This is a genomic window from Streptomyces sp. NPDC002057, assembly GCF_040296665.1.
In the GTDB taxonomy this organism is placed as follows: domain Bacteria; phylum Actinomycetota; class Actinomycetes; order Streptomycetales; family Streptomycetaceae; genus Streptomyces.
In genome coordinates, this window is record NZ_JBEOXR010000010.1 from 1 (window position 1) to 57,671 (window position 57,671).

Annotated in this window: 47 protein-coding genes and 1 tRNA gene (1 of these 48 running past the window's edge); 11 read left to right on the plus strand and 37 right to left on the minus strand. The window is 71.8% G+C overall.

Features of this window, described 5'->3' with window-relative positions; all coding sequences use genetic code 11:
* Positions 1-41 precede the first annotated feature (41 nt).
* A complete protein-coding gene (locus tag ABT129_RS10915; protein WP_351899363.1) occupies positions 42-791 on the minus strand; it encodes an LOG family protein in 750 nt (249 codons plus the stop codon).
* Positions 792-896: 105 nt separating this feature from the next.
* Positions 897-1,991 carry a succinyl-diaminopimelate desuccinylase gene (gene dapE, locus ABT129_RS10920; protein ID WP_351899365.1) on the minus strand — a complete coding sequence of 365 codons (1,095 nt, stop codon included), beginning with the start codon at positions 1,989-1,991 and terminating at the stop codon, positions 897-899.
* Positions 1,992-2,020: 29 nt separating this feature from the next.
* Here dapE and ABT129_RS10925 point away from each other — a divergent pair, with 29 nt between their 5' ends.
* Both ABT129_RS10925 and ABT129_RS10930 read left to right on the plus strand, forming a co-directional pair.
* The gene (locus ABT129_RS10925; protein WP_351899368.1) at positions 2,021-3,010 is read left to right on the plus strand and encodes a hypothetical protein; all 990 of its coding nucleotides are present in this window, start codon (positions 2,021-2,023) and stop codon (positions 3,008-3,010) included.
* 301 nt (positions 3,011-3,311) lie between these two features.
* Positions 3,312-3,770: an ATP-binding protein gene (locus tag ABT129_RS10930; RefSeq protein ID WP_351899370.1), complete on the plus strand. Its 459-nt coding sequence runs from the start codon at positions 3,312-3,314 to the stop codon at positions 3,768-3,770.
* An 83-nt stretch (positions 3,771-3,853) separates the two neighbouring features.
* On the opposite strand, the gene ABT129_RS10935 is transcribed toward ABT129_RS10930, so the two are convergent.
* Positions 3,854-4,948: a bifunctional succinyldiaminopimelate transaminase/glutamate-prephenate aminotransferase gene (locus tag ABT129_RS10935; RefSeq protein WP_351899372.1), complete on the minus strand. Its 1,095-nt coding sequence runs from the start codon at positions 4,946-4,948 to the stop codon at positions 3,854-3,856.
* 85 nt (positions 4,949-5,033) lie between these two features.
* A complete protein-coding gene (gene fdxA, locus ABT129_RS10940) occupies positions 5,034-5,354 on the minus strand; it encodes a ferredoxin (RefSeq protein ID WP_015035968.1) in 321 nt (106 codons plus the stop codon).
* Positions 5,355-5,466: 112 nt separating this feature from the next.
* On the opposite strand from fdxA, the gene ABT129_RS10945 reads away from it, so the two are divergent.
* Positions 5,467-6,468, plus strand: coding sequence for a GNAT family N-acetyltransferase (locus ABT129_RS10945; protein ID WP_351899375.1), 1,002 nt, complete (start codon positions 5,467-5,469; stop codon positions 6,466-6,468).
* Positions 6,465-7,340: a transglutaminase family protein gene (locus ABT129_RS10950; RefSeq protein WP_502981711.1), complete on the plus strand. Its 876-nt coding sequence runs from the start codon at positions 6,465-6,467 to the stop codon at positions 7,338-7,340. The genes ABT129_RS10945 and ABT129_RS10950 overlap by 4 nt, the downstream gene beginning before the upstream one ends.
* A gap of 85 nt (positions 7,341-7,425) precedes the next feature.
* Here ABT129_RS10950 and ABT129_RS10955 read toward each other — a convergent pair.
* Positions 7,426-7,500 (minus strand) — tRNA-Leu (locus tag ABT129_RS10955).
* A gap of 149 nt (positions 7,501-7,649) precedes the next feature.
* Between ABT129_RS10955 and ABT129_RS10960 the strand changes: the two genes are divergently transcribed.
* Positions 7,650-8,015 (plus strand): DUF1304 domain-containing protein, encoded by a 366-nt coding sequence (locus tag ABT129_RS10960; protein ID WP_351899379.1) that lies wholly within the window; start codon positions 7,650-7,652, stop codon positions 8,013-8,015.
* 26 nt (positions 8,016-8,041) lie between these two features.
* A complete protein-coding gene (locus tag ABT129_RS10965) occupies positions 8,042-8,266 on the plus strand; it encodes a hypothetical protein (protein ID WP_351899381.1) in 225 nt (74 codons plus the stop codon).
* Positions 8,267-8,390: 124 nt separating this feature from the next.
* On the opposite strand, the gene ABT129_RS10970 is transcribed toward ABT129_RS10965, so the two are convergent.
* The 4 genes from ABT129_RS10970 to ABT129_RS10985 form a co-directional block, all read right to left on the minus strand.
* Complete coding sequence (locus ABT129_RS10970; protein WP_502981713.1) at positions 8,391-10,607, minus strand: hypothetical protein; 2,217 nt, start codon at positions 10,605-10,607, stop codon at positions 8,391-8,393.
* A 175-nt stretch (positions 10,608-10,782) separates the two neighbouring features.
* Complete coding sequence (locus tag ABT129_RS10975) at positions 10,783-11,172, minus strand: DUF6113 family protein (RefSeq protein ID WP_351899386.1); 390 nt, start codon at positions 11,170-11,172, stop codon at positions 10,783-10,785.
* A complete protein-coding gene (mshB, locus tag ABT129_RS10980; RefSeq protein WP_351899388.1) occupies positions 11,169-12,059 on the minus strand; it encodes an N-acetyl-1-D-myo-inositol-2-amino-2-deoxy-alpha-D-glucopyranoside deacetylase in 891 nt (296 codons plus the stop codon). The genes ABT129_RS10975 and mshB overlap by 4 nt, the downstream gene beginning before the upstream one ends.
* Before the next feature lie 87 nt (positions 12,060-12,146).
* Positions 12,147-12,341, minus strand: coding sequence for a hypothetical protein (locus tag ABT129_RS10985; protein ID WP_030207665.1), 195 nt, complete (start codon positions 12,339-12,341; stop codon positions 12,147-12,149).
* A 181-nt stretch (positions 12,342-12,522) separates the two neighbouring features.
* On the opposite strand from ABT129_RS10985, the gene ABT129_RS10990 reads away from it, so the two are divergent.
* The gene (locus tag ABT129_RS10990; RefSeq protein ID WP_351899391.1) at positions 12,523-14,688 is read left to right on the plus strand and encodes a S9 family peptidase; all 2,166 of its coding nucleotides are present in this window, start codon (positions 12,523-12,525) and stop codon (positions 14,686-14,688) included.
* Between the two features lies 1 nt (position 14,689).
* On the opposite strand, the gene ABT129_RS10995 is transcribed toward ABT129_RS10990, so the two are convergent.
* The 13 genes from ABT129_RS10995 to ABT129_RS11055 all read right to left on the minus strand — a co-directional run bounded on the left by ABT129_RS10995 (position 14,690) and on the right by ABT129_RS11055 (position 32,806).
* Complete coding sequence (locus ABT129_RS10995) at positions 14,690-15,625, minus strand: hypothetical protein (protein ID WP_351899393.1); 936 nt, start codon at positions 15,623-15,625, stop codon at positions 14,690-14,692.
* A 261-nt stretch (positions 15,626-15,886) separates the two neighbouring features.
* Complete coding sequence (locus ABT129_RS11000; RefSeq protein ID WP_351899396.1) at positions 15,887-16,975, minus strand: ABC transporter ATP-binding protein; 1,089 nt, start codon at positions 16,973-16,975, stop codon at positions 15,887-15,889.
* The gene (locus tag ABT129_RS11005) at positions 16,968-17,951 is read right to left on the minus strand and encodes an ABC transporter ATP-binding protein (RefSeq protein WP_351899398.1); all 984 of its coding nucleotides are present in this window, start codon (positions 17,949-17,951) and stop codon (positions 16,968-16,970) included. Before ABT129_RS11005 ends, ABT129_RS11000 begins: the two co-directional genes overlap by 8 nt.
* A gap of 6 nt (positions 17,952-17,957) precedes the next feature.
* On the minus strand, positions 17,958-18,947 hold the full coding sequence (locus tag ABT129_RS11010) for an ABC transporter permease (RefSeq protein WP_351899401.1): 990 nt from the start codon (positions 18,945-18,947) through the stop codon (positions 17,958-17,960).
* Positions 18,940-19,863: an ABC transporter permease gene (locus tag ABT129_RS11015; RefSeq protein ID WP_351899403.1), complete on the minus strand. Its 924-nt coding sequence runs from the start codon at positions 19,861-19,863 to the stop codon at positions 18,940-18,942. Before ABT129_RS11015 ends, ABT129_RS11010 begins: the two co-directional genes overlap by 8 nt.
* Before the next feature lie 94 nt (positions 19,864-19,957).
* A complete protein-coding gene (locus tag ABT129_RS11020) occupies positions 19,958-21,586 on the minus strand; it encodes a peptide ABC transporter substrate-binding protein (RefSeq protein WP_351899405.1) in 1,629 nt (542 codons plus the stop codon).
* 168 nt (positions 21,587-21,754) lie between these two features.
* Positions 21,755-22,843: an ABC transporter ATP-binding protein gene (locus ABT129_RS11025; RefSeq protein WP_351899408.1), complete on the minus strand. Its 1,089-nt coding sequence runs from the start codon at positions 22,841-22,843 to the stop codon at positions 21,755-21,757.
* Positions 22,836-23,894, minus strand: coding sequence for an ABC transporter ATP-binding protein (locus ABT129_RS11030; RefSeq protein WP_351899410.1), 1,059 nt, complete (start codon positions 23,892-23,894; stop codon positions 22,836-22,838). The genes ABT129_RS11025 and ABT129_RS11030 overlap by 8 nt, the downstream gene beginning before the upstream one ends.
* Before the next feature lie 17 nt (positions 23,895-23,911).
* Complete coding sequence (locus ABT129_RS11035) at positions 23,912-24,862, minus strand: ABC transporter permease (protein ID WP_351899411.1); 951 nt, start codon at positions 24,860-24,862, stop codon at positions 23,912-23,914.
* Positions 24,855-25,781 carry an ABC transporter permease gene (locus ABT129_RS11040; protein ID WP_351899413.1) on the minus strand — a complete coding sequence of 309 codons (927 nt, stop codon included), beginning with the start codon at positions 25,779-25,781 and terminating at the stop codon, positions 24,855-24,857. Before ABT129_RS11040 ends, ABT129_RS11035 begins: the two co-directional genes overlap by 8 nt.
* Before the next feature lie 90 nt (positions 25,782-25,871).
* Positions 25,872-27,512 (minus strand): peptide ABC transporter substrate-binding protein, encoded by a 1,641-nt coding sequence (locus tag ABT129_RS11045; protein WP_351899416.1) that lies wholly within the window; start codon positions 27,510-27,512, stop codon positions 25,872-25,874.
* 594 nt (positions 27,513-28,106) lie between these two features.
* Positions 28,107-30,008, minus strand: coding sequence for a translational GTPase TypA (gene typA / locus ABT129_RS11050; protein ID WP_351899418.1), 1,902 nt, complete (start codon positions 30,006-30,008; stop codon positions 28,107-28,109).
* Between the two features lie 350 nt (positions 30,009-30,358).
* A complete protein-coding gene (locus tag ABT129_RS11055) occupies positions 30,359-32,806 on the minus strand; it encodes an ABC transporter family substrate-binding protein (protein ID WP_351899421.1) in 2,448 nt (815 codons plus the stop codon).
* A 336-nt stretch (positions 32,807-33,142) separates the two neighbouring features.
* Here ABT129_RS11055 and ABT129_RS11060 point away from each other — a divergent pair, with 336 nt between their 5' ends.
* A complete protein-coding gene (locus ABT129_RS11060; RefSeq protein ID WP_351899423.1) occupies positions 33,143-35,242 on the plus strand; it encodes a TPM domain-containing protein in 2,100 nt (699 codons plus the stop codon).
* 53 nt (positions 35,243-35,295) lie between these two features.
* Positions 35,296-36,003, plus strand: coding sequence for a PspA/IM30 family protein (locus ABT129_RS11065; protein ID WP_351899425.1), 708 nt, complete (start codon positions 35,296-35,298; stop codon positions 36,001-36,003).
* Positions 36,004-36,047: 44 nt separating this feature from the next.
* Here ABT129_RS11065 and ABT129_RS11070 read toward each other — a convergent pair whose 3' ends face one another.
* From ABT129_RS11070 to ABT129_RS11095, 6 genes are all read right to left on the minus strand, one after another.
* Entirely contained in the window at positions 36,048-38,615 is a 2,568-nt protein-coding gene (locus ABT129_RS11070; RefSeq protein ID WP_351899427.1) for a SpoIIE family protein phosphatase, read from the minus strand.
* A gap of 144 nt (positions 38,616-38,759) precedes the next feature.
* Complete coding sequence (locus ABT129_RS11075) at positions 38,760-39,182, minus strand: ATP-binding protein (protein WP_351899430.1); 423 nt, start codon at positions 39,180-39,182, stop codon at positions 38,760-38,762.
* Between the two features lie 143 nt (positions 39,183-39,325).
* Positions 39,326-39,778: a (deoxy)nucleoside triphosphate pyrophosphohydrolase gene (locus ABT129_RS11080; protein ID WP_351899432.1), complete on the minus strand. Its 453-nt coding sequence runs from the start codon at positions 39,776-39,778 to the stop codon at positions 39,326-39,328.
* A gap of 40 nt (positions 39,779-39,818) precedes the next feature.
* Positions 39,819-39,998 carry an SPOR domain-containing protein gene (locus tag ABT129_RS11085; RefSeq protein ID WP_351899435.1) on the minus strand — a complete coding sequence of 60 codons (180 nt, stop codon included), beginning with the start codon at positions 39,996-39,998 and terminating at the stop codon, positions 39,819-39,821.
* 156 nt (positions 39,999-40,154) lie between these two features.
* Positions 40,155-41,924 carry a purine-cytosine permease family protein gene (locus ABT129_RS11090; protein ID WP_351899437.1) on the minus strand — a complete coding sequence of 590 codons (1,770 nt, stop codon included), beginning with the start codon at positions 41,922-41,924 and terminating at the stop codon, positions 40,155-40,157.
* A 226-nt stretch (positions 41,925-42,150) separates the two neighbouring features.
* On the minus strand, positions 42,151-42,903 hold the full coding sequence (locus ABT129_RS11095) for a GntR family transcriptional regulator (protein ID WP_351899439.1): 753 nt from the start codon (positions 42,901-42,903) through the stop codon (positions 42,151-42,153).
* Between the two features lie 251 nt (positions 42,904-43,154).
* On the opposite strand from ABT129_RS11095, the gene ABT129_RS11100 reads away from it, so the two are divergent.
* On the plus strand, positions 43,155-44,486 hold the full coding sequence (locus ABT129_RS11100; protein ID WP_351899442.1) for a glycoside hydrolase family 18 protein: 1,332 nt from the start codon (positions 43,155-43,157) through the stop codon (positions 44,484-44,486).
* Between the two features lie 197 nt (positions 44,487-44,683).
* Here the strand turns inward: ABT129_RS11100 and ABT129_RS11105 are convergent, their stop codons facing one another.
* The 4 genes from ABT129_RS11105 to ABT129_RS11120 all read right to left on the minus strand — a co-directional run bounded on the left by ABT129_RS11105 (position 44,684) and on the right by ABT129_RS11120 (position 51,585).
* The gene (locus ABT129_RS11105; RefSeq protein WP_351899444.1) at positions 44,684-45,868 is read right to left on the minus strand and encodes a DUF4190 domain-containing protein; all 1,185 of its coding nucleotides are present in this window, start codon (positions 45,866-45,868) and stop codon (positions 44,684-44,686) included.
* A gap of 184 nt (positions 45,869-46,052) precedes the next feature.
* A complete protein-coding gene (locus tag ABT129_RS11110) occupies positions 46,053-47,627 on the minus strand; it encodes a S8 family peptidase (protein ID WP_351899446.1) in 1,575 nt (524 codons plus the stop codon).
* A 465-nt stretch (positions 47,628-48,092) separates the two neighbouring features.
* Positions 48,093-48,848 carry a DUF4232 domain-containing protein gene (locus ABT129_RS11115; protein WP_351899449.1) on the minus strand — a complete coding sequence of 252 codons (756 nt, stop codon included), beginning with the start codon at positions 48,846-48,848 and terminating at the stop codon, positions 48,093-48,095.
* A 91-nt stretch (positions 48,849-48,939) separates the two neighbouring features.
* Complete coding sequence (locus ABT129_RS11120; RefSeq protein WP_351899451.1) at positions 48,940-51,585, minus strand: AfsR/SARP family transcriptional regulator; 2,646 nt, start codon at positions 51,583-51,585, stop codon at positions 48,940-48,942.
* A gap of 391 nt (positions 51,586-51,976) precedes the next feature.
* On the opposite strand from ABT129_RS11120, the gene ABT129_RS11125 reads away from it, so the two are divergent.
* Positions 51,977-52,696: a response regulator transcription factor gene (locus ABT129_RS11125; protein ID WP_351899453.1), complete on the plus strand. Its 720-nt coding sequence runs from the start codon at positions 51,977-51,979 to the stop codon at positions 52,694-52,696.
* A 3-nt stretch (positions 52,697-52,699) separates the two neighbouring features.
* On the opposite strand, the gene rfbH is transcribed toward ABT129_RS11125, so the two are convergent.
* From rfbH to ABT129_RS11150, 5 genes are all read right to left on the minus strand, one after another.
* Entirely contained in the window at positions 52,700-54,004 is a 1,305-nt protein-coding gene (rfbH, locus tag ABT129_RS11130) for a lipopolysaccharide biosynthesis protein RfbH (RefSeq protein ID WP_351899456.1), read from the minus strand.
* Positions 54,001-55,068 carry an NAD-dependent epimerase/dehydratase family protein gene (locus tag ABT129_RS11135; protein WP_351899457.1) on the minus strand — a complete coding sequence of 356 codons (1,068 nt, stop codon included), beginning with the start codon at positions 55,066-55,068 and terminating at the stop codon, positions 54,001-54,003. Before ABT129_RS11135 ends, rfbH begins: the two co-directional genes overlap by 4 nt.
* Entirely contained in the window at positions 55,058-56,041 is a 984-nt protein-coding gene (gene rfbB, locus ABT129_RS11140) for a dTDP-glucose 4,6-dehydratase (protein WP_351899460.1), read from the minus strand. The genes ABT129_RS11135 and rfbB overlap by 11 nt, the downstream gene beginning before the upstream one ends.
* On the minus strand, positions 56,038-57,204 hold the full coding sequence (locus tag ABT129_RS11145) for an acyltransferase family protein (RefSeq protein ID WP_351899463.1): 1,167 nt from the start codon (positions 57,202-57,204) through the stop codon (positions 56,038-56,040). The genes rfbB and ABT129_RS11145 overlap by 4 nt, the downstream gene beginning before the upstream one ends.
* A gap of 146 nt (positions 57,205-57,350) precedes the next feature.
* A protein-coding gene (locus ABT129_RS11150; RefSeq protein ID WP_351899466.1) for an FAD-binding oxidoreductase crosses the window boundary here: on the minus strand, positions 57,351-57,671 show its end. 1,068 nt of this gene lie beyond the right edge of the window; 321 of the gene's 1,389 nt are visible here — the last part of the coding sequence; its start codon lies beyond the right edge, outside the window; it ends in the stop codon at positions 57,351-57,353.

The following is a 57,671-nucleotide window of genomic DNA, read 5'->3' on the forward strand; positions in this document are numbered from 1 at the left end:
GGGGGCGCGCGTCCCCCCGGCCCCCCCCGCCCCGCGGGGCGCTACTTGCCCGTCTCCTTCGTCACCAGCGCGACCGCCTCTTCCACGTCGTCCGTGACGTGGAAGAGCAGCAGGTCGCGCTCGGAGGCCTTGCCGCCCGCGACGACCGAGTCGCGGAGCCAGTCGACGAGGCCCTTCCAGTACTCCGTGCCGAAGAGCACGATCGGGAAGCGGGTGACCTTGCGCGTCTGGACCAGGGTCAGCGCCTCGAAGAGCTCGTCGAGGGTGCCGAGGCCGCCCGGCAGGACGACGAAGCCCTGCGCGTACTTCACGAACATCGTCTTGCGGACGAAGAAGTAGCGGAAGTTCACGCCGATGTCGACGTGCGGGTTGAGCCCCTGCTCGAAGGGGAGCTCGATGCCGAGCCCCACGGAGACGCCCTTCGCCTCCCTGGCCCCCTTGTTGGCCGCCTCCATCGCGCCGGGACCGCCGCCCGTGATGACCGCGAAGCCGGCCTCGACGAGCGCCCGGCCGATCCGCACGCCCGCCTCGTACTCGGGCGAGTCGGGCTTCGTGCGGGCCGAGCCGAAGACGCTGATCGCGCTGGGCAGTTCGGCGAGGGCGCCGAAGCCCTCGACGAACTCGGACTGGATGCGCATGACCCGCCAGGGGTCGGTGTGCACCCACTCCGAGTCGCCCTCCGTGTCGAGCAGTCGCTGGTCCGTGGTGCCCGGCTGGACCTGGTCCCGCCGCCTGAGCACCGGACCGAGTCGCTGCTCCTCGGGCTTCGCCATTCCCTCGGGAATGCCCATGGCCTGCTCCCTCCGCCGATCGGCGGCCTGTGTCCGGCCGCCAACTGATCTTCTGGTCCGGTCAGAGTAGGACCACAGAGGTGACGAAACGCGAAATTACGGAAGTCAGGCGGTCAGCCAGTCGCGGAGCCGTGCCTCGCAGTGGTGGATCCGCTCGACCGGAACGTGCTCGTCCCGCTTGTGCGCGTAGATGGGGTCGCCGGGCCCGTAGTTGACCGCGGGCACGCCGAGGGCGCTGAAACGGGACACGTCGGTCCAGCCGAACTTGGGCTGGGCGCTGCCGCCGACGGCCTTCATGAAGGCCTCCGCCGCCGGGTGGGAGAGGCCGGGCAGGGCGCCGGGGCTCTCGTCGTCGACGACGAAGTCGGCGATGTCGCAGCCGTCGAAGAAGTCCCGGACGTACGCCAGGGCCTCGGCCGGGGAGCGGTCGGGGGCGTACCGGTAGTTGACCGTCACCGTGCAGGCGTCGGGGATGACGTTGGTGGCGACGCCGCCCTGGATCGCGACGGCGTTGAGGCCCTCGTGGTACTCCAGGCCGTCGATGACCGGCTTGCGGGGCTCGTAGGCGGCGAGGCGGGCGAGGATCGGGGCGGCGGTGTGGATGGCGTTGGAGCCCATCCAGGAGCGCGCGGAGTGGGCGCGCTCGCCCGCGGTGTGCAGGATGACGCGCAGGGTGCCCTGGCAGCCGCCCTCGACCTGGGCGTCGGAGGGCTCCAGGAGGACGGCGAAGTCGCCCTCCAGCCAGTCGGGGTGCGCGGCGGCGATCTTCCCGAGGCCGTTGAGGTCGGCGGCGACCTCCTCGTTGTCGTAGAAGACGAAGGTGAGGTCGCGGTTGGGCTCCGGGACGGTGGCGGCGATGCGGAGCTGGACGGCGACGCCGGACTTCATGTCGGAGGTGCCGCAGCCCCAGAGGATGCCGTTCTCGTCGAGCCGCGAGGGCACGTTGTCGGCGATGGGCACGGTGTCGATGTGGCCGGCCAGGACCACGCGCTCGCCGCGGCCGAGGCGGGTGCGGGCGACGACGTTGTTGCCGTACCGGTCGACGGTGAGGTGCGGCAGGGCGCGGAGCGCCTGCTCGATGGCGTCCGCGAGCGGCTTCTCGGTCCCGCTGACGGAGCGGAAGTCGACGAGGGCGGCGGTGAGCTCGGCCCCGTCCCGGGACAGGTCGAGGGGCGCGTCGAGCGGAGTGATGTCAGCCATGTGCCGACCCTAACGCGGCCTCCAGTACGGTGGGCCCCGTGTCCGAGCCCACCCGCCCCGCCCGTCGCGGCCGCCTCGCCCGTTCCGCGGCCGCCTTCGCCGTGCTCCTCGGCCTCGCCTCGTACGTGGCCGTGCACCAGATGACGGGGAGCAAGGGCACCCCGCGGTGCAGTGTGGGCAGCGGCGACAACCGCTACGAGTTCACGCCGGAGCAGGCGTCGAACGCCGCCACGATCTCCGCGGTCGGTACGACCCGGGGCCTGCCGGAGCGCGCGGTGACGATCGCGCTCGCGACCGCGCTCCAGGAGTCGGCGCTGCGGAACATCGAGCACGGCGACCGGGACTCGCTCGGCCTCTTCCAGCAGCGGCCCTCGATGGGCTGGGGGACGCCGGCGCAGATCATGGACCCGGTGTACTCGGCGACCCGGTTCTACGAGGGCCTGGAGAAGGTTCCCGGGTATTCGCGGCTGCCGCTGACGGTGGCGGCGCAGAAGGTGCAGAAGAGCGGTTTCCCGCAGGCGTACGCGAAGCACGAGCCGGACGCCACGCTCCTCGCGGCCGCCCTGACGGGCCGGTCCCCGGCGGCGCTGACCTGTACGGCGAACGAGACGGAGGGGCGGCCGGGCGACCCCGAGCGGGTCCGCGCGGAGCTGGTCCGGGCGTTCGGCGAGAAGGCGGCGCCGCGGGCCGTGACGGGTGGTCCGAGCGCGGGCCGCTCGGCGTCGGCGCCGCCGGTGCTCGTGGTGCCGGTACGGGGTGTGGCCGGGTCGGGGACGGCCGGGGCCGAGGCGGACGGCCGGCGCGGCTGGGAGCTGGCGCAGTGGGCGGTGGCGCGGTCGGAGACGCTGCGCATCACCGAGGTCGTCCACGGGGACCGGGTGTGGCGCGCGGGCGAGGCGCTCGGGGGCTGGTCGAAGCTCCCGGCGGCCGGGGCCGCGGACTCCTCGGAGGGGGCCTCCGGGGCCTCGGACGCGGCTGTCCCGGGCGGGGAGACCGTCCGTATGCGACTCGCCCAGTAGCCGGTCACCCGTACGGCGATTCACTCGCCCGTGGCATGGGCCCCGGGCTCGTCCGGAGAAATTCGCGACCCTTCCGCGCCGCTTTTCGCACCCCGCGCCCCACCCGGCCAATTCCCTTGCCCCACAAGGGAAGTGACGGTTCGGCAGAAGCCGGGGCAATGACGCGTTCGTCCGTTTTCCTCCCCACCCGACAATACGACGCATTACCAATTCTTTACCTTCGACCTCCGCAACCTCACCCGCCCCAGAGCCGGTTGTCACTGCGTCCGAACCACACCTCGCACCTCGTCGAAGGAGCACCATGACCCTCCCCCTGACCCGTCGGATCGCCCGCGCCGCCCTCATCCTCGCGGCCGGAGCAGCCCCCGTGGTCGGTGCGGCCGGCTCCGCGAGCGCCCTGGACCACAGCCTGGCGCCGACCGGCGCCCTCGGCGGCGTCTCCGCCCTGGACGCCGCCGGTGCGGGCACCGCCGTCGACAGCGCCTCGCAGACCGCCACCGGCGTCGTCGGCGCCACCGGCAGCCAGGCCGTCGGCACGGCCGTCCCCGCCGCGGGCAAGACCGTCGGCGCCGCGGGCAAGACGGCCACCCCGGCCGCCCAGAAGGTCGCCGGTGACACCGCCGGCAGCGCGGGCGAGGTCGTCGGCAAGACCGCCGGCGCCGCCGCCGAGAGCGCGGAGGGCCCGACCGGCGGCGCCCTGGGCGGCGGCCTCGGCGGCCTGCCGACCGGGCAGACGCTCGGCGGCCTGCCGATCGGCTGACCGCGCGCACCACAGCGGGCGAGGGCCCGGGGAGCGGATGCTCCCCGGGCCCTCGCCCGTGTACGGCCCGCCTCGTCCGGCGGTCAGCCGAGGCGCTTGACCGCCGCCTCGACACGTTCGTCCGTCGCCGTGAACGCGACCCGCACGAACCGCTCGCCCGCCTCGCCGTAGAAGTCGCCCGGCGCCACCAGGACGCCCTTCTCCGCCAGGTACGCCACGGTCTCCCAGCACGGCTCGTCCCGGGTCGCCCACAGGTACAGGCTCGCCTCGCTGTGCTCGATCCGGAAGCCGTGGGCCTCCAGGGCCGCCCGCAGCGCCGCCCGGCGGGCCGCGTACCGCTCCCGCTGCCCGGCCACGTGCGCGTCGTCGCCGAGCGCCGCCACCGTCGCCGCCTGGACCGGCGCCGCGGTCATCATGCCGCCGTGCTTGCGGATCTGGAGCAGCTCACCGAGGACGGCCGCGTCGCCCGCGATGAACGCGGCCCGGTAGCCGGCCAGGTTGGAGCGCTTGGAGAGCGAGTGGACGGCGACGATCCCCTCGTACGAACCGCCGCAGACGTCCGGGTGCAGGACGGAGACCGGATCGGCCTCCCAGCCCAGCTCCAGGTAGCACTCGTCGGAGAAGACGAGGACCCCGTGCTCGCGCGCCCAGGCCACGATCCGGGTCAGCTCCTCCGGGGAGAGGACCCTGCCGGTCGGATTGGACGGGGAGTTGAGCCAGAGCAGCTTCAGACCGGCCGGGTCGAGCTCGGTCGGGTCGTCGTAGACGACCGCCTCCGCGCCGCAGAGCCGCGCGCCGACCTCGTACGTCGGGTAGGCGAGCCGCGGGTACGCGACCCGGTCGCCCGCGCCGAGACCCAGCTGCGTCGGCAGCCACGCCACCAGCTCCTTGGAGCCCACCACCGGCAGCACGTTCTCGTGGGCGACGTCCACCGCGCCCAGACGCCGCTCGCACCAGCCGGTGAGCGCGTCCCGCAGCTCCTTCGTCCCCCACACCGTGGGATAGCCCGGCGAGTCCGCCGCCGCGACCAGGGCCTCCTGGATCAGCGCGGGGACCGGGTCGACGGGCGTGCCGACCGAGAGGTCCACGATTCCGTCGGGGTGCGCCAGGGCCGTCTTCTTGTACGGCTCCAGCTTGTCCCACGGGAAGACGGGCAGGCGCGAAGAGACTGCGCTCACGGGTTGGCTCTCACTTCCTGTACGTACGGGGAAACGCCTCGGTCCCGCACGGCGGCCGACGCCGTACGGGACCGGATGCGGTCGATCAGCCGTTCTGCGGCGGCAGGGCGGCGATGAAGGGGTGGTCACGCTCGATCTCGCCGAGCTTGGAGGCACCACCGGGCGAACCGAGCTCGTCGAAGAACTCGACGTTCGCCTTGTAGTAGTCCTTCCACTCCTCCGGGGTGTCGTCCTCGTAGAAGATCGCCTCGACCGGGCAGACCGGCTCACAGGCCCCGCAGTCGACGCATTCGTCCGGGTGGATGTACAAGGACCGCTTGCCCTCGTAGATGCAGTCGACGGGGCACTCCTCGATGCACGCCTTGTCCTTCACGTCGACACAAGGCTGCGCGATGACGTAGGTCACGCTGTCGTTCCTCCTCGATAGGGCTGGTCTGCGCGGGAGCGCGGCGTCGTCGATGCCCGCACCTAGTATCTCCGTTCTTGAGGGCGATCCGAACAGGAGGGGCGGAGAAGCTGTGGAATTCACCGGCGGAGGGCGCCTTGAGGTCCGAATTACCAGCGCTGACGTGGGAAAACGTGTCTCCGTTCGGTACGTGACGGAGAAGCCGGCGGCGGGTGGGAGATTCACCGACGCGGTCGGAGTTCTCACATCATGGGACGACTCTGTGCTGCTGATCACACGAAAGAGCGGCGAGAGCGTCCGCATCGCGGAATCCGCGCTGGTCGCGGGGAAGGCCGTGCCCGCCGCCCCGGCCCGCCGGCGCGGTCCCTCGGCCACCTTCGCCGAGCTGGCGCGGGCCACCGCGCGCGCGTGGCGGCCCGTCGAGAGCGAGCGGCTCGGCGAGTGGACCCTGCGGGCCGCCGACGGCTTCACCCGGCGCGCCAACTCCGCGCTCCCGCTCGGTGATCCCGGGATGCCGGTCGCCGACGCCCTGACCCACGTGCGCGCGTGGTACGCGGCCCGGGGGCTCCCCCCGTACGTGCAGACCGCCACCGGCGCCGAGGGCACCCAGGAGCTGCTCTGCGCCGCGCTCGACCGGCACGGCTGGCGGCGCGAGGTCTCCGCCGAGGTACGGATCGGAGCGCTCGCCCCGATCGGAGACCTGGACGCCGACATCTCCGCCGTACGCCTCTCCCCGACCGTCGACGAGGCCTGGCTGCGCCGCTACCAGCGCTTCGGCGAGCCGAACCCGGCGGTGGTGCCGGTGCTCACCTCCGGCCCCCGGGTGTGGTTCGCGTCCGTGGCGGGCACGGGAGAGGTACCTGCGGCGATCGGGCGGTGCGTCGTCGACGGACGCTGGGCCGGCTTCATGGCCGTCGAGGTCGCCCCCGACCGGCGACGCCGCGGTCTGGCGACGTCCGTCATGACCGCGCTCGCCCGACAGGCGCTGGACGAGGGCGCGTCGGCGGCCTGGCTCCAGGTGGAGGCGGACAACGAGGGCGCGCGGGCCCTGTACGACGGGATGGGCTTCGCGACCCACCACCACTACCACCACTACCGATGGGCGGAGGCGTGACGGAGGACGTACCACCACCGGGCGGAGCCGGGGACGCGTGCGAGGGGGCGGACCCGGCCGACTGGCGGCGGGAGTTCGCGGAGGAGGCGCGGTCCGAGCGGCCCGACCTGGCCAGGCTCTGCCTGCTGATCGGCGCGGTGGCCGACCCCACCGTGACCCGGCACGCCCTGGACGAGGCCGAGATCGAACTCGACCGCCTCGCCGGGCTCGTCCCGTACGCCACCCGTGTCACCGGCGACTGGAGCGGCGCGCTCGCCGAGCTCCTGGGCCGGCACGAGGGCTTCGAGGGCGTGCCCGCCGACTACCAGCGTCTGGAGTCCTCGCTCCTGCACGAGGTGCTCCGCCGTCGCCGGGGCCTGCCCATCCTGCTCTCCGTCGTCTGGATGGAGGTCGCGCGGAGGGCCGGCGCCCCCGTGTACGGACTCGGGCTGCCCGGCCACTTCGTCGTCGGCTTCGGCGACCCCGCCGACCTGAACCTGGCCGACCCCTTCGCGGGCGGCCGCGCCATGACCGGCGCCGACGCCGAACTCCTGGTGACGAGCGCGACGGGCGAGGCCCTCGACCGCTCGATGCTCCGGCCCGCCGAGCCCGGCGCGATCGTGCTGCGCGTCCTCAACAACATCCGCGCCTGGGCGGCTCCCCGCCCGGAGCGCTCCGACGTGGCCCTGTGGGCGGTGGAACTCTCGCTCCTCCTGCCGTCCCATCCGGCCCGGCTCCGCTACGAACGCGCCGAGCTGCTCGTCCAGCGCGGCGACTTCCTCACGGGAGCCGCCGAGATGGAGGCGTACGCGCAGGTGATGGACGCGGTGGACCCGGACTCGGCGACGACGATCCGGCGACGGGCGCAGGCGGCACGGGCGCGGCTGAACTAGCGGCTCGGCCGGCGGCGGCCGCGTCGGCCTCCGGGGTCGGCGCCCCGTCCTCGGGGTCGCCGCCGCGCGTGGGAGCGGAGAGGGGGGCGGGGCGACCGGATTCGAACCGGCGTCCTCCGAGATGCTGTCGCGGCGCACTACCTCTGTGCTACGACCCCGCCCCTGCCCCGGATGCTAGGCGTTCGCGCGGCGGGCGCGCGAGCGGATTTCGCGCGGGGGGCGCGGGCCGACCGACCGTAGGGCGGAGTTGTCGGCGGCGCGGTCGCGTCGCGGGCCGGACCCCGGGCGCGCGGCGGCAGAATGCGGGCCATGCCGCTGACCGCAGACATCCTCGTCGCCCTCGTCGCCCTGCTGCACGCCTACATCCTGGTGATGGAGATGTTCCTGTGGGAGAAGGAGACCGGTCGTCGCTTCTCCGGCTTCGACGCCAGGACGGCGCGTGACACCGCCGCCATGGCCGCCAACCAGGGGCTCTACAACGGCTTCCTCGCCGCCGGGCTCGTCTGGGGGCTGATCGCCGACGACCCGACCGGGTTCCGCGCCCAGGTGTTCTTCCTGTCGTGCGTCGTGATCGCCGGCCTCTACGGCGCCGCCACCGCCAACCGCCGCATCCTCTTCGCCCAGGCCCTGCCCGGCGCGCTCGCCCTCTCGGCCGTCCTCGTCGCCCACTACTGAGCAGCACACCGAGCGAAAGGCCCTCGATGCACACCCCTCACGGCCCCGGCGCGTTCGTCGCGCACACGGGTACCGACGTCTACGGACCCGGCAAGGTCATCGGCGTGGACGGCGTCCACCGGCGGGTGCGGTTCACGCGCTTCGTGGCGACGATCCGCGCGGACGACCTCCGGGACGCCTCGCCCGCCGAGGCCCGGGAGGTCCGGGCCTGGCTGCGGGACCGGCGGGAGCGGTTCGGGGGCTCGTGGTGAGCGCCACGCGCCTAGGGCCTGTCTGACCATTGGCGCCGGACCCGGCGGGAATGGTCAGACAGGCCCGAGCCCCCGGCCGACGTGGGTCGGGCGGGGGCTCGGGGCGTGGTGGACGGGGCGGCGGTCAGCCCTCGCCCGACAGGTCGATCGTCTTGGTGCGTTCGGTCAGGTTCTTGCCCATCAGCGCGTCGCGCATCACGAAGGCCACGTCGTCGGCGGAGACCTCGTGCTGGGTGCCGTCACCCTTGGTGATCATGATGCCGTCGAAGGCGCCGTCGAGGAGCCGCTCGATCGCCTTCTTGTCGTAGACCTCGACCAGCCGGCCGTCGACGGCCTTCATGGAGAGGATCTGCGGCAGCGACCGCGCCGGGCCGAAGTCGATGTGCCTGCCGCCCGCCTGGATCCTGATCAGGCCGGACATGGCGGGGGTGGCGAACTCCTTCATCGCCCGGTCCAGCTCGGCCTTGGTGACGGTGGGCTGGCGGGTGGAGACCGGCAGGTCGACCAGCCTGCTCTGCCCCGTCTCGACCTGGGCGCGGAAGGCGTCCCGGACGGAGATCATCGAACGCTGGATGTCGATGGCCTTGCCGGGCTTGCCCTCGACGGGCGTCACCTTGTTCGGGGCGAACAGGATGGTGCCCTCGGTCGCGGACGCGGAGGCGCCGGCGACGTCGGTCAGGGCGACGGCGAGCTTCTCCTCGTCGACCGGGAAGAGCGGCTTGGCGACCCGCTCGCCGCCGAAGAGGGAGCCGATCACCGAGACCGGGTTGTAGTCGCTGCCGGCGGCGGCGCGGACGGTCTCCTGGCTGTCGAGCGCGAGGCCCGCCTTCTCGGGCGCCAGCTCGACCTTCTTGCCGCCGATGCCGAGCTGGATCGGGGCGGCGGCGCGCTTGCCGAGGGCCGCGTCCAGCTTGTTGACGGCCTCCTCCTTCGTACCGCCGCCGATGTCCACGCCGAGCACCGTGGTGCCCTTGGGGACGTCGGAGTGGTTGAGGAGCAGTCCGGCGCCGTAGGCGACTCCGGCGATGCCGATGACGCCGACGGCGACGAGGACGAGCTTCGAGCGGCCCTTCTTCGCCGGGGCGCGGCCGGGGGCCGCGGCCTGGCGCGGGGCGGGCGCGGGGGCCGGGCTCGCCTGCTCCTCGATGCGCGGGGTGAGGTTCGGGCGGGCCGCCTTCGGCGGGACCACCGGGATGCCGCTGGTGAGCGTGTCCCCGGAGATGTGGCCGTCGGCCTGCTGGCCGTGGCCGGCCGGGCCGCCGCCGGGGCCGGAGGCCGGCGCGGGCGCCTGCGGGGTCAGCACGGCGGTGTCGTCGGACAGGCGGGGAGCCCCGCCGGGGGCGCCGCCGGGGAACGGGGAGCCCGCACCCTGGCCGGGCGCACCCTGGCCGCCCGGCCCCTGGCCCAGGCCCAGGAAGGGGTTCCCCGCGGCCGGGCCGCCCAGGGCGGCGGTGCCGGTGACCGGGCCCGTCGTGGGGCCGGTCGGTGCGGCCGGGTCGCGATACGCGGGCGTGCCGCCGGCCGGCGTCCCGGTGTACATCGGGGTGCCGCCAGCGGGGGTGGCGTCGTACCTCGGGGTCCCGGCACCCGGGGTGCCGTCGTACCCCGGGGTTCCGGCGCCGGGAGCGCCGTCGTACATCGGGGTCCCGCCCGCGGGCGTGCCCGTGTACATCGGCGTACCCCCCGCCGGGGTCCCGTCGTAACGGGGCGTGCCGCCCGCGGGGGTGCCGCTCTCGTACAGCGGGTTGCCGGGGGCGGGCCGGCCGCCGCTGACCGGGCGGCTCGACGGGGTGTTGCCGACCGTCGGCACGCCGGACGTCGCGGAGCCCGCGAAGCCCGTGCCCTGGGCGTCCGGTCCGGCGAGGCCCTGGGCGGGCTTCGGGGCCGGAGCGGGCGCCGGGGGCAGCGCGGGCGTGGGAGCCGGGCCCTGGGGCGCCGCCTTGCGGGGCGCGAACCAGTCGCTCGTCTCCTTCGCCTTCGGCTCCTCCTCCGCCCGCGGCGGCTCGGGGGCCGCCACCGGCTGGGGCACGGGCTCGGGCTCCACGACGGGGGCGGGCTCCGGCGCGGGCGCCTCGTTGACCGTCTGGCGGACCACGACCGGCGGGATCGGACGCGAACCCGGGATGTTGATCCGGATCCGGGTCGTCAGCGTCGTCTCGGTCTTGGGCTCCTCCGGCGGTGCGGACGCGGCGGCGGTTTCCTCCGGCGCGTCCTGCGAGGGGTGGAGCGACGGATACTGGCGGGATCCGTACGGCGGTGTACCCGAGGGGTACGCGGCTCCACCGCGCCCCTGGGCGCCGGAGGACGAACTGTCAGTCTCTCGACCAGTTTCACGACTCAAAGCAGGATCTCCCGGTTGGCTCCACCGCCCGCTCTTGCTGAGGCTCGTGTAACCCGGGCGGTTCGGCGGCGCGCACCACCATACTGGCCGCCGCCGTCTCATACCTGACCCCCGGGTGACGGACGACGGGCAATCCGGCCGAAGTCAGGGCGTCCCCGGACTCAAGTCGTCCTGTTCACGGGGTCGGTCGCGGTAGCCGGGACAGCGTGGTGCACATCACAGCGATGCCCATGCCCCCGAAGAGGAAGAGCAGCTCACCGACGCCTCCGCCGAACGCCCCGTCCCCCTCGGGGCGTCCGAAGCTGAGCAGGATGACGGCGATGAGCCAGCCGGCTCCGCCCGCGGCGACGCCGATCTGGGTGCCGGTCGCGCGCAGCCCTCCGTAGAAGAGGGCGGCGGTGGCGAGCAGGGCGAGGATCAAGCCGCCGGGGAGCCAGGCGGCTTGGACGAGGGCGCCCGCGGTGCCGACGAGGACGCCGAGGACGGCGAGGCCCGCGTACCAGGCGACGCGGACGTTCCGGGAGGCGGGGAGGGTGCCCGGCGCGGAGGGGTTCACAGGGTTCATGCCTTCACTCCCGCGAAGAGGTCCGTCTCGCGAACGCCGGCGGGAGCGCCGTGGACGCCCCGCGCCAACTCGTAGTACTCGGTGGTCAGGATCGGCTGGCCCAGGTCGTTGGAGAGGGCGAAGAACGGACCGTCGACCGCGACTTGGGTGGCGTGCGCGGCCATCGCCGCGCTCTTGCGGGCCTTCTGTTCCGGGCCCGCCTCGATCTCGGCGGTGATCCGGTCCTCGTCCACGACGCCGGGGACGTCGTCGACGGCGGCGGCGGCCGGGAAGACGGAGCCCTCGGCGCGGAGCCGGGCGAAACCGGCCTCGACGACCGGGCGCGGGACGCGGTTCCAGTAGATCTTCGCGATCGCGTGGGCCGGCCCCAGGTCGGGGCGGTGGGCCGGGTCGGCGGCGAGTTCGGCGGCGCGCATGGCGACCCGGTGGGCCTGGATGTGGTCCGGGTGTCCGTAACCGCCGTCGGGGTCGTAGGTGACCAGGACCTGCGGGCGGGTCTCCCTGATCACCTCGACGAGGTACGGGGCGGCGGTGTCGACGTCCGTGTTCCAGAAGGCGTTCTCACGCTTGTTCTGTTCGACGCCCATCATCCCGGAGTCGCGGAAGCGCCCGGGGCCGCCGAGGAAACGGTGGTCGGTGACGCCCAGCTCGGCCATCGCGGCGGCGAGTTCGCCGACGCGATGGGGGCCGAGCCGGTCCTCCCGGTCGGGGGCCAGGTGGGCGAGGTCGGGCGGGATGACCTCGCCCTCCTCGCCGAGCGTGCAGGTGACCAGGGTGACGAGGGCGCCCTCGGCCGCGTACCTGGCCATGGTGGCGCCGTTGTTGATCGACTCGTCGTCCGGGTGCGCGTGCACGAGCAGCAGACGGCGGGCGGGGAGATCGGACATGTCCCCACCCTACGAGGTCCGGCCGACGGCGGTCCCGGGACATGGGCTCGGGGCACGGGCCCGGTGCGGGGTCTCAGGACGGCGGGCTCAGAACTTGAGGCCGCCGACCATGTTCGCCACGTTCGTGGTGAGGGTGCTGATGGACGGGGCGATGGACGAGCTCGCCAGGTAGAAGCCCAGGAGCGCGCAGACCGCCGCATGTCCAGCCTTCAACCCGGATTTCCGGATCAGAAGGAAGACGACGATCGCCAGCAGCACCACCACGGAGATCGAGAGTGCCACGGCGGTTCACCTCCACACTTCTTCGGTCGGATATTCGAGTGGTTCGGTCGATCAGCATGTGCCAGAGGACAGGCCCGTCGGATGCATACCCACCTAGCGCTACGGATCATAACTATCCGTGCGGCCGCATCGATCGGCGGACGGAGGCACGAGGGGGGCGCACGGCGCTAGTTTCAGCCGCATGACCTTGTCTCGACAGCAGCCGGCCACACCCTCGGCCGGGCTCTCCTTCCCTCGCCAGCACGCCCGGACCCAGCGGTTCACCCTGGGGGTTCCGCGCGGCTTCTCGGTCTCCCCGGACGGGGAACGCGTGGTGTTCGTCAGATCCGCCTCGGGCACGGACCGTTCGCACCGGCTCTGGGTCCTCGACCTGCCGCGCGACGGCGGCCCGCCGGTGGAGCGGGTGGCGGCCGACCCGGAGGTCCTGCTCGCGGGGGCGGACGAGGAGCTCTCGCCGCGGGAGCGGGCGCGCCGGGAGCGGAGCCGGGAGGGCTCGGCCGGTGTGGTGGCGTACGCGGTGGACGGGACCGTGGAGCTGGCCGCCTTCGCCCTGTCGGGGCGGCTGTTCACGGCGGAGCTGCGGGCGGGGACGGCGCGCGAGCTGCCGGTGCCCGGCCCGGTGATCGACCCCCGGCCGTCGCCGGACGGACGCTTCGTGGCGTACGTGACGGAGGGCGCGCTGCGGGTGGTCGGCGCGGACGGTTCGGGCGACCGTGAGCTGGCCGCTCCGGAGGACGGACACGTCACCTACGGATTGGCCGAATTCATCGCCTCCGAGGAGATGGGCCGGGACCGGGGGTTCTGGTGGTCCCCCGCCTCGGACCGGCTGCTCGTCGCGCGCGCGGACGACCGTGCGGTGCGGCGCTGGTGGATCGCCGACCCGGCGCACCCGGACCGGGAGCCGCAGCGGGTGGCGTACCCGGCGGCGGGTACGGCCAACGCGGAGGTCCGGCTCTTCGTCCTGGGCCTCGACGGGGCCCGTACGGAGGTCGGGTGGGACCGGGAGCGGTACCCGTACCTGGCGCGGGTCCACTGGTCGGCGGCCGGGGCGCCGCTGCTCCTCGTGCAGGCGCGGGACCAGCGCGAGCAGCTGTTCCTGACGGTGGACCCGGAGTCCGGGGAGACCACGACCGTGCGGGCCGAGCGGGACCCGGTGTGGCTGGACCTGCTGCCGGGGGTGCCGGCGTGGGCGCCGGACGGGCGGCTCGTGCGGCTCACCGACGAGAGCGGGGCGCGCGCCCTGGCCGTCGGGGACGAGGTGCTCACCGACGACACGCTGCACGTCCGGGCCGTCCTCTCCCTCGGGGACGAGGACGTCCTGGTGTCGGCGTCGGCGGGCGCGGGCGCGGCCCGGCCGGAGACCGGTGAGGTCCATGTGTACCGGGTCACCGGTCAGGGCGCCGAGCGGCTGTCCGAGGGCGTCGGGACGCACGGCGCGGTGCGCTCCGGGGCGGTGACCGTCCTCGTGTCGGCGCGGCCGGAGGAGCCGGGGAGCGTGGCGCGGGTGCTGCGGGACGGCGAGCAGGTGGCGGTGGTGGCCTCGTACGCCCAGCGGCCGGTGATCGACGCCCGGGTGCGGCTCACGGAGGCGGGGGTCCGGCGCATCCCCTGCGCGGTGCTGCTGCCCTCGGGGTACGAGGAGGGGGACGGGCCGCTGCCGGTCCTGATGGACCCGTACGGCGGGCCGCACGGGCCGCGGGTGGTCGCCGCCCACCATCCGCATCTGACGTCCCAGTGGTTCGCCGACCAGGGCTTCGCGGTGGTCGTGGCGGACGGGCGGGGCACGCCGGGCCGCTCCCCCGCCTGGGAGAAGGCGATCGCGCGGGACCTCTCGCCGACCCTCGACGACCAGGTGGACGCGCTCCATGGCCTCGCCGACCGCTTTCCGCTGGATCTGGAGCGGGTGGCGATCCGGGGCTGGTCGTACGGCGGGTACCTGGCGGCGCGGGCGGTGCTCCAGCGGCCCGACGTCTTCCACGCGGCGGTCGTCGGGGCGCCGGTGACGGACTGGCGGCTGTACGACACCCACTACACGGAGCGGTACCTCGGCACCCCGCAGGACGATCCCGAGGTGTACGCGGCGCAGTCGCTGCTCACCGACGACGGGCTGTCCGCGCCGGAGGTGCCCGTGCGGCCGATGATGATCGTCCACGGCCTCGCGGACGACAACGTGGTGGTCGCGCACGCCCTTCGGCTCTCCTCCGCGCTGCTCGCGGCGGGCCGGCCGCACGAGGTGCTGCCGCTCTCCGGGGTCACGCACATGACGCCGCAGGAGCAGGTCGCGGAGAATCTGCTCCTGCTCCAGGTGGACTTCCTCAAGCGCTCCCTGGGCCTGGACCGGGGCTGAGTCACCAGCCGGGCGGCGGCGGGTACGGCGGGGCCGGGGGCGGCATCCCGGCCACCGGGTGGGGGCCGGGCGCGGTGGCGGGGGCGCCGCGCCCGGCGAGGAGGACGAGGACCGCGGCGCCGGAGAGCAGCCCGAGGAAGGCGGTGAGGACGCCCAGCCGTTCGGCGGTCGGGATGTCCCCGAGGTGGCCGACCAGTTCGTACCGGACGGTCCGCGCGACCTCGGCGAGGCCGCCGAGCGTCAGGAACGCCCCGGCGAGCAGCCCGAAGGCCCGGCTGTGGCGGGCCCGCAGGAAGGCGGAGACGGCGGCCGTGCCGTACAGGGAGAGGAGGACCAGCGACAGCCAGCCGGGCGGGGGCGCGAGGGCCGCCTTGATGACGGAGCGGCCGCCGATGAACCGGTCGACGGTGATCTCCAGGGGCAGTTCGGTGGCCCAGTACAGCTCCCACAGGGCCAGGACGACTGCGCCGGCCGCGAGGAGGACTCCGGCGGCGACGGCGGGGCCCGTACGGGGCCGGGTGGGCGGCGGCTCGTACGCGGCGGCGGGACGGCGGCCGACGGCGGCGGTGACGATCAGACCGGCGGCGAGGCCCAGTTCGAGGAGCGCGGTGACGAGGGCTCCGCTGTCGGAGGCCCAGAGGCCCGGCAGTCGTACGGCGAGGGTGACGGTGCCGGTGGCGGCGAGCGCGGAGGCGGCGTGCCGGGAGCGGAGCGCGGCGACGGCGGTGGCCACGGAGACGGCGAGGAGCACCGGGTCGGTCAGGGAGGTGGTGGACCGGCCGCGGATGAGGAAGTGGTGGTCCCCGGCCCAGTACCAGGCGAGGTCGGAGGGCGAGCCGAGCGCGGCGAGATCCTTGAGGATCCACACGGCGGCGATGAGGGCGAGCGCGGCGCAGAGCGCGGCGCCCGTGAGTCGTGCCGGTCGTGTCACAGTCACGGTCCCGATACTCACGGTCGCCCCCGACCGAAACAAGCGATTCCGCGGAACCACCGCCCACCGCTTCCGGGGGCACCTCCTCGGCGGGGCCGCTCCCCCGGCTCCGGCGCCCCGGAGGCGAACCGAGCCCGAGAAAGGGGGGTGCGACCGGGCCGGGGCCGCCATGACGCCCCGGCCCGGTCCACGGCACCCGCACGGCCGTACGTGGTGCAGCCTGCCGTGTTCGTATATCGGAACCGATTCCGTGAAGTTGCCCGCGCGTTAAGGCGAATCGGGCTTCCGGAGGCGGTCGTCCGGCGGCGGGCCGGGTTCGTCGGCGCCGGGCTCCGGGGGGACCACCTGCTTCTCCTCCGCGAAGTGGCAGGCCGAGTCGTGTTTCGCGGGGCTGTCCGTGAGGCGGAAGACCGCCGGGACCGCCAGCTCGGGGACCTCCAGGGCGCAGCGTTCCTGGGCCTTCCAGCAGCGGGTGCGGAAGCGGCAGCCGGAGGGGATGTTGGCCGGGGAGGGGACGTCGCCGGTGAGGATGATGCGTTCGCGGTGGGCGCGCGCGTCCGGGTCGGGGACGGGGACGGCGGAGAGCAGCGCCTGCGTGTAGGGGTGGGTGGGGTGGTCGTAGATCTGGATGTCGGTGCCGATCTCGACGATCCGGCCGAGGTACATGACGCCGACCCGGTCGGAGATGTGCCGCACGATCGAGAGGTCGTGGGCGATGAAGACGTACGAGAGGGAGAACTCGGACTGGAGTTTGTCGAGGAGGTTGACGACCTGGGCCTGGACGGAGACGTCGAGGGCCGAGACCGGCTCGTCGGCGACGATGATCTCGGGCTGGAGGGCGAGGCCGCGGGCGATGCCGATGCGCTGGCGCTGGCCGCCGGAGAACTGGTGCGGGTAGCGGTTGATGTACTCGGGGTTGAGGCCGACGACGTCGAGGAGGTCCTGGACCTTCTGCCGGCGCGAGCCCTTGGGGGCGACCTCGGGGTGGATCTCGTACGGCTCGCCGATGATGTCGCCGACGGTCATGCGCGGGTTGAGCGAGGTGTACGGGTCCTGGAACACCATCTGGATGTTGCGGCGGACGGCCTTCAGGGCGCGGGGCGAGAGCTTGGTGAGGTCCTCGCCCTTGTAGCGGATGGTCCCCGAGGTGGGGCGCTCCAGGTTGACCAGCATCTTCGCGACCGTCGACTTGCCGCAGCCCGATTCGCCGACGATGCCGAGGGTCTCGCCGGCGGCGAGGTCGAAGTCGACGCCGTCGACCGCCTTGACGGCGCCCACGTGCTTCTTGAAGACGATGCCCCGGGTGAGCGGGTAGTGCTTGTGCAGGTCCCGTACTTCGAGAATCGCCTCAGCCATGGAGGCACTCCTTCCAGAAGTGGCAGGCGCTGGAGCGCGGCACCGGGGACTCGGTCACGTCGTACAGCGGGGGCACGTCGGTCCGGCAGACGTCCTGGGCCATGGGGCAGCGCGGGTTGAACGCGCAGCCGCGCGGGATGTGCAGGAGGTTCGGCGGCAGGCCCTTGATCGCGTAGAGCTCCTGGCCCTTCTGGTCCAGGCGCGGGATCGATTCGAGGAGGCCCTTGGTGTACGGGTGGGCGGGGGCCTTGTAGATCTCGTGGACGGGGGCGCGTTCGACGATCCGGCCCGCGTACATGACGGCGATCTTGTCCGCGACGTCGGCGACGACGCCGAGGTCGTGGGTGATGAGGATGAGGCCCATGTGGAGTTCGCGCTGGAGCTCGGCGAGCAGGTCCATGACCTGGGCCTGGACGGTGACGTCGAGGGCGGTGGTGGGCTCGTCCGCGATGATCAGGTCCGGCTCCAGGGCGAGCGCCATGGCGATCATGATGCGCTGGCGCATGCCGCCGGAGAACTGGTGGGGGTACTGGCCGACGCGTTCCTTGGCGGCGGGGATGCGGACCCGGTCCATCAGCTCGACGGCCTTGGCCCGGGAGTCCTTCCGTGACATGCCCTTGTGGACCTGGAACATCTCGCCGAGCTGGTCGCCGACGCTGACGACGGGGTTGAGGGAGGACAGCGCGTCCTGGAAGATCATCGCCATCCTGGCGCCGCGGATCTTGCGCCGCTCGTCCTCCTTGAGCTTCAGGAGGTCCTGGCCCTGGAAGAGGATCTCGCCCTGGGTGATCTTTCCCGGGGGGATGTCGAGGATGCCCATGACGGCCTGGGCGGTGACGGACTTGCCGGAGCCCGACTCGCCGAGCACGGCGAGGGTCTCCCCCGCGTCGACGGAGTAGTCGACGCCGTTGACCGCCTTGGCGACCCCGTCCCGGGTGTGGAACTCCACGTGCAGGTCGCGCACTTCGAGCAGCATGGGTCCCTACCTCAGCTTGGGGTCGAGGGCGTCGCGGACGGCGTCGCCGAGCATGATGAAGGCGAGCACCGTGACGGCGAGCGCGCCCGCCGGCCAGAGCAGCATGTGGGGGGCGTTGCGGATGTTCTGCGAGGCCGCCGAGATGTCGATGCCCCAGCTGACGGTCGGGGGCTTGAGCCCGACACCGAGGTACGAGAGCGTCGCCTCCAGGGAGATGTACGTGCCGAGGGCGATGGTGGCGACGACGATGACGGGCGCGACGGCGTTGGGCGTCACGTGCCGCAGCATCATCCGGGTGTTGGAGGCGCCGAGGGCGCGGGCCGCCTGGACGTAGTCGTGCTGTTTGGCCGTGATGACGGAGCCGCGGGCGATGCGGGAGATCTGTGGCCAGCCGAGCAGCACCATGAAGCCGATGACGGGCCAGACGGTGTTGCTGGTGATGACGGACAGCAGCACCAGGCCGCCGAGGATGACGGGGATGGCGAAGAAGATGTCGGTGAGGCGGGACAGGGTCGCGTCCCAGGCTCCGCCGAAGAAGCCGGCGAGGCCGCCGAGGAGGCCGCCGAGGAGGGCCACGCCGAGGGTGGAGAGGACGCCGACGGTGATGGAGGTCCGCGCGCCGTAGACGGTGCGGGTGTAGACGTCGCAGCCCTGTGAGTCGTAGCCGAACGGGTGGCCCGGCTGGGATCCCTCCTGGGCCTTGGAGAGGTCGCAGTCGAGCGGGTCCCCCGAGGCGATCAGGGAGGGCCAGATGGAGATGACCACGAGGAAGGCGATGACCAGCGCGGAGATGATGAAGATCGGGTTGCGCCTGAGGTCCCGCCAGGCGTCGGACCAGAGACTGCGGGGCTTCTCCCCGGGGCCCTCGCCGCCGCGGCCCTCGTCGTCGGGTTCGTGGCCGACCTCGATCGCCTCGTCCGTGGCGAGGTCCATCGTGCCGCCCGCGCCGGTGGACGCGATGGCGCCCTCGTTCTCGTAGGGGTCGCGGTCAGGCATAGCGGATCCTGGGGTCGAGGACGGAGTAGAGGAGGTCGACGATCAGGTTCGCCAGCAGGAAGACCAGCACGAGGACGGTGGCGAAGCCGACCACCGTCTGGGTGTTCTGCCGGAGGATGCCCTGGTAGAGCTGGTATCCCACGCCGTGGATGTTGAAGATCCGCTCGGTGACGATGGCGCCGCCCATGAGCGCGCCGATGTCGGTGCCGATGAAGGTGACGACGGGGATCAGCGAGTTGCGCAGCAGGTGCCGGGTGATGACGCGGTGGCGCGGGAGTCCCTTGGCGACGGCCGTGCGGACGTAGTCGGCGCGGGCGTTCTCGCCGACCGAGGTGCGGGTCAGCCGGGTGACGTAGGCCAGTGAGACGGACGCGAGCACGATGCCGGGCAGGATCAGTTCGTCGAACGGGGCGTCGGAGGAGACGGTCGGGGAGACCCAGCCCCATTTGACGCCGAACAGGTACTGGAGCACGTACCCCGTGACGAAGGTCGGGATGGAGATCACGACGAGCGTGCCGATGAGCACGCCGGTGTCCACCGAGCGGCCGCGGCGGAGGCCGCTGAGCACGCCGAGGGTGATGCCCACGACGATCTCGAAGAGGATCGCCACGATCGTCAGGCGGAGGGTGACGGGGTAGGCCTCGATGAGGAGTTCCGTGACCGGCTGGCCGTTGAACGCGGTGCCGAAGTCGCCGGTGAACACGTTCCCCATGTAGGTGAGGTACTGCTGCCAGACCGGCTTGTCGAGGCCGTACTCCTGTCGCAGCTGGGCGGCGGTCGCGGGGTCGCACGCACGGTCGCCGCAGAGGCCGGCGATCGGGTCGCCCATCACGTTGACCATCAGGAACAGCAGCAGCGTCGCCCCGAAGAACACGGGGATCATCTGTAGCAGGCGTCGAATCACATACCGGCCCACATCTCCTCCGTCCTTGGACGTCTTGTGTCTCGTGGGAGCGCGGGATCCGCCCGTCGGCCGGCGGCGTGGCGGCGGCCGACGGGCGGATCCGGCGTCAGTTGACCTTGATCTGGTCGTAGACCGGGACGCTGAACGGGTTCAGGGACACGTTGCCGAGGCGCTCCGAGTAGCCGGCGCTGCCGTTCTGGTACCAGAGCGGGATGGCGCCCATGTCGTCGCGGAGGACTTCCTCGGCCTGCTGGAAGAGACCGACGGCCTTCGCGGTGTCGGCCTCGGCGTTGGCCTCGTTCACCAGCTTGTCGAACTCCGGGCTGGTCCACTTGCCGTCGTTGGACGAGGCGTTGGTGTAGTACAGCGGCTGCAGGAAGTTCTGGATGAGCGGGTAGTCCATCTGCCAGCCGGCCCGGAAGGGCCCGTTGAGCTTCTGCGTGGTGACCTGGTTGCGGTAGTCGGCGAAGGTGCCGACGGGGTTGCCGACGCAGGCGGTGTTGTTGCCGAGGGCGCGGTTGATGGAGTTGCAGACCGCGTCGACCCACTGCTTGTGGGAGCCGGTGTCGGCGTTGTACGAGATCCTCATCGTGCCGCCGGGGATGCCGCCGCCCTCGGCGACCAGCTTCTTCGCCTCGGCCGCGTCGTACGTGCAGAAGTCGCCGCAGATGTCCTTGAAGCCGCCTTCCTCGCCGAGGACCGGGGAGGTCCAGTCGACGGCGGGGGTGCGGGTCTTCTGGAAGATCGTCTCGGTGATCTGGTTGCGGTCGATGGCCCGGGAGATGCCCTGGCGGAGCTTCTCCTGTCCGGGCTTGTTCCAGGCCGGGTCGTAGAACGGGAAGGACAGGGTCTGGATGATGCCGGCCGGGACGTTGATGTACCGGTCGCCGAGGTCGGCCTCGACGTTCTTGAGCTGGGTGGCGGGGATGTCGTCGACGAGGTCGAGGTTGCCGGCCGTCAGGTCGGTGTAGGCGGTGTTGTTGTCGGTGTAGACCTTGAGGGTCACGCCGCCGTTCTGGGCCTTGTCGGTGCCGGGGTAGGCGTCCCAGCGCTTGAGGGCCATCTGCGAGCCCTTGGAGTACGAGTCGACGGTGTACGGGCCGTTGCCGACGGGCTTCGAGAGCCAGGCCGCGTGGTCGTCGTAGAAGGCCTGCGGGAGCGGCGAGAAGGCCGCGTAGCCCAGGGTGATGGGCCAGGTGGAGAACTTCTGGGTGAGCTTGACCGTGAAGGTCTGGGGGCCGGTGACCTTGAGGCCGGACATGGTCTCGGCCGTCGGCTCGCCCTTCTCGGGGTGGACCTGGTCGTACCCCTCGATCTGGCCGAAGAAGTAGGCGTTCTTCTGGTTGTTCTTCAGATGGGCGCCGTAGTTCCAGGCGTCGACGAAGGACTTGGCGGTGACCTTCTCGCCGTTGGAGAAGGTCCAGCCGTCCTTGACCGTGATCGTGAAATTGGTCGAGTCGGTGGTCTCGATCTTCTCGGCGAGCATGTCCTTGGCCTCGCCGGTCTTCGGGTCGTACTGCTTGAGCCCCCGGAAGATCATGGAGAGGACCTTGCCGCCCTGGACCTCGTTGGTGTTGGCGGGCTCCAGCGGGTTCTGCGGGTCGCCCCACGAGGAGGTCACGACTCCGTCGGCCCCTCCGCCACCGCCACTGTCGTCGCCGCCACCGCAGGCGGTCGCCGTGAGGGCGACCGCGGTGGCCAGAGCGGCCCACTTGGCGTGTGTGGCTCCGCGCATGGAGTGCCTCCCGAATGTCCTAAGTATGACTTAGGGCCCAATATCACCTGATATTGACGGTGCTGCACTTTTACGGCCGCCGGACGGACGCCCCGGCGCACAAGAAGGGGCGCCCCCTTCCGTACGTACGGAAGGGGGCGCCCCCACTCGGGTCCTGTGCTCGGCGCGTCAGTGCACCGGAACGACCTGCTTCTCCTCGGCGAAGTGGCACGCCGAGAGGTGCTCGGCCGGGGTGTCCACACCCTGGAAACGCTCCGGGATCGCGAGGAGAGGGGTCTCCTGCGCGCACTTGTCCTGCGCCTTCCAGCAACGGGTGCGGAAGCTGCAGCCCGACGGCGGGTTCGCCGGCGAGGGGACGTCACCGGTGAGGATGATCCGCTCGCGGTGCGCGCGGGCCTCCGGGTCCGGCACCGGCACCGCGGAGAGCAGCGCCTGGGTGTAGGGGTGCGTCGGGTGCTCGTAGATCTGCTCGTCCGTACCGATCTCGGCCATCTTGCCGAGGTACATGACGCCGACACGGTCGGAGATGTGCCGGACGATCGACAGGTCGTGCGCGATGAAGAGGTAGGACAGGTTGTACTCGTCCTGGAGCTTCTCCATCAGGTTGATGACCTGCGCCTGGACGGAGACGTCCAGGGCCGAGACCGGCTCGTCGCAGATGATGATCTCCGGGTTGAGCGCGAGGCCGCGGGCGATGCCGATGCGCTGGCGCTGACCGCCGGAGAACTGGTGCGGGTAGCGGTTGATGTACTCGGGGTTCAGACCGACGACGTCGAGGAGCTCCTGCACCTTGCGGCGCCGGTCGCCCTTCGGGGCCACCTCGGGGTGGATGTCGAAGGGCTCGCCGATGATGTCGCCGACCGTCATGCGCGGGTTGAGCGAGGTGTACGGGTCCTGGAACACCATCTGGATGTTGCGGCGGACGGCCTTCAGCGCGCGCCCGGACAGCTTGGTGATGTCCTGGCCCTTGTAGAAGACCTCGCCGGCGGTGGCCCGCTCCAGGTTCATCAGGAGCTTGGCGACCGTGGACTTGCCACAGCCGGACTCGCCCACGATGCCGAGGGTCTCGCCCTGGTGGAGGTCGAAGGAGACCCCGTCCACGGCCTTGACCGCGCCGACCTGGCGCTTGAACAGGATGCCCTGCGTCAGCGGGAAGTGCTTCTTCAGGTCGCGCACCTGGAGGATCGGCTCGCCACGGCCGACGGGGGCCTCGACAGCGGCGGCCACGGCCTCGTCGTTCTTGCTGAGGTCAGCCATGGATCGTCTCCTTCCAGAAGTGGCAGGCGCTGCCGCGACCCGGAAGTTCCGCGCCGTCCTGCTCGGTGACCGGCACGATCGCCGGCACGTCCGTACGGCAGACGTCGTCCGCCTTCGGGCAGCGCGGGTTGAAGGCGCAGCCGGACGGGATCTTCAGCAGGTTGGGCGGCAGGCCCTTGATCGCGTAGAGCTCCTGGCCCTTCTGGTCCAGGCGCGGGATCGAGTCGAGGAGCCCCTTGGTGTAGGGGTGGGCCGGGCGCTTGTACAGCTCGTGCACCGGCGCCTGCTCCACGATCCGGCCCGCGTACATCACGGCGATCTTGTCCGCGACGTCGGCGACGACGCCGAGGTCGTGGGTGATCAGGATCAGACCCATGTTGTACTCGCGCTGGAGCTCCGCGAGGAGGTCCATCACCTGGGCCTGAACGGTCACGTCGAGCGCCGTGGTGGGCTCGTCCGCGATGATCAGGTCCGGCTCCAGGGCGAGCGCCATCGCGATCATGATGCGCTGGCGCATACCGCCGGAGAACTGGTGCGGGTAGTCGTTGACGCGAGCCGCGGCGGCCGGGATCTTGACCCGGTCCATCAGCTCGATCGCCTTGCCCTTGGCCTCCTTCTTGGAGAGGCCCTGGTGCACCCGGAACATCTCGCCGAGCTGGTAGCCGACGCTGAGCACGGGGTTGAGCGAGGAGAGCGCGTCCTGGAAGATCATCGCGATCTTGCTGCCGCGCACCTTGCGGTGCTCCTCCTCGGACATCTTGAGCATGTCCTGACCGCGGAAGAGGATCTCTCCCTTGGTCACGAACCCGGGCGGGGTGTCGAGGATGCCCATGATGGCCTGCGCGGTCACGGACTTGCCGGAACCGGACTCGCCGAGGACGGCGAGGGTCTCGCCGGCCTTCACGGAGTACGAGACACCGTTCACGGCCTTCGCGACGCCCTCACGCGTGCGGAACTCCACGTGGAGGTCCCGCACGTCGAGGAGCGGACCGTCGAAGGTCGCGCCGTCGCGCGGCGCGGGAACGCTCGCGGTCTTGTCGATGGTGGTCACTGCGTTCGTCCTTACTCTCAGCGCAGCTTCGGGTCGAAGGCGTCACGGACCGCGTCGCCGAGCATGATGAAGGCGAGGACCGTGATGGTGAGCATTCCGGACGGGAACAGCAGCGGGTGCAGTCCCTGCGAGATACGCCCCTGCGCCTCGGAGATCATCACGCCCCACGAGATGGCCGGGGGCCTGATGCCGATACCCAGGAAGCTCAGTGTCGCTTCTGCGCCGATGACGGCACCCAGCGAGATCGTGGCGACCACGATGAGCGGGGTGATCGAGTTCGGCAGTACGTGACGGAACATCATCCGCGAGGTGGAGGCACCGAGCGAGCGGGCGGCGGCCACGTAGTCGGCCTGCTTGACCTGCATGACGGCGCCTCGCATGACGCGGGCCATGGACATCCAGCCGACCACGGTCAGCGTCAGGACCACGGCCATGACGCCGGCGTTGCGCATGCCCTTCTCGTCACGGAAGTTGTTCAGGATGACGATCGCGGCGAGCAGCAGCGGCAGTCCGAAGAAGACGTTGGTGACGAACGAGAGGAGGGCGTCCGTCCACTTGCCGAAGAAGCCACCGAGAACACCGACGAGGCCGCCGATGATCAGGGAGAAGACGGTCGTCAGCACACCCACGATGATCGAGTTGCGAGTGCCGTAGATCGTCTGCGAATAGACGTCGCAGCCCTGGAAGTTGTAGCCGAACCAGGCGCTGCCGCTCGGGCCCTCCATCGAGTGCTTCAGGTCGCAGGAACCCGGGTCGACACTGGTGAAGAGGCCCGGGAAGGCCGCGATGACCAGGATCGCGAAGATGAGGACCGCCGAGACGAGGAACATCGGGCGGCGGATCAGGTCGCGGAAGGCGTCCTGCGCGAGACTGCGCGTCTTCTCCTGCTTCTGCGGGGCCGGAGCGGGCGCGGTGGGTCCGGTCAGGTCCTCGACGACCGTACCGGTCTTCTGGGTCGTGTCACTCATAGCGAATCCTCGGGTCAAGCACGGCGTACAGCATGTCCACGACCAGCGCGGTGATCAGATAGACGAGCACCAGCAGGCTGACGAATCCGACGACCGCCGGACCGTCCTCCACGTTCAGCGAGCTGAACAGCTGGAAGCCCACGCCGGGGATGTTGAAGATGCCCTCGGTGACGATCGCGCCGCCCATGAGGGAGCCGAGGTCGGCGCCCAGGTAGGTGACGACGGGGATCAGCGAGTTGCGCAGGACGTGGATGCCGATGACACGGCTCTTCGGCAGGCCCTTCGCCTTCGCGGTGCGGATGTAGTCGGCGCGGAGGTTCTCCGCGACCGACGCCCGCGCGAGGCGTGCGATGTAGGCGAGCGACACGGAGCCGAGCACCATGCCTGGCAGCAGATAGCTGATGAATCCGTCGTCGGTGCCGGCGACGGGGAACAGTCCCCACTCCTGACCCAGGAAGGTCTGGCTGACGTTACCGAGCACGAAGATCGGGACGGCGATGACGAACAGGGTGGAGACGAGCACCAGGTTGTCGATGAAGCTGCCGCGGCGCATACCGGCGAGCACACCGGCGACGACGCCGATGACGAGCTCGAAGGCGAAGGCCACACCGGCGACCTTCAGCGTCTCGGGCCAGGCCTCGGCCAGGAGCTCGGCGATGGGCCGGCCCTGGGCGATGGACTCGCCGAAGTCGCCCTGGAGCAGTCCGGTGAAGTAGTACCAGTACCGGACGAAGAACGGGTCGTCCAGGTGGTACTGAGCGGTCAGCGTCGCTCTGATGTTGTCGGGTACGGGCTTCTCGCCGTACAGGTTCTGGATGGGGTCGCCACCCATCTGCGTGACGAGAAAGTAGACGATCAACGTGGTGCCGATGAAGACGGGCACCATCTGAAGGATTCGTCGAATGACGAACCGGCCCATGGATCCTCCTCGCGAGAAGCGGCGGGGGCTGGTGTGCCGGCCCCCGCCGCCGTTCTCGACTCTTAAATGTGGGTCAGATGCCTGAGGCCGTTAGGCCTTGGAGATCTTGGTGACGTCGACCCGGTTGAAGAGGTCCATCTCGACGTTCGACACGTTCTTGCTGTGCGCGAACACGTTCTTGCCGAAGCGGAGCGGGATCACCGGCATGTCCTGGACGAGGATGTCCTCGGCCTGCTGCCACAGCTTGATGGCCTCGGCGGAGGTCTTCGCGGCGCGACCGTCCTCGACCAGCTTGTCGAACTTCTTGTTGCTGTAGCCGTAGTAGTTCGAGGAACCACCGGTGGTGAACAGCGGGCCCAGGTAGTTCTCCATGGACGGGTAGTCCATGATCCAGCCCATGCGGAACATGCCGGAGAACTTCTTCTGCTCGACCTGGGTCAGCAGCTCGGCGAACTGCGGGACGGCCGTGCCGACGCAGTCGACGCCGAGGTTCTTCTTGATCTGGTTGCAGGTGGCGTCCACCCACTCCTTGTGAGCACCATCGCCGTTGTAGCCGATGTTGATCTTGTTGCCCTCGACGCCGCCGGCCTTCGCGAGAAGGGCCTTGGCAGCGGCCGGGTCGAACTTGCAGGAGTCACCGCAGGTGTTGTCGCGGTAGCCGCCCACGACCGGGGACACGAAGGAACGCGCCGGGGTCTGCGAGTCGTTGAGGATGACCTTGGTGATCTCCTCGCGGTCGATCGCCATGGAGATCGCCTTGCGGACCTCGGGCTTCGAGTACTTCTTGTCGTACGTCGGGAACGACACGAACTGGAAGGTCGAGGCCGGGGAGGACTTGAAGCGCTCACCGAACTGCTTCGGGGCGTTCGCGAGCTCGGAGCTCGGGACCTGCGGGATGACGTCCAGGGCGCCGGCGACGACGTCCTTATACATCGTCTCCTGCTTCTGGTAGATCTTGTACGTCACCGTGTCCACGTTGGGCTTGTTGTTGCCCGTGTAGTCAGGGTTCTTGACGACCTTGATCGACTTGTTGTGGTCCCACTTGCCCTCGATCTTGAAGGCGCCCTGGCCGATCGGGGCCTGCTCGTAGGCCTTGATGTCCTTGATCGCGGCGTCCGGCAGCGGGTAGAACACCGTGTAGCCGAGGACGGTCTTGTAGTCGGCGAAGGGCTTCGCCAGCTTGACCGTGAAGGTGGTCTCGTCGACGACCTTCAGACCCGAGAGCTCCTTGGCGGTCGGCTCGGGGGCCTTCTTCGGGCCCTCCTCGCCGTCCGGGTCCGCCGGGTTGAGGGCGTCGTAGCCGTCGATCGTGGCGAAGAAGTAGTTGCCGTCGGCCGCGTTCGGGCCGTAGGCGCCCCAGTTCCAGCCCTGGACGTAGCTCTTGGCGGTCACCGGGGTGCCGTCGTGGAACTTCTGTCCCGGCTTGATCTTGACGGTCCAGAGCGAGTTGTCGGTCGTGGTGATCGACTCGGCAGCGTCCTCGACCGGCTGGTTCTTGGCGTCGTAGCTGACGAGCGGACGGAACAGCGCGTCCAGCACCTGCGAGCCCTCGGACTCGGTCGTCGTCTGCGGGACAAGGCGCTTCGGCTCGGAGATGCCGACGCTCACCGCGCCGCCGGCCTTCGCCTTGCCGTCCCCCTTCTCCGCATTGTCCTTACCGCCACAGGCGGTTGCTGCCAGGGCGACGACGATCGCGCCCGCTACCCACTTGGCGCTCTTGGCACCACGCATGGGTTCCTCCTCATGAGTCCACTTGTCACTACGAGAGGGGCTCCTGGAGACGGCCGACACCCCTGACGGCCCAGGACTCCAGCGCCCCGAGTGTGCTCGTGAGTCGGCACTCCCCACAGTGCGTGACCCATTGACCCGAGCTCAATGGAGCCAACTATTAAGTACGTCCGGGCTGTAAACCACACTTAAGTGGTCTCGGTTTGACAACATCACCCCGGCATGGATGACCGAAATCCGGACAAAGCGAGCACAGACAGACACGCCCGAAACGGACTGTTAACACACGTACCGGAGAGCGATGACCGGAATCCGGACGGACCGTCATCGAATTCGGCTTGACGGCGGAGCCGAAACCGCTGGCGCGATCCCCCTCCGACCGGCCCCGCCGAAGAGGGTGGCGGTGACCTTGTTCACACCCTCGACCGGGCCCCGAAGTACGGACCCGGGAGCGGCTCCTGGCGTCCGGAGACGCGACTGGGCCCCGGCGGTATCGCCGGGGCCCAGTCACATTAGCGAGCGCTCACCCGCGCCGTGGCGCGACTTGACGGAGATCTGAGGTCAGGTGTCCCCAACTCCGTCGCGAACGGATCGACTTCAGCTGTTCTTGGCGCGGGAGGACGCACGCCCACGCGCGTTCTGGTCCAGGATGACCTTGCGGATGCGCACGGCCTCCGGGGTGACCTCGACGCACTCGTCGTCGCGGCAGAACTCCAGGGACTGCTCCAGGGAGAGCTTCCGCGGCGGGACGATCGCCTCGAAGGAGTCGGCGGAGGCGGAGCGCATGTTGGTGAGCTTCTTCTCCTTGGTGATGTTCACGTCCATGTCGTCGGAGCGGGAGTTCTCGCCGACGATCATGCCCTCGTACACCTCGGTGCCGGGGTCGGTGAACAGGACACCGCGCTCCTGGAGGTTCGTCATCGCGAAGGCGGTGACGGCACCGGCGCGGTCGGCGACGAGCGAACCGTTGTTACGGGTCGTCAGCGTGCCGAACCAGGGCTCGTGGCCCTCGTGGATCGAGTGGGCGATGCCCGTACCGCGGGTGTTGGTGAGGAACTCCGTACGGAAGCCGATGAGGCCGCGGGACGGAACGACGAACTCCATGCGGACCCAGCCGGAGCCGTGGTTCGACATGTTGTCCATGCGGCCCTTGCGGACACCCATGAGCTGCGTGACGGCGCCCATGTGCTCCTCGGGGACGTCGACCGTGAGGCGCTCGACGGGCTCGTGCGTCTTGCCGTCGACCTCCTTGGTGACGACCTGCGGCTTGCCGATGGTGAGCTCGAAGCCCTCGCGGCGCATCTGCTCGACCAGGATGGCGAGCGCGAGCTCACCACGGCCCTGGACCTCCCAGGCGTCGGGACGCTCGGTGTCGAGGACGCGGAGCGAGACGTTACCGATCAGCTCGCGGTCCAGACGGTCCTTGACCTGGCGGGCGGTGACCTTGCGCTGCTTGACCGCGGACTTGGCGTCCGCGCCCTTGCCCGTGCCGCCGCGGCCGACGAGCGGCGAGGTGTTGGTGCCGATGGTCATGGAGATGGCCGGCTGGTCGACCGTGATCAGCGGAAGCGCGATCGGGTTCTCCGGGTCCGCCAGGGTCTCGCCGATCATGATGTCGGGGATACCGGCGACGGCGCAGATGTCACCGGGGCCGGCGACCTCGGCGGGCTTGCGGGTGAGCGCCTCGGTCATCATCAGCTCGGTGATGCGGACGTTGGAGATCGAGCCGTCCCGCTTGATCCACGCGACCGTCTGGCCCTTGCGCAGCTCGCCCTGCTCGACGCGGAGCAGCGCGATGCGGCCGAGGAAGTTGTCGGCGTCGAGGTTGGTGACGTGGGCCTGGAGCGGGGCCTCCTCGTCGAACGACGGGGCCGGGACGTGCTCCAGGATGGTGGAGAAGAACGGCTCCAGGTTGTCGCTGTCGGCGGGGACGGTGCCGTCCGCCGGCTTGGTCAGCGAGGCGACGCCGTCACGGCCGCAGGCGTAGACGATCGGGAACTCGATCTGGTCCTCGTCCGCGTCCAGGTCCAGGAACAGGTCGTAGGTCTCGTTGACGACCTCGTCGATCCGGGAGTCCGGGCGGTCCGTCTTGTTGATGCAGAGGATGACGGGCAGACGCTGCTGGAGGGCCTTGCGCAGCACGAAGCGGGTCTGCGGGAGCGGACCCTCCGAGGCGTCCACGAGGAGGACGACCGCGTCCACCATCGACAGACCGCGCTCGACCTCGCCACCGAAGTCGGCGTGGCCGGGGGTGTCGATGATGTTGATCGTGATCGGGGCCCCGCCGTCCTTGGGGTGATACTTCACCGCCGTGTTCTTGGCGAGGATCGTGATGCCCTTCTCACGCTCCAGGTCGTTCGAGTCCATCATGCGGTCGTCGAGCTGCTGGTGGGCGGCGAAGGCACCGGCCTGCTTGAGCATGGCGTCGACGATGGTCGTCTTGCCATGGTCGACGTGGGCGACGATGGCGACGTTACGGATGTCGTGGCGCGTGGGCATGGGTGCTTGCGCTTCTCTCGGATCGTGGGATGCGGCGTCAGTTCCTCGTACGCCCGCCGGGCGGACGCGCCACGGCTATGTCCTATGGTACGGGGCTGCCGCGCAAGGGGCTTCCCCGCCCGGATCCGAGAGGGTCTACTGGGGGGGTTTCGGCTCCGCCGGGGCGCGGTGGGGGCGCGCTGTGACGGCGGTACGGCTGCGGTGGTGCGACCGCGGAGTGGCGGCTGGGTGACAACGGGACGGGCCGGGTCAAGGGGCCGACGCGATCCTGCCCGCCGGGGTCACCGGCGGGCAAGGAAGTTGAGCACCTTCTGAGGTTGTGACCTGCGCTTTCAGAGCTTTCAGGGCTTTCAGCGGTTTCGTTCGGCGCCCCTGGCGGTCTCCGGCTTCTTGAAACCGATGTCCTGGTAGCGGGGGGCGCCGAGGCCCCAGGCTCCGGCGTTCACGAGGTCGGCCCTGGCGGCGACCAGCTGGGGGCGCTGATAGAGGGGAATGGAGCCCGCGGCGGCCCAGATCCGGGCGTCGGCCTGACGGACGAGCTCGCGGGCCTCCTCCTCGTCGAGCGTCCCGGCCGCCTGGTCGAAGAGCTGGTCGATGCGGTCGGTGCCGACCCGCGAGTAGTTCTGCTCGACCAGGAGGGAGCCGTCCGAGGCCGGCTCGGGCTTGGCGAAGATCGGCCGCGCGTCGGTCGCCGGGAAGGCGGAGGCGGGCCAGGAGTAGAGGGCCAGGTCGTAGTCGCCCGAGGCCACGTGGTCCTTGAAGAAGCTCTCGTCGGAGACCTTGGTGACCTCGGTGCGGATGCCGACGGCGTCGAGCATCAGGACGATGCGGTCGCCGACCGTCCGCAGCGACTCGGAGCCGGGGCCGGACGGCAGGACGAAGCGGAGGCTGAGGGCCTTGCCGTCCTTGCCGAGGCCCTTGGCGGCCTCGGGGACGGTCACGGGGGCGGCGGTGCCGCGCGGGGCGTAGGCCCCGGCGACGCCCTTGTCGGTCCTGGGCACCGTCTGGGCGGCGCGGGCGGCGGAGCCCGTACCGGTGTCCAGGGCCTCGGCCCAGGCGAGGAGCGCGGCGCTCTGGCGGGCGGCCGCGGGGGCCGGGGCGAGGACGGCGGTGCCGTTCTCGGGGCCGCCGACGACGGGGGCGGGGGCGGCCGGGCGCTCGCCGGGCTTGTCGTCGCCGACGATGTAGAGGCCCTCGTCGGAGGCGGTGTCGGCCGCCTTCCCGGCGTCGGTGGAGCCGGCGCCCGGCTCTCCGGCCTTCCCCTCTGTCTTCTCCCCTGTCTTCTCCTCGGCCTTCTCCGCAGTCTTCTCGCCGGCCTTCTCGCCGGCCTTCTTCTCGGCGGCGGCCTTCTCCGCCTCGCTGCCGGCCTTGGTGCCCGCCTCCGCGGGCTTCCTGGCCGCGCCGCCCGGGACCCAGCCCGCGTCGGCGAGGAGCGCCCGCGCCTCCTTGGTGTCCTGGCTGCCGAGGGCTTCGCTGCTGTCCGCGTACGCGGCCTGGCCGGCGAGGGCCAGGTGGCTGCCGGGAGGATCGGCCGGGAGGCCGAGCGGCTTGAGTACGGCTTCGGCCAGTTCCCGGCGATTGAGGGCACGGGCCACCGCGCGCCGTACCCGCTCGTCGGCGAGCGGACCGGACTCGCCGTTCAGCGAGAGCTGGGTGTAGGCGGGCTCCAGGGACTTGCGGACCACGTACTTCGCGAGGGTGTCCTGCGCGGTCGCGTACCGGGCGATCGCCTTCTGGTTCTCCGCACGGGCGGCCTGGACCTCCTCCGCCTTCTCCTCGTCGGAGCCGTGGGCGAGAGCCCAGGACCTCAAGGCCTTGGAGGGGGTGGTCGAGGAGCCGGGGCCGTGGGCGAGGGCGGCCTGGGCGCCGTTGCGTCCGGCGCGGGCGTCCCGGAGCGCGAGGGCGATCCGTTCGGCGGTGGACCGATCGATCTCGGCCAGGTCGAGGCTGCCCGCGGCGAGCGCGTCCGCCCGGTCGGCCCGGGGGACGGCCTTGAGGACGAGGCTGTCGAGCTTGGCCGGCTGTCCCCACCAGCGGGGGTTGCGGGCGAGGGTGACGGCGCCGCCCTTGCGGTCGATCGCCTTCAGCAGGAACGGTCCCGCGGTGGCCTTGAGGGTGGTGCGGGCCCCGTCGTTGAAGGAGTTCGGGGAGCCCATCACCTGCTTGGGGTAGAGCGGGGTGAAGAGGGACTGCCAGTCGGCGTAGGGCTTGGCGAAGGTGACCCGTACCTCCAGGTCGTTCTTGCCCCGCTCGATCTTCTCGATCCGCTCGTACCCGGAGTTCCGGGCGGTCCAGTACGCGGTGTCGCGGCCGCTCAGGGCCCGCCACTGGGCGACGAAGTCGGGCGCCCCGATCTCGCGTCCGTCGCTCCACACCGCCTGCTGGTTGAGCTTGTAGAGGACGACCTGCTTGGGCTCCGTCTCGACGACCTGCGCGGACTCCAGGTAGTCGGCGTTCCGCTGGGGCCTGCCCCGGCCGTCGATCGTGTAGAGGGAGGGGAGCACCGCCCCGGCGATCCGGGAGGTGGTGCCGTCGGCGTCGGCCTGGAAGGTGTTCAGGGTGGTGGGCAGCGTGTCGACCGCCCAGCGCAGGGTGCCGCCGTCGGCGACCTTCTCGCGCGCGGCGGGCGCGTTGTCCTGGGCCGCGGCCGCGACCTCGTCGGCCTCGTCGCCGGAACTGCATCCGGCGAGGACGGCGACGGCCAGGACGGCGCTGGTGAGGGTGGCGACGGAGCGGAGCGTGCGGGAGCGGGGGCTCCTGGAGCATGTCCTCCCGCGAGGGGCGCCGATCTGGGACATGACGTGTACCCCTTCGTCCAGATTCATTCCATTTGGAGATGATCACACCTATTGCTCATCCACTGAAAAGGACGGAACAGATTCGGCCACGGCGACACGGCGACACGTCCGGAAAACGCCACTCGTGCGGCCCAACCCGCCCGGGGCGGGGCGCTCCTGGGGGGGCGCGGCCGTGGGAGCGGGTCGCCGCCGGCCGGGCGCGGGCCCGGCGGGTTCCGGTCGAGGGCCATCGGCGGTTCAGCCCCGGCCGGCGCCTCCGCGAGCGCCGCACGGAAGGGATTCCGTCCGGCCGCGGCCCGCTCGCGCGGCGACATACCCGGACATAGCCTCCCTTCTGTGACGCGAATAGCCACCCGAGCCCTTCTCGCGGTACTGGTGGCGGCGTGGTGGCTCCTGGTGCCCGCCGTTCACGGTGCCCACGCCGACGACCCCGTCCAGCTGTCCCGCGACGGACAGATCACCGACCGGGTGGACGCCCTCGGCGACCGCCGCGCCTCCGTGGTCCAGGCCCTCGACCGCCTCTACGACGACCGGCGGATCCAGCTCTTCGTCGTCTACGTGAGGGACTTCTCCGGGCGCTCGGGGCAGTCCTGGGCCGACGCCACGGCCGAGCGCAACGGCCTCGGACCCGACGACGTCCTGCTCTCCGTCGCGACCCACGACCGCCTGTACGGCTACTCCGCCGACCCGGACTCGCGCTTCACCCAGGCCCAGCTCGACGAGGTGGCCCGGACCGCGATCGAACCGGCGCTGCGGCAGAACGACTGGGCGGGCGCCGCGATCGGCGCCGCCGACGGGTACTCCGCCGTCCTCGCCGGGCAGCCCGTCCCCACTCCGGCGCTGACCCCCGGGCCCGCCGACCCGGGCGGGGCCGCCGAGGACGGCACCTCCGCGACCGACCTGGTCCTCCCCGTGGTCCTGATCGGCGGCGCGGGAGCCGTGGCGGCGTACGCGTACACCAAACGGCGCCGGCGGAACGAGACCCGCACCACGCCGCAGGGCGGGCAGGGCTGGGGCACCCCCGGGGAGCCCGCGCCGCCGACCCTCGACGAGCTCGACGGGCAGGCCCGGCGGACGCTGGTCGCCACCGACGACGCCGTCCGCACCAGCCAGGAGGAACTCGGCTTCGCGTCAGCCCAGTTCGGCGAGGAGGCCGTACACCCCTTCACCGAGGCGGTCGCCTTCGCCGAGGAGCAGCTGACGGCCTCGTTCCGGCTGCGGCAGAGACTCGACGACGCCTTCCCCGAGGACGACTCGACCCGCCGGAGCATGCTCGACGAGATCGTGCGCCGCTGCGCGGAGGCGAACGCCCGCCTCGACGCCGAGAGCGAGGCCTTCGACCGGCTGCGGGCCCTGGAGCGGACCGCGCCCCAGGCACTGGACTCCGTCGAGGCCGCCGTCCGCGAGCAGACCGCCCGGATGGGCACGGCCGAGGCCGCCCTGACCGCGATGCGCGAGCGGTACGCCGAGACCGCGGCCGCCCCCGTCGCCGGCGACGTCGAACAGGCCAGGGACCGGATCGTGTTCGCGACCGCCCACGTCGACCAGGCCCGCCGGCAGATCGACGCCGGCGAGAACGGCGGGGCCGCCGTCCACATCCGGGCCGCCGAGGGCGCCGTGGACCAGGCGGCCCGGCTGATCGAGGCCGTGGACCGGCGGGCGCAGGAGCTGGCCGAGGCGGTCGGCAGGCTGCCCGGCGCGCTCGCGGAGACGGACGCGGACCTGGCGGACGCCCAGGGCCTGTTGAAGGGGACCGCCGAAGGGGTGTCCACGGCCGACCTCCAGGGCCGGATCGCCCGCGCCGCGTCGGTCGTCGCCGAGGTGCGGCGCCTCGTGGACTCCGGACGGTACGACCCGCTCGACGCCCTGCGCCGGATCGAGGAGGCCGACGCGGCGCTCGACGAGGCCCTGGAGGGCGCGCGGGAGCGCGAATCGGGCAGCCGGCGCGCCCGCGCGCTCCTCGGCCAGGTGATGCTGACGGCCCGCTCGGCGATCGGCGCGGCCTCGGACTACATCACCACCCACCGGGGCGCGGTGGGCAGCGAGGCCCGTACCCGCCTGGCCGAGGCCCAGCGCCGCTGGGAGAAGGCGCGGGCGCTCGCCGACGCCGACGACCCGCAGACCGCCCTCGCGGAGGCCCAGCAGGCGGACGCGCTGGCCCGGCGCGCCCAGGACCTCGCCGAGCAGGACGTGCGGACGTATGGGAACCCGGACGGCCTGGGCGGTGTATCAGGAGTGGGAGGAAGAGGCGGCGGCGGGCTCGGCGGTGCGGTGCTCGGCGGCATCATCCTCGGCGGACTGTTCGGCGGGGGAAGGGGAGGCGGACATGGGGGGACGGGTGGCGGGGGGTTCGGGGGCGGAGGCTTCGGCGGCGGGCCCGGCAGCTTCGGCGGCGGCGGCACGCGCGGCCGGCTGGGCGGCGGAGGCCGTTTCTGAGGACGGCGCGAGCCGGGTCCTCACCCTTTCTGTCCCTCTCAAGGAGAAGAGCCATGAGCAAGCAGACCATCCTCGGCCGGGTCACCCAGCTGGCGAAGGCGAACATCAACGCGCTGCTGGACCAGGCGGAGGATCCGCAGAAGATGCTGGACCAGCTGATCCGCGACTACTCGAACAACATCGCGGAGGCCGAGGAGGCGGTGGCCGCGACCATCGGCAACCTCCGGCTGATGGAGCAGGACCACCAGGAGGACGTCGAGGCGGCGAAGGAGTGGGGCGGCAAGGCGCTCGCCGCCAGCCGGAAGGCCGACGAGCTGCGGAGCGGCGGGCAGACGGCGGAGGCGGACCGCTTCGACAACCTGGCGAAGGTGGCCCTCGGCCGTCAGCTCCAGTCGGAGAAGGAGGCGAGGACGGCGGAGCCGACGATCGCGGCGCAGACCGAGGTGGTGTCGAAGCTCAGGACCGGCCTCGACCAGATGAAGGGGAAGCTGGGCGAGCTGGGGGCCAAGCGCGACGAGCTGGTGGCCCGCGCCAAGTCGGCGCAGGCGCAGAACACGATGATGGACGCCGTGAAGAACATCGACGTGCTCGACCCGACCAGCGAGCTGAACCGCTTCGAGGACAAGGTGCGCCGGGAGGAGGCGCGGGCGATGGGCAAGCAGGAGCTGGCCGCCTCCTCCCTGGACGCCCAGTTCGAGCAGTTGGACGCGCTGGGCGACAGCGCCGAGATCGAGGCCCGGCTGGCGGCGCTCAAGGGCTGATCCCGTCCTGGTTCCGGCGCGTGGCCGGGTGGGGCCGGCGCCGGTCAGAACATGCTCAGGAGCTGTTCCACCGTGGGTTCCGCCGTCCCCTCGCCGTCCGGCAGGGCCAGTTCGAACCAGACGGTCTTGCCGCGCGGGGTGCGACGCGAGCCCCAGGACGAGCTGAGCAGCCCGACGAGCTGGAGGCCCCGGCCGCCCTCGTCGGTGTCCTTGGCCCGGCGGCGCCTCGGCTGGACCAGGCCCGCGTCCCAGACCTCGCAGACGAGGGTGCGGTCGCGGAGCAGCCGCAGCCGGATCTCCCCCTCGCCGTAGCGCAGCGCGTTGGTGACGAGCTCGCTGACGAGGAGTTCGACGGTGTCGACGAGCGGTTCGAGGTCCCAGGCCTTGAGCTGGGTGCGGGCGAGTTCCCGGGCCCGGCCGACCGAGCGGGGCTCCCTGGGCAGCCGCCAGTCGCCGACCGCCTCGCTGGGCAGGCCCTGGATCCTGGCCATGAGGAGGGCGATGTCGTCCTCGCCGTGCCCGGTGTCCAGGCTGTTCAGGACCCGGTCGCAGACGTCCTCCAGGGGACGGGCCGGGTCGGTGAGGGCGCGCCGGAAGGCGGTCAGGCCCTCGTCGAGGGGGTGGTCGCGGGACTCGACGAGTCCGTCGGTGTAGAGGGCGAGGAGGGCGCCTTCCGGGAGTTCGACCTCGACCTCCTCGAAGGGCTCGCCGCCGACTCCGAGCGGCATCCCCGGCGGTACGTCGAGCAGCAGGGCCTCCTCGCCCGGTTCGACGAGCACCGGCGGGAGGTGCCCGGCGTTGGCGAAGGTGCAGCGGCGGGTGACCGGGTCGTAGACGGCGTAGACGCAGGTGGCGAGGTAGACCTCGGAGAGTTCGGGGCCGCGCGACTTGTGGCCGCGGGACTGCTGGGCGCCGATGGGGGCGCCGAGGCCGCGGGCGATCTCGTCGAGGTGGGAGAGGACCTCGGCAGGCTCCAGGTCGAGCTGGGCGAGGGTGCGGACGGCGGTGCGCAGTTCTCCCATGGCGACGGCGGCGCGCAGGCCGCGGCCCATGACGTCCCCGATGACGAGGGCGGTGCGGTGGCCGGGGAGTTCGATGACGTCGAACCAGTCGCCGCCCACCTCGGTGGCGTCGGTGCCGGGGAGGTAGCGGCAGGCGATGTCGAGGCCGGCCGCCTCGGGGTCGCCGGGCGGGAGCAGGCTGCGCTGGAGGATCAGGGCCCGCTCGTGCTCGCGGCGGTAGAGGCGCGCGTTGTCGATGCAGACGGCGGCGCGGGCGGCGAGTTCGACGGCGAGGGCCCGGTCGCGCTCCCCGAAGGGCTCGCTGCCCTTGGTGCGGGAGAACTGGGCGAGGCCGACGACGATGTCGTGGGCGACCATCGGGACGACCAGGGTGGACTGGACGAGGTCGCCGTCGACGCCCGGCACGGTCCGGAGGCGGCCGGTGCGCAGGGCTCCGGCGCACGGCGAGTTGAAGGGGTAGCGGTGGACGGCTCCGACCTGGATCGGTTCGGGTCCGCAACAGCCGCCGCCCGGTTCGCTGCCCTCGCCGGCCCTGAGGGGGGTGTCGGAGACGGCGCTGGCGACGGCGACCCGGCGGAGTTCGGCGCTGCCGCCGTAGCCGACGTCGTGGGAGCCGCCCCACCGGCCGGGCGGGGCCTCGTCGCCGGTGAGCAGGGCCTGGTAGAGGTCGACGGAGGCGAGGTCGCAGAAGCCGGGGACGGCGACGGCGAGCAGCTCGCGCGCGGTGGCCTCCAGGTCGAGGGAGTTGCCTATGCGGGCGCCGGCCTCGTTGAGGAGGGCGAGGTTGCGGCGGGCGCTGGCCGCCTCCCTGGCCGCGTTGTGGCGGCGGGTGACGTCGATGCCGAGGCCCGCGACGCCGATCGGGCGGCCGGAGCCGCTGTGCACCCGGTAGAGGTTGATGGACCAGTGGCGGCGGTCCCGGGCGCCGGGCGCGGCGCCGACGATCTCGAAGTCGGTGACGGACTCCCCGGTCTCCAGGACGCTCCGGAGGGCGGCGGTCATCCGCTCGGCCTCGGGCCGGTTGAGGTAGTCGTGGACGGTCCGGCCGCGGTGGTCGTCGGCGGAGCCGCCGAAGACGGTGGCGAACCGCCGGTTGGCCCGCTTCACGGTGAGGTCGGTGCCGAAGAGGAGGAAGCCGAAGGGGGATTGGCCGAATATCGCCTGGGAGGCGGCGAGGTCGGTCTCGATGCGGCGCAGGGCGCGGACGTCGACGACGATGCAGAGCGCGGCCCGTTCCCCGGACTGGGTCTCGCTCGGCATGACGTACATCTCGGCGATGCCGTGGGGCCGCTCCTCGCCCGGGATCCGGAAGGGGACGAGACCTGTCCACTCCTTGCCGTCGAGGATCTCCCTGACCCGTCGGTGGCCGCGCTCCCGCAGGTCGGCCGGCATGAAGGCCTCGACGGGGTCCTTGCCCCTGGCCTCCTCGGCGGTGACCCCGAAGAGGTCCACGGCTCGTCGGCTCCACTGCTCGACGAGGCCGTCGGGCCCGATCGAGAAGGAGGCCACCCGGATGTAGTCATAGATCGAGCCGGGCGGGCTGCTCTGCCACACGACGCCGCCACTCGCCGTCTCAGGTATCTCGCTCACGCGACCGTCCCCTCCAGCTCACCGCACCGGACCGGCCATGCCCGCAGTATTCAATACGGCAGGCCCCGACGGCACGACGTTCACGATCACAGGGTGGTCTCGGTCGTCCCGCTCCGAGTACCGGTGATCGTTGTCCCTCCCTGTTTACTCACCAGGGAGAGCCAGCTCGAACCATACGGTTTTGCCGGCCCTTCCCTTACGGGTTCCCCAGCGGCGGGCGGAACAGGCCACCAGACCGAGCCCGCGGCCCCCCTCGTCCTCGGGTCCGGGGGCGCGTTCGGTGGGCGGATCCGGAAGCGGATCGGAAACCTCCACGAGCAGCGCGGGCGGGTGGTTCGGGTCCTGGTCGTCGAGCCGGGGGCGGACGAGCCGGACCCCGATCGGTCCGGAGGCGTACCGCAGGGAGTTGGTCACCAGCTCGCTGACCAGCAGGACGGTCACATCGCCGAGGGTCGAGTCGAGCTCCCAGGCCCTCAGGGTCTCGCGCACGGCGTGCCGGGCCGTGCGCACGGCGTTCGCTTCCGCAGGGAAGTACCACTCGGCGCGTTCGCCGTCGGTGTCGATCACACCCGATCACTTCCCCAGCCGTGCGTCAGCAGGAAGGCCCACGTCCTCTTTCAACGGGTCAATCAGGACATACCCGATATTTGGGGTGTGATATCGCGCTGGGCGCAGCAGCGGGCGCACGGTGGCACGAACGGCGTAGAAAGTCAGCCGTGCGCTCCGGTGCCGGGCGCCTCCGGGAGTCTCAGGGCGGCCTCGGCGACGGCGGGGCGGTCCTGGTCGAGCCAGTCGACCGAGTCCAGTTCGGAGCGCGCGAGCCAGCGCAGGGCGTCGTGGTCCTCCAGGGGACGCGGTTCGCCGGAGAGCAGCCGCGCGGTCCAGACCCGGAGGACGTATCCGGGCTTCAGCGGCCACTCGCCGGGGATGCGCTCCCCCGGTTCGACCTCGACGCCGAGCTCCTCCCGCAGCTCTCGCACGAGGGCCTCCTCGGGGCTCTCGCCCGGTTCGAGCTTGCCGCCGGGCAGTTCCCAGCGGCCGGCGAGCTCGACGGGGGCGCTGCGGCGCGCGGCGAGGAGCCGTCCCCGGTCGTACAGGGCTCCCGCGACGACGACCACGGCGGGTTCGCGGGGCGCGGCGGGATCGGTGGTGCGTTCGGTCATGGGCGCGAGCGTAGCCCGGCCCGGCGGGCGTCCGCCGGACTCAGAGGGCGGGGCTGCCGATGTGCTCGACCCAGTAGAGCTGCTTGTGGCCGCGGTCGTCGAGACTGTCGGCGATCTTCTGCGCTTCGTCCTTGGTCGCGTACCGCCCCACCCGGTAGCGGTTGCCGTTGTCGTCCTGCCGAATGACGAGCCAGGCGAGGACGGGGCCGCTCTCGGTCATCTGGCTTCTCCCTCCACCGGTCCGGACGCCGTCAAGGATCTCCGGGAAACCGCAATCCGCATATGCCGGAGCTTACGCCTGACCTTCACACAGCGGATACGGAATTGCACAAAGAGATACGGATCGGCCGGGAACCGACGGAGGGAGGCCGAACCTTCACGCCCCGGGGGCCTCCCCGGCATCCCTCGGGGGAACGGTCGGCACGGGCATCAGGACCGGCCCGCCCGCACCCCCGGGGTCCTTGCGGCAGACGTCCCCGCAGGTGGCGTCGAGCGAGCAGCAGAGGGAGCAGACGGGGCCGGACCGCACCGGGCAGTCGGCGATGTCGGGCAGTTCGTAGGCCGTCTCGCACTCCGCGCAGGTGTGGGTCGCGCGCTCGTCGACGGCTCCCGCCGCCGGGCCGTTCACCAGGTTCGGGCGGGCCAGGTAGTAACGCCCCTTCGTCGCCCGGGCGATCAGCGGGCAGAGGACGAGGGCGAGTCCGGCGGCGATGAAGGTGGAGAACGCCTGCGCGTACGTACCGAAGAGACCGAAGAAGGCGAGGATCGAGACGACGGAGGCGATGACCATGGCGCCGAAGCCCGCCGGGTTCACCGCGTACAGATAGGCGCGCTTGAACTCGATGTACGGGGGGCTCCAGCCGGCCCGCTTGTTGATGACGAGGTCGGCGGCGACGGCCGTGATCCAGGCGATGCCGACGTTGGAGTAGAACCCGAGCAGCTTGTTCAGGGCCGCGAACATGTTCATCTCCATCAGCGTCAGCGCGATGGCGAGGTTGAGGAAGATGTACCAGACGCGGCCGGGGTGCCGGTGGGTGATGCGGGAGAAGAAGTTCGACCAGGACAGCGAGCCGCTGTAGGCGTTGGTGACGTTGATCTTGACCTGGGAGACGATGACGAAGAGGGCGGCGGCGGGCAGGGCGAACGTCCCGAGCCAGGGCTTGAGCGCCTCGATCTGCGGGGCGATCGGCTCCAGGGCGTGGGTCTTGCCGACGGCCTCCAGGGCGACGAAGGCGAGGAAGGCTCCGCCGAGCTGCTTGGCCGCGCCGATGACGACCCAGCCGGGCCCGGCGGCGAGCACGGCGAGGTTCCAGCGGCGCTTGGTGGCCTCCGTCCTGGCGGGCATGAAGCGCAGGTAGTCGGCCTGTTCGCCGATCTGGGCGATCAGGGAGAGCGCGACGCCCGTGCCGAGGCCGAAGCCGATCCACGAGAAGCCGGCGCCGGCGCCCTCCGTGCCGCCGAAGGAGGCGAAGGCGCCCCAGGCGTCGGGGGCCTCGAAGGCCAGGACGACGAAGGGCAGCACCATGCCGACGAGCCAGATCGGCTGCGTCCAGGCCTGCACCTTGGCCAGGGCGCCCATGCCGCGGAAGACGATCGGGATGACGATCAGCGTCGTGATCAGATATCCGATCTCGACCGGCAGTCCGACGGCCTGGTGCATGGCCTGGGCCATGATCGAGCCTTCGAGGGCGAAGAAGATGAAGGTGAAGGAGGCGTAGATGAGCGAGGTGAGCGTGGAGCCGAAGTAGCCGAAGCCGGCGCCGCGGGTGATGAGGTCCATGTCCAGGCCGTAGGTGGCGCAGGCGCGGGCGATGGGGATGCCGGTGAGGAAGATGAGGGTGGCGGCGGTGAGGATCGAGGCGAGTCCGCTGCCGAAGCCGTAGGTGAAGACGATCGAGGCGCCGATCGCGAAGTCGGCGAGGTAGGCGATGCCGCCGAGGGCGGTGCCGGCCACGGTCGCCGGCGACCAGCGGCGGAAGGAGTGCGGGGCGTAGCGCAGCGAGTAGTCCTCGCGGCTCTCGTCCGCCGCCAGCCTGGCGTAGCTGCGGCGGGGGCCGGGAGGTGGCGCGGCCTCCCCCGGCGCCCCGGGGGCCCGGGCGGTGCCCCCGCCCGGCTCCGGGGCAGGGGTGGTCATCGTGTCCGTCATGAGGGTTCCTGTCGTCCGACCGGTTCGCGGGTACGGACGAGGAAGGTAGGAGCCGGGCGTGACGGACGGCGGCGGCACGCGGTTGCCACGCGGTTAAGCGGGCTGACGCCCCGTTAACTCGCGGTCACACCGCCCGGACGGCCGTCCCCGCTGAACGGCCACACCACCCGGCCGGCCGTCCCCGGCGAACAGCCACGGGGGCGACCGCGGCCCCGCCGCCGGAGGCTCATCTCACCGGCAGGTGGTACGAGAGGCGGTAGCGGTCGGCGGGGACCACGACGTCCGCCGTCTCGACGGCCCGCCCCGACGCGTAGTACGTGCGCTCCACGACCATCACCACGTGCCCCGGCACCCCGCCGAGCGCCAGGAGTTCCTCGGCGAGTCCGGGGCGGGCGCCGACCTCCTCCACCACGTTGTCCACGACGACGTCGATGGCGGCCATCCGCTCGACGACGCCGCAGCCGCCCAGCGGCCCCTCCTCGGGCAGCATCACCGGGGTCCGGCCGGTGACGGCCAGCGGCTCCCAGGAGGTGGCGACCATCATGGGCTCGCCCCCGTCCCGGTACACGTACCGCGTGCGCATGACCCGCTCCCCCGGCTCGATGCCGAGCCGCTCGGCCACCTCTCCGCTCACCGGCTCCTGCTCGCTGCTCGACTCCCAGGTGCCGCGGGCCCCTTCGGCCGCCTGCTCCTGCCGGAAGGGGCTCGCGCCGGCCGCGGGGCGGTAGCCGGAGCGGGCGATCCTGCGCGGCACCGGGCGCTCCCGCACGTAGGTGCCCGAGCCCGAGCGCCCTTCCACGAGCCCCTCGGCCATGAGTACCTTGCGGGCCTCCAGCGCGACGGTGTCCGACACCCCGTACTCCTCGCGGATGCGTGCCTGCGAGGGGAGACGGGTATGCGGCGGAAGCGAGCCGTTGGCGATCTTCTCCCGCAGATCGCTCGCCACGCGCAGATAGGCGGGCTGCTCACCGAACGTCACTGGACACTCCCCTCAGGTTGACTTACAGCTACAGCCTGACAACCGACGGTCGCGATCCGCAAGCATGGGCCAAAGTTTCACTCGAAGTGATGACGCCGCGATCAGGGGTCTTGCTCCCCGTGGTCACCCCGGGTAGATGCCGTCGAACCCCTTGACCCGCATTGGTCCAGACCAATACCTTCCTGCCTGCACGCTCCACATCACACGCTCCACACCGCACGCTCCATCCCGCCTCGCACAGGAACGAGCCCATGCGTCCCAGAGCCATGACCAAGCTGACCTTCGGTGCGGCCGCCGCGGCCACCCTCGGCCTCCTCGCCACCCTGGCCCCCACCGCCGACGCGCACCAGCCCTCCGGGCACAAGCCCGAGCTGAAGCGGATCGGCTACTTCACCCAATGGGGCATCTACGGAAGGAACTTCCAGGTCAAGGACCTGGAGACGAGCGGCACCGCCGCCAAGCTCAGCCACATCAACTACGCCTTCGGCGTGGTCGGTTCGGACGGCAAGTGCCTCATGGGCAACGTTCCCGGCTCCGACCCCTGGGCCGACTACGTGCGCCCCGTCGACGCCGCCACCTCGGTGGACGGCGTGGGTGACACCGCCGACCAGCGGCTGGCCGGGAACTTCAACGAGCTGCGCGAGCTGAAGGCCGCCAACCCCGGCCTCAAGGTCATGATCTCGCTGGGCGGCTGGAGCGGCTCCGCGCACTTCTCCGACGCGGTGCGCACCGACGCCGGCCGCAAGACCCTCGTCGCCTCCTGCATCGACACGTACGTCAAGGGCAACCTGCCCGTCGACGGCGCCCGCGGTGGCGTCGGCGCGGCCGCCGGGATCTTCGACGGGATCGACCTGGACTGGGAGTGGCCGGGCTCGGACGGCGCGCCCGGGAACGTCATCCGCCCCGAGGACAAGCCCAACTTCACCAAGCTGGTGCGGGAGTTCCGCACCCAGCTCGACAGCTACGGGCGCTCGCTGAAGAAGCGCAAGCACTTCGAACTCAGCGCGTACGTGCCCACGGCGCCCGCCAAGATCGACGCGGGCTTCGAGGTCCCCAAGATCATGCGGGACTTCGACTTCGTGAACCTCCAGGGCTACGACTTCCACGTCTCCGGCGAGAGGACGACCGCCCAGCAGTCCGCGCTCTTCGCCAGGAACGACTTCAGCGTCGACCAGACCGTCAAGGCCTGGCTGCGGCGCGGGGCCCCCGCGCACAAGCTGGTGGTCGGCATGCCGTTCTACGGCCAGGGCTGGACCGGCGTCACCGGCGGCGGCGACGGACTCGGGCAGCCGGCCACCGGGCCGGCCCCCGCGACCTGGACGGCCGGCTCGGAGGACTACAAGTTCCTGAAGGCGCTGGCGAACTCGGGGACGTACAAGCTCTACCGGGGCGAGAGGAACGGCCACGCCTGGCTCTTCGACGGCACCACCCTGTGGACCTACGACGACCCGAGCGTGCTGCGCACCAAGGCCTCCTACGTCCGGCAGAACGGGCTCGGCGGCGCGATGGTCTGGTCCCTCGACGGGGACACCCCGGACGGTGAGCTGATCACCGCCATCGACCGGGGTCTGTCCCGGCGCTGACACCCCCGCCCCGGCCGCCCGCGCGGCGGCCGGGGCCCCCGAACCGCGGACCGGCTTCCCGCCCCGCGGCGGGCCGGGGGCGGCGGTCGGTCACGGGCCGCCGCCACCCGGTCCACCGCTCCGGTCCGCACACGACGGGGCCGGGCCTCCCGAGGGAGACCCGGCCCCGTTCGATCGCCCGCCCGTCGGGCCGGGGCTCAGACCGGGCTGCCCACGCCCACCGGCGGCGTGCCGGTCAGGCCGAGCGCGGTCCGCGCCTTCGCGCCGAGGTCCTCCGGCAGGGTCTCCCAGGACGTGTCGTACTCCTCCCAGTACGCGTCCGCGTCGGCCGCCGCCGCAAGGCGGGCCCACTGCTTCGAGGCCGCGTCGAGCTCCTTCCCGAGCTCCGCGACCGGGGCCGCGGCCGCGCCGGACCAGGAGGGCCGGCCGAGACCCGTGCGGGCCGCGTCGATCGCCGCCACGACCTTCCCCGCCCAGGCCCTGTTGACCGGGAAGTCCTCGTCCGGGTCCTCCTCCGGCTCCTGGTGGACGAGGGCCTCGATCGGGTTGAGGTTCTTCAGGAGCCGGGTCTGGTCCGCGTCCAGGGTGGTCGCGTCGGCCCGCACCGAGCCCGAGAAGGGCTTCTTCTCACTGGCGTACGAGCAGGTCACGGTCCGGTCCCCGGAGCGCCAGCTCTGACCGCTGGGCAGGTAGTAGTACAGCCAGACGTCCTGCGGCACGGCCCAGGTGTCCATCGCGTAGGCGGCGTTGATCGCCTCGCAGCGCTTCACCGCGATCTTGTCGATCGCCCCCTCGCCGGGCCACCTGTCGAAGCCGGTGACCTTGAAGCCGCCGGTCACCTCGCCGTCGTGCGGGCGCTCGCAGTCGACGACGGTGACGTCCGTCGTGTACTCCTCCAGCTTGCCGTCGTCGATGAAGCACTGCCCGGTCCGCAGCGAGAACGGCGACTTCGAGCGGGCCGCCTCGTCCATCCCGCCCTTGAAGTCGCTCCAGAACGAGCCGATGCCGCCGGTCGCGAGGCCGATCACGAGCAGCAGGCAGCTGAGGGCGGAGAGGACGATGCCCGCGACGGCGAGGCCCTTGCCCGCCTGGCCCCTCTTCCTGATCTGCGGGAGGGCGACGGCTCCCAGGATCAGGCCGAGCGGCGGCAGACAGCAGACGACGCCGGAGACGAGGGAGCCGATGGCGAGCCCGTTGGTGGTGCGCCGGGGCTGCCCGTACGGGCCGGTGCCGGGTCCGCCGGGAGCGCCGGCGGGGCCTGCGTAGGGACCGGCCGTGTACGGCATCCCCGGCGAGGTGTACGGCCCCGGAGCGGGCCATCCCCCGTGCTGCGGACCGCCCTGCGGGGGCGGAGGAGGCGGGGTCGGCTGGGTCGGCTCCACGGGTGCGGTGCTCCTGTTTCGGGGCGGATACACGAACAGATGATCGGTCGCGCATCGTACGTGGCCGGTGGAGGCGGCGGACGGGCGGGGGACGGTGCCGGCGGGGGCGGGCACGCCGGAAGGGGCGGTCGCCCTCAAGGCGACCGCCCCTCATGATCCGGGCGTCATTCACGCGCTGCCGGGATCAGAACTGCAGGCCCCAGGAGTCGATCTTCCCGGTGTCGGCGTTCGCGTTGTCCGTGACCCGCAGCTTCCACGCGCCGTTGGCGACCTCCGAGGAGGCGTTCACCGTGTACGTGGTGTTGATGTTGTCCGAGCTGCCGCCGGTGCCGAAGGCCTTCAGCGTGTACGCCGAGCCGTCGGGGGCGATCAGCTGGACCTGGAGGTCACCGATGTAGGTGTGGACGATGTTCACCGGCACCTGGAGGGTGGCCGGGGCGTTGCCGGTGACACCGCTGACGGTGACCGGGGACTCGACGGTCGCGTTGTCGGCGATGGCGTAGTCCGCCGTGTTCTCGAACTTCGGGCCGGGCGGCGGGGTGGTGCCGCCGCCACCGACGTACAGCAGGCGGTTCGGGGAGCCGGTGCCCGGGTTGGTCACCACGTTCGGCGTGGCGGCGTTCACCAGCGCGGTGCCCACCTGGGCCGGGGTGGCCGTCGGGTTGTCCCCGAGGTACAGCGCGGCCGCGCCGGCGACGTGCGGGGCCGCCATCGACGTGCCGGAGATCGTGTTGGTGGCGGAGTCGCCGGTGTTCCACGCCGAGGTGATGTTCGAGCCCGGGGCGAAGATGTCCAGGACGGTGCCGTAGTTCGAGAAGCTGGAGCGGGCGTCGGTGTTGGTCGTGGAGCCGACCGTGAGCGCCTCGGTCACGCGCGCCGGGGAGTAGCCCGAGGCGTTGGCGTTGCTGTTGCCGGCGGCGACGGCGTACGTGACGCCGGACGCGATCGAGTTGCGGACGGCCGTGTCGAGGGTGGCGTCGGCGCCTCCGCCGAGGCTCATGTTGGCGACGGCCGGCTTGACGGCGTTCCGGGTCACCCAGTCGATGCCCGCGACGACGCCGGCGGTGGTGCCGGAGCCGTTGTTGTCGAGCACGCGGACGCCGACGATCTTGGCCTTCTTGGCGACGCCGTGGGCGGTGCCCGCGACGGTGCCGGCGACGTGGGTGCCGTGACCGTTGCCGTCCTGGGCGACGTTGTCGTTGTCGACGGCGTCGAAGCCGTTGAAGGCGCGGCCGCCGAAGTCGCTGTGGGAGATCCGCACACCGGTGTCGATGATGTACGCCGTGACGCCCGAGCCGGCGGTGTCCGGGTAGGTGTAGCTCTGGTTCAGCGGAAGGGCCCGCTGGTCGATCCGGTCCAGGCCCCAGGACGGCGGGGAGGGCTGCGTGGCGCTGATGGTGAAGACCCGGTTCTGCGCCACGGACTTCACCGCGGGGTCGGCCGCGAGCTTCTTCGCCTGGGCCTCGGAGAGCTCGACGTTGTAGCCGTTGAGCGCGGAGGTGTACGTCTTCTTGATCTTCGCGCCGTACTCGGCGGCGACCGCGCGGCCCTCGGCGGTCTCGGCCTGCGCCGACTCCTCCAGGGTGACGATGTAGCTGCCCGCGATGGCGCCTTCGGCTCCGGCGTTCTCGATGACGCCCTCCGGGGCCGCCGGTGAGGCGAGGGCCGGGAAGGTGGAGAGGGATCCGAGGGCGAGGGCGGCGACGGCTATGGCCGACGCGGTGGCGATTCTGCGGCGCGAATCACGCATCACTGACATGTGAGGGGTCCTCCTCATTGGTGGTGCGCTGCTGTGGGGGAAGGCAGGGACATGACAAGACGATGCGAGGGTCGCGCCGTCTCGAACATCCGGCTACCGAGCGAAAGGTTGACTGATCCATAGGAATCTCACAAGGGCTGCCGACACCCCGCAACACCCGTGCCACACGGCCGACATGCTGACCCACAGGACCGCTCGCGTCCGCCCCCGCCGCCCGTTTCGGCCGCCCTCGGACGCGCTCACCTGGTGTTGTCCGACGTGCCGTGTCGCCCGGGACCCGGAGTTCGCGAGCGGGCCGGTTCCCCTCCCGTCACTCGTGTCACGCCGAAATTCATGGTGGCGTTACGCGGAGGCGCTCCCGCCGGTGCCGTACGCACCGGCGGGAGCGCCTCCGGGGAGGGGCCGCACACCCCTCACGGAATCGGGGCGCCCGTGTCGGCACGCCCCGCCCTCGCTCCGGCCGGATCAGAACTCGTCGGCCCCGTTGCGGAGTTCGTACGTCCAGTAGCCGATCTTCGCGGCGGCCTCGTCCACGGCCAGGCCGCCCGCGGGCGCCTGGACGACGACGCTGCCCTCGGCCGGGCCGTCGGCGGCGAAGAGGTTCACGTTGAAGCTCTTCACGACCTCGGTGTCCTCGTCGACGCCGCCGAGCGCGATCCGCACGTTGGCGTACGCGGGCGCGCCGGCCTTCAGGACGATCGGGGCGGCCGGCTTGCTCTTCGCGACGGCCGGGACGTCCTTGGCGGTCTGGATCGGGCCGAAGGCGATCAGCGGGTACTCGAGCAGGGTGCAGGCGCGGCCCGAGGTGTTGGTGGCGGTGAGGACGATGTGCTCGGTCGGGACCTCGTCCGCCTTGGCGGCCGTGACCTTGACGTCGCCGTGGGCGCAGGCGGGCGCCTTGGCGGAGGACGTGCCGCCGCCGGTGCCGCCGCCGGCCGTGATGCCGGTCGTGGACCCCTTCGTGGAGGTGCCGCCGGTCGCGGTGGAGCCCCCGGCGGAGCCGGAACCCGAGCCGCTCCCGGCGACGGTCGGGTCGGCGGTCCCGCCGGTGGCGGTCGCGCCGTCGGCGGTGGCCCCGGCGGCCTGCGGCGCGCTGCTCGCGCTCCCCGCGTCCTTCGCGCCGGTGGCGTCGTCACCGCCGCCGCAGGCGGTCAGGCCGAGCGAGAGGGCGGCGACCGCGGCGGCGGCCAGGACGGTGGTCTTGCGGTGGTGGTGACGCATGGTGGTTCCCCCGTGAATGCGGATGGTCGATGCACGCGATCCGTGCTGTGACCAGCTTCCGGTGCCGCGCTGCCGTCCCGCTTGCGTACCGCTAACGATCCGCTGACAGGCGCGAGAGGCCTGCCGCCGCCCGCGCCGAACCCTCGGTGAAACCGGCGGCCTCGGAGGCGACGATCGCGCGTTCCAGCTGGTCGGCGGCCTCGTCGAGGCGGCCGATGCCGGCCAGCGCCTCACCCCGGACGATCTGCAGCTGGGCGTGCACGACCACGGCGTCCGGGGCGACGAGTTCCCCGGCGCGAAGGGTGTGGGCGAGCGCCGCCTCGTGGTCCCCCGCCTTCAGGCAGTGCCCCGCCAGGTGCTGGAGGGTCAGCGCCTGGGTGGAGGGGTGGCCCGTCCGGTCGGCGAGCGAGACCGCGTGGACCATGAGCAGGCCGGCCCGCTCGTGCTCCCCGGTCGCGTCCAGGACGGCGGCGTAGTTGACGTAGGCGATCGCCTCGCTGATGGTGTCGCCCACCCGGGCGGCGAGGCCGGGGGCCTTCTCCAGGTGGACGAGGGCCTCGGCGTTCCGGCCCTCCTCGTGCAGGATCCAGCCGAGCAGGGCCCTCGCGCGCGACTGCGCGTCGAGGTCGCCGACGTGCTCGGCCGAGGCGAGCCCGGCCTCCAGGAGCGGCGTCCAGCCGTCCCCGATCCGCATGAGCATCAGGGGCCACTGCACCAGGGCGAGCATCCAGGCCCGGTCGTGCAGGCCGAGGGCGGCCGCGGTGGTGACGGCGCCCTCCAGGGCGGCGCGTTCGGCCACGTACCAGTCGAGGGCCGCCGTACGGTCCTCGAACTCGCGCGTCGAGGCGGGCCGCCGGGCGTCGGCGGGCAGCGCGTAGCAGGGCTGGGAGCCGGGCTCGGCCGCCGCGTCGGCCGCGAGCCCCGTGTAGAGGTAGTGGTCGAAGAGCCGGTGCAGGCCCTCGGGGTCGGCCTGCGGGGCGAGATGGCGGGCGTAGAGGCGCACCAGGTCGTGCGGGGTCCAGCGGCCGGGGACGGACTCGGTGAGCAGATGGGCGGCGGCGAGCCGGTCCAGGTCGGCGGAGGCCTGGGTGGGGGTCGTCCCGGCGAGCGCGCCCGCCGCGAACCGGTCCAGGTCGGAGCCGGTGTGGAGGCCGATCGCGCGGAACAGCCGGGCCGCGGACTCGGGGAGCTGCTGCACGGTGAGGTGCAGCGCGGCGGAGACGCCCCGGTCCTCGACGTCGAGGAGCGTCAGCCTGCCCTGCTCGTCGGCGAGTTCGCCGACCATCGCGTCGAGCGTCCACTGGGGGCGTTCGGCCAGCCGGGCGGCCGTCACGCGCAGCGCGAGCGGGAGTCCGTCGCAGAGTCCGGCGAGCCGTGCCGCGGCGGCGGGTTCGGCGGCGACCCGCGTCTCGCCGAGGACGGTGGTGAGCAGGGCCTCCGAGTCGGCGGGCGGGAGGAGCCCGAGCGGCACCGGCCGGGCCGCGTCGGAGGCGACGAGGCCGCCGAGCCGGTCCCGGCTGGTGACCAGGGTGGTGCAGTGGTCGCCGCCGGGCAGCAGGGGCCTGACCTGCTCGGAGGAGCGGGCGTTGTCGAGGACGACGAGCAGTCTGCGGGTCCCGGTCAGGGAGCGGAAGAGCGCGCCGCGTGCCTCGACGGCCTCCGGGATCCGCTGGGGCGGTACGCCGAGCGCGAGGAGGAACTCGCGCAGGACGGCGGCCGTCTCGGGCGCCGGGGTGTCGCTGAAGCCGCGCAGGTCGGCGAAGAGCCGCCCGTCGGGGAAGTCGGTGCGGCGCTCGTACGCCCAGTGCACGGCGAAGGCGGTCTTGCCGACGCCGGCCGGTCCGGTGACGAGGCAGACGGGTCCGTCGCCGAGGCGGACCGCCCGGTCGAGCGCGGCCAGTTCGGCGCCGCGCCCGGTGAAGCCGCGCGGGGCCCGGGGCAGCCCTTCCGGCGCCGGGACGTCGGCCGGTACGGCGGGGCGGGGCGGGGAGACGGGTCCGCCGGAGCGGAGCAGCGTCGCGTAGGCCTCGCTGAGCGTCTCGCCCGGGTCGACGCCCAGCTCCTCGGCGAGCAGCCGCCGGGTGCGGTGGTACCAGTCGATCGCGTCGGACTGGCGTCCCGAGCGGCCGAGCGCCAGCATCAGCGCGGCCGCGAGGGATTCCCGCAGCGGATGCGCGACGGCCTCGGTGCGCAGGACGGCGGCGGCCCTGCCGTGCTCGCCGAGCTTCCCGTACGCCTCCGCCAGCGCCTCCACGGAGGCCAGCCGCAGCTCCTCGAGACCGCCGGCGGCCGCCTCCAGGGGGCGGCTGTGCACGGTTCCGGTGAGGGCCGGGCCCTGCCAGTACGAGAGCGCCTCGCGGAGCATCCGTACCGCGTCGGCGGGGTGGCGCTGGACGCCTGCGAGGGTCACGAGCTCTTCGAAGCGGTGCGCGTCGACCAGTGATTCGGGCATCCGCAGGACATAGGCCGAACCCTGGGTGGCCAGTTCGACGCCGTACGCCTCCGCGCCGTGTTCGGCGAGGAGCGCCCGCAGCCGCGAGACGTGCCCCTGGAGCACGGTCTTGGCGTGGGTGGGCGGTTCCTCCTCCCACAGCGCGTCGATCAACTGGCCCACGTTCACCGCGCCGTTGGGTCGCAGCAGGAGCATGACGAGCAGGCTGGACCGCTTGGCGGGCCCCAAGGCTACGTCCCCGTCCTCCGTCACCAGCGCGACGGAGCCGAGCAGCCGGAACTCCACCTGTATACCTCCGCGATCCCTTCCCCCGTTCCCCAGCTGTCGAGGATACGTGGGGTGGAGGGGTCGGCCGCGACGGCCCCGTGCCTCCGTCTCGCCGATTTCGGCCGAAAGTGAGCCAACCGACAGGAGCGGAAGACTGTCCGCCGGGACACGGGCCAGAAAAACCGTTCATTTCGGAACTTTCGGCGGGCGGCTCACCGAATGGCCGGAAAAGGCCGGTGGCCCCTAAACCCATCGGCACCGCAGTTCAGGCGTGTGTAGACTGTTTACGTAAGTGAAACAATGGCCTGAATATTCATTTTCGATTCACCGGGGACAGGAAAGCACGGGGGGCCATCTCGGCATGAAGAAGGAATCCACGAGAGCGATCGCACCACCTATTCCGCACCCATTGTTCACCGAAAAGCCGGCCGCCGGACGACCGCGCGAGCCGACGGATCCGGCGGCCCTCAGCGTGCTCACCGCGGAGGGCGCGTCCCACGACGCCGACCTGCGCGTCCTGGGCCTCCGCCGCCACGGGTACCGGGCGGAGCGGGTCGGGACCGGCGCCGAGGCGCTCCAACGGTGCGGGAAGGTCGACCTGCTCCTCGTCGACCTCGACCTGCCCGACCTCGACGGCGTGGAGCTGTGCCGCGGCATCCGGGCCGCCAGCGACGTCGCCGTCATCGTCGTCACCGCCCGCGACACGGAACTCGACCGGGTCCTCAGCCTCCGCGCGGGGGCGGACGACTATGTGGTCAAGCCCTGCAGCCTCGCCGAACTGATGGCCCGGATCGAAGCCGTGATGCGCCGGGTACGACTGCAGCCCTCCCTTCCCGACGACGTCATCACGGTGGGCTCGCTGCGCATCGACCACCGCACCCGGGAAATACGTCTCGACGACCGGCGCATCGAGGTGACCAGAAAAGAATTCGATCTGCTCCATCTGCTCGCCTCGCGGCCGGGCAGCGTTTTCTCGCGCCGCGAGATCATGACCCAGGTGTGGAGCGACCCGCGGGCGAAACCCGGCCGGACCATCGACACGCACATCAGCAGTCTGCGCGCGAAACTGGGGTGCAGCCGGTGGATCACCACGGTGCGCGGTGTCGGTTTCCGATTCGGAATGTCCTGAAGCTCAGCCGCGCGCGGCCACGAACTCCTTGACCGAGGAGATGACGTAATCCAGCATCTCGTCGGTGAGCCCCGGATACACCCCGATCCAGAAGGTGTGCTCGGTGATGATGTCGCTGTTCGTCAGCTCGCCGACGACCCGGTGCGGCCGGCCGATGTAGGCCGGGTGCCGGGTCAGGTTCCCGGCGAACAGCCGGCGGGTGCCGATCTTCCGGTCCTCCAGGAAGGCGACGAGCTCGGCGCGGGTGTACGCCGCCCCGGGGTCCACCGTGAGCACGAAGCCGAACCAGCTCGGGTCGGAGCGGGGGGTGGCCTCCGGCAGGAGCAGACCCGGGACACCGTCCAGGCCGTCCCGCAGCCGCCGCCAGTTGCGCTTCCTGGCGTCGATGAAGTCGTCCAGCTTGGCCAGCTGCGTCAGCCCCAGGGCCGCCTGGATGTCGGTCGCCTTCAGGTTGTAACCGACGTGCGAGAAGATGTACTTGTGGTCGTACCCGGCGGGCAGGGTGCCCATCTGGTACTGGAAGCGCTTGAGGCACTTGTCGTTCTCGCCGGGCTCGCACCAGCAGTCCCGGCCCCAGTCCCGCAGCGACTCCACGATCCGGGCCAGGCCCAGGTTCGACGTCAGCACGCAGCCGCCCTCCCCCATGGTGAGGTGGTGCGCGGGATAGAAGCTGACGGTGGTCATGTCGCCGAAGGTGCCGGTGAGCTTCCCGTCGTACAGCGAGCCGACGGCGTCGCAGTTGTCCTCGATCAGGAACAGGTCGTGCTCCTCGGCGAGTTGGGCGATCTCGGTGACGGGGAAGGGGTTGCCCAGCGCGTGCGCGATGATGATCGCCCGGGTCTTCGGGCCGATCGCCGCCGCCACCCGGTCGGCCGTCGCGTTGCAGGTGGTCAGGTCGACGTCCACGAAGACCGGGACGAGACCGTTCTGCAGGATCGGGTTGACCGTGGTCGGGAAGCCCGCCGCCACGGTGATCACCTCGTCGCCCGGCTTCAGCCGCCGGTCCTCCAGGACGTGCGAGGTGAGCGCCGAGACGGCGAGCAGGTTCGCCGAGGAGCCGGAGTTGGTCAGGTGGGCCTTGCGGCGCTTGAGCTTGCGGGCGAAGGCCGACTCGAACTTCCGGGAGCTCCGCCCGGCGGCGATGCGCATCTCCAGCGCGGCCTCCACCAGGGCGGTCCGGTCCGCCTCGTCCAGCACCGCGCCGGACGGCCAGATCTCCGTCGTACCGGGGACGAACTCCCGCTGCGGGGAGACCTCCTGGTGGTACTTGCGGACCTCTTCGAGAACCTGTTCCTTGCGGTCGCTCACGGTGATTCCTCTTCCATGTCGGATGCGTGGGGCAGGGCGCCGAGCGGGTGCCCCGGCGGCAGTACGGGCGCGAGCACATCGCGCAGGGAGTCGTCGAGGGACCGGCGCGGGCGCCAGTCGAGGAGTCGCGCGGCGCGGGCGACGTCCAGCCGCTGGGAGGCGACGTCGGTGCGCGAGGGCGGGCCTTCGGCGTCCTCGGTGACCGGGACCCCGACACCGCTGAGCGAGACCATGCGGTGGATCAGTCCCCGCATCGGGACCGCCTCGCCCCGGCCGATGTTGATCACACGGCCCGAGACGGCATCCGCCGGAGCCGTGGCCGCGGCGAGCACCGCGGCGACGGTGTCACCGGCGTCCACCAGGTCACGGGCCGCGCGCAGCGGCGGGAGCCGCAGTTCGGCGGCGCTCCCGCCGCGCGCGACGGCGTGCGCGGCGGTCCCGAGGTGGGCCGCGACCCGGCCGAAGAGGCTGCCCTCGGGCACTCCGGCGCCGATGACGTTGGCGAGCCGGAGCACCACGCCGTCGACGCCCCGCTCCCCGGCGCCGCGCAGGACGGCCCGGGTGCCCGCGAGCTTGGTGCGCCCGTACGGGGTGACCGGCTCCGGCGGGTGGTCCTCACCGGTGGCGGCGTCCGGTGCGCCGGCCCCGTACTCGTGGACGCTGCCGAGCTGGACCAGCCGGACCGGCGGGCCGGTCCGCCCGGCGAGCACCGCGACGAGGCGCTCGACGAGTTCGGCGTTGCCCGCGGCCATCTCCTCCGCGTCGGCCCGCCAGGCCCGGCCGGCCGCGTTGACCACCACGTCGGCGGCGGTCGCGTCGAGGAGCGCGGCGATCTCCCCGGGCGTCGCCGCCAGCAGATCGAGGCGGACGGTCTCCCCGGGCGTCGCCGCGGACGGACCGAGGCGGCCGGCCGCGCGGTCCCGCGTGTCCCCGCCGGTGCGGGACACGGGGTGGACCCGGGCGCCGCCGGCGGCGAGGGCCCGGACGAGGTGGCGGCCCAGGAAGCCGGTGCCGCCGAGGACGACGACCGAGAGACCGGCCGCCGGGCGGGCGTCAGGCCGCATGGCGCGCCTCCCCCGTGACGCCCTTCCACCGGTCGGGGTTGTCCCGGTACCAGGCGACCGTGGCTGCCAGGCCCTCGTCGAAGCCGGTCAGCGGGGTGTAGCCGAGCTGCTCGCGGATCTTGGACACGTCGAGCGAGTACCGCAGGTCGTGGCCCTTGCGGTCGGGGACCCGGCGGATCATCTCCGGTCCCGTGCCGGTCAGCGCGAGCAGCTTCTCGGTGAGGGCGAGGTTCGTGAACTCGTCGCCGCCGCCGATGTGGTAGATCTCGCCGGGCTTCCCGCCGCCCAGGACCAGGTGGATGCCGCGGCAGTGGTCGTCCACGTGCAGCCACTCGCGGACGTTGCGCCCGTCTCCGTACAGGGGGACCCGGCGGCCCTCCAGCAGGTTCGTGACGAAGAGCGGGATGAGCTTCTCGGGGTGCTGGTGGGGCCCGTAGTTGTTGGAGCAGCGCGTGATCGACAGGTCCACGCCGTGGGTGCGCCAGTACGCCCGGGCGACCAGGTCCGAGCCGGCCTTCGACGCGGCGTAGGGGGAGTTGGGCGCGAGGGGCCACTCCTCGGTCCAGGAGCCCTCGTCGATCGAGCCGTACACCTCGTCCGTGGAGACGTGCACGACCCGTTCCACGCCGCTCTCCCGTACGGCGTCCAGCAGGGTCTGGGTGCCCAGGACGTTGGTGCGGAAGAACGCGTCGGCGCCCTCCAGGGAGCGGTCGACGTGCGACTCGGCCGCGAAGTGGACCACGGCGTCGTGCCCCGGCACCAGTGCGCGCATCAGGTCGCGGTCGCAGACGTCGCCGTGGACGAACTCCAGCCGCTCGTGCGCGGCGGGCAGGTTCGCCCGGTCGCCCGCATACGTCAGCTTGTCCAGGGCGGTGACCCGGGCGCCCTCCCAGCCGGCGTACCCGTCGGCCAGCAGGGTGCGGGCGAAGTGGGAGCCGATGAACCCGGCCGCTCCGGTGACCAGGATCCTCATCGGGGCTCCTTGGCCGTGCTGAAGCGCCGGACGATCGGCATCTCCACGTACCGGTGCAGCACCCAGGCCAGGGCGAGGGAGACGGCGAGGGTCGACACGACGTAGACGGCCACCATCGCCACCGAGTCGAACGGGCCGTGGAGCACCTTGCTGTGGAAGGCGTAGAGCACCAGGTGGTGGCAGAGGTAGAAGGCGAACGACACGTTCCCGAGCAGCACCATCGTGCGCGAGGACAGGAACGTCGGACGCCGTGCGGCGTCCCCCTGTGCGGCGGCGACGATGAGCAGCACGCAGGGGATCAGCAGGGGCGCCCGCTGGCCGAAGAGGTACGGGGTGTTGCTCGCCACGACGTAGCAGGGCACGAACGAGGCCAGCGCCCATCCCATGCCCACCCGGGGGAAGCGGCCGGAGGTCACCAGGAGCGCGGCGAACACGCCCGCGAAGAAGTCGCAGAGCCGGCCGAGCGGGAGCACGTACGCGAACCACGTCTGGAAGCCCATCTGGTTCGGCGCGCCCACGAGTTCACCGGCTCCGGCGGGCAGGACGTAGGCGAGGACCGGTACGAGGAAGGCGACGGCCGCGCAGACGGCCAGGCCCGTCCAGGCCGCGCGCCGGCCCAGGCGGCGGAACCTCCCGATGACGAGCGGGAAGACCAGGTAGAACACGGCCTCCACGGCGAGGGACCAGCCCGGCGTCAGGACGCTGAAGGAGACCTCCGGGTTCGGCACCCACACCTGGAGGAAGGTCGCGTAGGCGAGCAGGTCCTGCCACCGGACGCCCAGGTCCCACAGCAGCACCGTCGCGGCGGCGCCGGACACGTAGTACAGCGGCAGGATCTTGACGAACCGGCGGCGGTAGAAGGCGCCGGTGCGGTCGGTGGTGCGCGCCGACCAGGTGAGCACGAAGCCGCTGAGGATGAAGAAGAAGCCCACCCCGAGGCCGCCCAGCTGACCGGTGACGGCCTGGACGGCGGCGTTGCGCTCCTGGTCGGTGAAGGTGGGCAGGACCAGGCTCGCGGAGCCTATGAGAAGAAAGGACGAGTGGCATACGAAGACCGCGAGCGCCGCGAAGAAACGCAGCCCGGTCAGCGAGTCGAGCCTGGCCGGCGGCGCCCCCTCCCGGGGCGCCGCCGGCCGCTGGCGTATTTCCGCTTCCTGTGTCATGGCTTTCCTTCGGAGGAGTACGGCCCCGCGGCCGGCTGCGTCGCGGGAGGGATGCTGACGGAAAAACAAGAAAGGGACGCCGGAATACGGCGTCCCTTTCACCGACCACCCGGGGCGTCGCCCCGGAGGTCAACCGGATCGGATTCTCACGACACGGCGGGCGTGATGTTGTGATTCGAGCGGAACAGGTTGGTCGGGTCGTACTTCGCCTTGATCTGGGCGAGCCGCTCCCCGGTGGCCCCGGGGTAGAGGACGTCCCGGATCTCCTCCGGCCCCGCGTGCGCCACGAAGTTGACGTAGGCGCCGGAGTCGGACTGCCGGATGGCGGCCATGAACTCCTCGGCCCAGGTCTCGTGCACCTCGGCCTCGGCCGGATCGGCGTAGACGGCGGTCAGGTGCGCCATGATCCGGCTCTGCCGGTGGACGAAGGCCGTGGCGTCGGACGGGACCCGTGCGATGGCCCCGCC

What these genes read in the sequence shown, in the direction of transcription:
- ABT129_RS10915 (WP_351899363.1), bottom strand. Translation starts at nt 791, where the DNA reads ATGGGCATTCCCGAGGGAATGGCGAAGCCCGAGGAGCAGCGACTCGGT.
- dapE (WP_351899365.1), bottom strand. Translation starts at nt 1,991, where the DNA reads ATGGCTGACATCACTCCGCTCGACGCGCCCCTCGACCTGTCCCGGGAC.
- ABT129_RS10930 (WP_351899370.1), top strand. Translation starts at nt 3,312, where the DNA reads ATGACCCTCCCCCTGACCCGTCGGATCGCCCGCGCCGCCCTCATCCTC.
- ABT129_RS10960 (WP_351899379.1), top strand. Translation starts at nt 7,650, where the DNA reads ATGCCGCTGACCGCAGACATCCTCGTCGCCCTCGTCGCCCTGCTGCAC.
- ABT129_RS10965 (WP_351899381.1), top strand. Translation starts at nt 8,042, where the DNA reads ATGCACACCCCTCACGGCCCCGGCGCGTTCGTCGCGCACACGGGTACC.
- ABT129_RS10975 (WP_351899386.1), bottom strand. Translation starts at nt 11,172, where the DNA reads ATGAACCCTGTGAACCCCTCCGCGCCGGGCACCCTCCCCGCCTCCCGG.
- mshB (WP_351899388.1), bottom strand. Translation starts at nt 12,059, where the DNA reads ATGTCCGATCTCCCCGCCCGCCGTCTGCTGCTCGTGCACGCGCACCCG.
- ABT129_RS10990 (WP_351899391.1), top strand. Translation starts at nt 12,523, where the DNA reads ATGACCTTGTCTCGACAGCAGCCGGCCACACCCTCGGCCGGGCTCTCC.
- ABT129_RS11000 (WP_351899396.1), bottom strand. Translation starts at nt 16,975, where the DNA reads ATGGCTGAGGCGATTCTCGAAGTACGGGACCTGCACAAGCACTACCCG.
- ABT129_RS11005 (WP_351899398.1), bottom strand. Translation starts at nt 17,951, where the DNA reads ATGCTGCTCGAAGTGCGCGACCTGCACGTGGAGTTCCACACCCGGGAC.
- ABT129_RS11010 (WP_351899401.1), bottom strand. Translation starts at nt 18,947, where the DNA reads ATGCCTGACCGCGACCCCTACGAGAACGAGGGCGCCATCGCGTCCACC.
- ABT129_RS11020 (WP_351899405.1), bottom strand. Translation starts at nt 21,586, where the DNA reads ATGCGCGGAGCCACACACGCCAAGTGGGCCGCTCTGGCCACCGCGGTC.
- ABT129_RS11025 (WP_351899408.1), bottom strand. Translation starts at nt 22,843, where the DNA reads ATGGCTGACCTCAGCAAGAACGACGAGGCCGTGGCCGCCGCTGTCGAG.
- ABT129_RS11035 (WP_351899411.1), bottom strand. Translation starts at nt 24,862, where the DNA reads ATGAGTGACACGACCCAGAAGACCGGTACGGTCGTCGAGGACCTGACC.
- ABT129_RS11040 (WP_351899413.1), bottom strand. Translation starts at nt 25,781, where the DNA reads ATGGGCCGGTTCGTCATTCGACGAATCCTTCAGATGGTGCCCGTCTTC.
- ABT129_RS11045 (WP_351899416.1), bottom strand. Translation starts at nt 27,512, where the DNA reads ATGCGTGGTGCCAAGAGCGCCAAGTGGGTAGCGGGCGCGATCGTCGTC.
- typA (WP_351899418.1), bottom strand. Translation starts at nt 30,008, where the DNA reads ATGCCCACGCGCCACGACATCCGTAACGTCGCCATCGTCGCCCACGTC.
- ABT129_RS11055 (WP_351899421.1), bottom strand. Translation starts at nt 32,806, where the DNA reads ATGTCCCAGATCGGCGCCCCTCGCGGGAGGACATGCTCCAGGAGCCCC.
- ABT129_RS11065 (WP_351899425.1), top strand. Translation starts at nt 35,296, where the DNA reads ATGAGCAAGCAGACCATCCTCGGCCGGGTCACCCAGCTGGCGAAGGCG.
- ABT129_RS11080 (WP_351899432.1), bottom strand. Translation starts at nt 39,778, where the DNA reads ATGACCGAACGCACCACCGATCCCGCCGCGCCCCGCGAACCCGCCGTG.
- ABT129_RS11085 (WP_351899435.1), bottom strand. Translation starts at nt 39,998, where the DNA reads ATGACCGAGAGCGGCCCCGTCCTCGCCTGGCTCGTCATTCGGCAGGAC.
- ABT129_RS11090 (WP_351899437.1), bottom strand. Translation starts at nt 41,924, where the DNA reads ATGACGGACACGATGACCACCCCTGCCCCGGAGCCGGGCGGGGGCACC.
- ABT129_RS11100 (WP_351899442.1), top strand. Translation starts at nt 43,155, where the DNA reads ATGCGTCCCAGAGCCATGACCAAGCTGACCTTCGGTGCGGCCGCCGCG.
- ABT129_RS11110 (WP_351899446.1), bottom strand. Translation starts at nt 47,627, where the DNA reads ATGTCAGTGATGCGTGATTCGCGCCGCAGAATCGCCACCGCGTCGGCC.
- ABT129_RS11115 (WP_351899449.1), bottom strand. Translation starts at nt 48,848, where the DNA reads ATGCGTCACCACCACCGCAAGACCACCGTCCTGGCCGCCGCCGCGGTC.
- ABT129_RS11135 (WP_351899457.1), bottom strand. Translation starts at nt 55,068, where the DNA reads ATGCGGCCTGACGCCCGCCCGGCGGCCGGTCTCTCGGTCGTCGTCCTC.
- rfbB (WP_351899460.1), bottom strand. Translation starts at nt 56,041, where the DNA reads ATGAGGATCCTGGTCACCGGAGCGGCCGGGTTCATCGGCTCCCACTTC.
- ABT129_RS11145 (WP_351899463.1), bottom strand. Translation starts at nt 57,204, where the DNA reads ATGACACAGGAAGCGGAAATACGCCAGCGGCCGGCGGCGCCCCGGGAG.